This is a genomic window from Staphylococcus sp. GDY8P198P (assembly GCF_017891615.1).
Lineage (GTDB): Bacteria > Bacillota > Bacilli > Staphylococcales > Staphylococcaceae > Staphylococcus > Staphylococcus cohnii.
In genome coordinates this window covers 1-57,671 of the sequence record NZ_JAESJQ010000007.1, presented here as the reverse complement: position 1 = coordinate 57,671, position 57,671 = coordinate 1, and the positions used below count along the sequence as shown (strand labels likewise).

Here is a 57,671-nt window from a genome sequence, read left to right as displayed (position 1 = left end):
CGCCCTAGCTTCTGAAAAGATTAGTGAAGTTATGGATGAAGAAGATCCTATTCAAGAAATGTATTATTTAGATGTAGCTTCTCCAGGTGCTGAAAGACCTATAAAAAAAGAAAAAGATTTCCAAAATGCTGTTTCAAAACCGATATACGTTTCTTTATATGCTCCTATTGAAGGTGGAAAAGAATGGTTAGGTATCTTAAAAGAAGTAACAAGTGAAACGATTATTATGGAAGTAAAAGAAAAATCAAAGAAGAAACAAGTTGAAATTCCAAGAAATAAAATCGCTAAAGCACGTCATGCTGTAATGCTTTAATGTGATGAGGAGGATGATAAATCGTGTCAAGTAATGAATTATTATTAGCAACTGAATATTTAGAAAAAGAAAAAAAGATTCCAAGAGAAGTTTTAATTGATGCAATTGAAGCAGCGCTGATTACTGCATATAAAAAGAACTATGACAGTGCAAGAAGTGTACGCGTTGAGTTAAACATGGATGAAGGTACATTTCATGTGATTGCTCGTAAACAAGTCGTAGAAGAAGTAATGGATAATAGAGAAGAAATCGACTTAAGTACAGCACTAGTTAAAAATCCAGCATATGAAGTTGGTGATATCTACGAAGAAGATGTAACGCCAAGTGATTTTGGACGTGTAGGTGCACAAGCTGCGAAACAAGCTGTAATGCAACGTTTACGCGATGCTGAGCGTGAAATATTATATGATGAGTTTATCGATAAAGAAGATGATATTGTTAATGGTCTCATTGATAGAGTCGATCATCGTTATGTATACGTTAATTTAGGACGCACAGAAGCTGTTTTATCTGAAGCTGAAAGAAGCCCTAATGATAGCTACATTCCTAATGAGAGAATTAGAGTATATGTCAATAAAGTAGAGCAAACTACAAAAGGGCCTCAAATTTACGTTTCACGTAGCCATCCAGGATTATTAAAACGCTTGTTTGAACAAGAAGTACCAGAAATTTTTGACGGTACAGTAATTGTAAAATCAGTTGCTCGTGAAGCTGGAGATCGCTCTAAAATCAGCGTTCATTCAGATAATCCAGATATTGATGCAGTAGGTGCATGTGTAGGTGCTAAAGGTTCCCGTGTTGAAGCGGTTGTAGAAGAATTAGGTGGCGAAAAAATTGACATTGTTCAATGGAATGAAGATCCGAAGGTATTTGTTAAAAATGCTTTAAGCCCTTCTCAAGTACTACAAGTTATTGTTGATGAAGAAAACCAATCAACGGTTGTTGTTGTGCCTGACTATCAATTATCTTTAGCAATCGGTAAGCGTGGACAAAACGCACGTTTAGCTGCCAAATTAACTGGTTGGAAAATTGATATAAAATCAGAAAGTGATGCTAGAGCTGAAGGCGTTTATCCTACAGATGAAGCGATTGAAACTGAGGATGTTGAAAATATTGAACAAAACACAGACATTGATTTAGAAGACGTTAATACAGAAATTAATGACTTCAAAAAAGATGATGAAACAGATAGCTTGGATGAAGAAGACGCTGAAAAATAAATTGGAGTGAGCTTTATGAAAAAGAAAAAAATTCCAATGCGTAAATGTATACTTTCAAACGACATGCACCCTAAAAAAGATATGATTCGAGTTGTTATTAATAAAGAAGGCGAAATTTTTGCTGATGCAACTGGAAAACAACAAGGTCGTGGTGCATATGTATCAAAAGATGTTAAATTAGTAGAAGATGCACAAAAAAAAGGTGTATTAGAAAAATACTTTAAGGTTGATGCAGAAACTCTAAATCCTGTATATAAGGAAATTATACGTCTTATTTATCGTGAAGAGATACCTAAATGACTATAGAGAAAATCGTGAATTTTTTAGGGTTAGCAATGCGTGCTGGAAAAGTTAAAACAGGTGAATCAGTCATTTTAAATGACATTAAGAAAAATAGATTGAAGCTCGTAATTATTGCAACTGATGCTTCTGAAAATACAATGACAATGTTTCAGAACAAGTGTGAAAGTTACCATATATCATTTCGTATATTTGGAACGAGAGCTGAATTAGGACAAGCTTTAGGTAAAGCAGAACGAGTTAACATTGGAATCACTGATCAAGGCTTTGCTAAAAAGTTAGTGTCAATGATAGATGAATATCGTAAGGAGTGACTATATGAGTAAAATAAGAATTTACGAATACGCCAAAGATTTAAAATTAAAAAGTAAAGATATTATAGACGAATTAAAGAAGATGGACGTTGAGGTAACGAGCCATATGCAAACGTTAGAAGACGACCAAATAAAAGCATTAGATAAAGTTTATAAACCAGAGAAATCCAATCAATCAGAACAAAAACAACAAGGTCAAAATCAACAGAAATCATCAAATAGCAAGTCTAATGCTAATAAAAAAGATAATAGTAATCAAAATCACAAGCAAAATAATAAAAATAATAACAAAAATAAGAAGAACAACAAGAACAATAAAAATAACAATAACAATAAAAACAAACAAACTAAACAGGAAGAACCAAAAGAAATACCTTCAAACATCACTTATCAAGAAGGTATAACAGTGGGAGAACTTGCTGAGAAAATTAATGTTGATTCTTCAGAAATTATTAAAAAGTTATTCTTATTAGGAATAATGGCTAACATTAATCAAGCATTAGATGATGAAACATTAGAATTGATTGCTGATGATTATGGTGTGGAAGTGGAAAAAGAAGTTGTTATTGATGAAGAAGATTTATCAATTTATTTTGATGATGAATCTGAAGATGAAGATGCAGTAGAAAGACCAGCAGTCGTTACTATTATGGGACATGTTGACCATGGTAAAACAACATTATTGGATTCTATCCGTCACACACAAGTAACAGCAGGTGAAGCTGGTGGTATCACACAACATATTGGTGCTTATCAAATTGAAAATGATGGCAAAAAAATTACTTTCTTTGATACACCAGGACATGCTGCATTCACAACGATGCGTGCACGTGGTGCACAAGTAACTGATATTACAATTTTGGTAGTAGCAGCAGATGATGGTGTAATGCCTCAAACGATAGAAGCTATTAATCATGCCAAAGAGGCAAATGTACCAACAATTGTAGCTGTTAATAAAGTTGATAAACCAACTGCTAACCCAGACCGAGTAATGCAAGAATTGACTGAATATGGTTTGATTCCTGAAGCCTGGGGTGGCGATACAATTTTCGTACCACTTTCTGCTTTAAGCGGTGATGGTATTGAAGATTTAATAGAAATGATTGTACTTACATCTGAAATACAAGAACTAAAAGCTAATCCTGATAAAAAAGCAGTGGGTACAGTGATAGAAGCAGAATTAGATAAATCACGTGGTCCATCTGCATCACTTCTAGTACAAAATGGTACGCTACATGTCGGAGATGCATTGGTTGTTGGTAATACGTATGGTAGAATTCGTGCGATGGTTAACGATTTAGGTCAAAGAATTAAATCTGCAAAGCCATCTACTCCTGTTGAAATTACAGGTATTCATGATGTACCACAAGCTGGGGACCGTTTTGTTGTGTTTAAAGATGAGAAACAAGCAAGACGTATTGGAGAAGCACGTCATGAAGCCAATGTTTTACAACAACGTCAAGAAAGTAAGAGCGTTTCACTAGATAATTTATTTGAACAAATGAAACAAGGTGAAATGAAAGATTTAAATGTCATCATTAAAGGTGATGTCCAAGGCTCTGTAGAAGCACTTGCAGCTTCATTAATGAAAATTGAAGTAGAAGGTGTTAATGTTCGTATTATTCACACTGCAGTAGGTGCGATAAACGAATCCGATGTGACCTTAGCGAATGCATCAAATGGTATTATCATTGGTTTCAATGTAAGACCTGATACAGGTGCCAAACGTGCAGCTGAAACAGAAGGTGTAGACATGAGATTACACCGCGTCATTTATAGCGTTATTGAAGAAATAGAAGCTGCAATGAAAGGCTTGCTAGATCCAGAATACGAAGAACAAGTGATTGGCCAAGCAGAAGTACGTCAAACATTTAAAGTTTCAAAAGTAGGTACAATTGCTGGTAGTTATGTTACAGATGGTAAGATTACGAGAAATGCGGGTGTCCGTGTTATCAGAGATGGTATTGTTCAATTTGAAGGTGAACTGGACACGTTAAAACGTTATAAAGACGATGCTAAAGAAGTAGCCCAAGGCTATGAATGTGGTATCACAATTGAAAAATATAACGATTTAAAAGAAGGCGACATTATAGAAGCTTTCGAAATGGTTGAAATTAAAAGATAAAGATAGTTATTTTAAATAAATAAGAAAAATAAAACCGTAGGCTAACTTATAGTGTTAGCTTACGGTTTTTTTCTTTTAAATATGTTATCTTTTGGGTAAGAGCATGTGTAACTTTGGATCATTTAAAATAATTGTTTATTTTTATAATTTATTTTAATGTTTAGCTTTAAGTGCATAGTTATTTGAAAATTTAGCCTTTTATTAAGCGTTGTGAACGAGTTAAAAAAGTTTAAGTAAAATTGCTTGTTACCTTAATCTGGACACTAACTGTCTATGTACTTAATTAAACTTAGCATAAATAGGAGGTTATAAGTGATGAGTGAATACTTAAAAGAAATAAATGAATTTTGGCAAGAATACTTGGATCAATATAACTCTATTTATGACTTAGATACTTTAAATGAAATAATAAAAAGACATGACACAACCGCTTTTCTACACCCACAAGATTTAGCATACTTCAAAAGAAATTTTGGTGAAGATTTTAGTAATATCCCAAGATTTAAAAAGTTGATTGATTTTGCAAATGGGAAAGTGAAAATTAATAAGCACAGACAACGAATTGTACAAAATGATGCAGTATTAAGTCCAGCCATAGCAAGACCATATTTTGGAAATCCTGAAATAGCAGATATAGTGATTTTGAAAAAAAGGCTGAGAATGATTTTATAATTAATGACCCTTCATTACCAGAAGAAATGGTAGTACATTATCGTAATAGAATATTGCAAGATATCCAAGGTGAGTTGAATTTAAACGGACAAAAAGTATTTCTTCCTTATATAGATCATCATTGTTGGTTTAAGAAATATATCTATAGCAATGGGTCTATATTAAAGCAATTTAATATTAATCCAAATAGAATGATGGTTATGAATTTCTTTCCATATCAAACTGGCCATACAGCAGGTATACCAAAAGATTTTTTAACATTTAATCATTATCTACCATCCCAAGTTATGAATTTTGAACTATTATTAAAAATTATAAATGATGATAAGAGGCGGATTTATATTGTAAGTGAAGAAGAACTCTTTATTTCAATTTTTAAAAATTTTACTAATAGTGAATTACATCAATACCTTGTTGACAATTTGTTTGTGCTTTCATCTAAACAGAATAGACACATCACAGCATGTAATGTATTGAGTTATAAAGAGCATGTTAAGCGTTTAAAAAAGAAAGAGTCATTAAATAAAATAGATTATTATAAGTGGAATCAACAACAAAAAAAAGAGCGAGAGTTAGGCAATTCGGATTTTATAAGAAAACTTAAAGCTATCCAATATAAGGAAGCATTACCACGTTAGTAAAATTGAAATGACTGAAAAGGTTCGGGACATAAATGTCTCTGACTAAACAGAAAACGATAATTTCTATTGAAATAATGTAGAAATTGTCGTTTTCTTTTTTTACCAAATAGTGTAGCTCGTTGAGCTACTATTTTCCTTACATTCAATGCCATTAAGACAAACTCTAATTTTCTTTTGACTTTGTCTACCCCTCGAACTAACACTCGAGTGAAACCCAAAATAGCCTTCATGAATCCAAAAACTGGTTCTACATCAATTTTTCTTTGACTTTAGATTTTTTAGTTCCTAGTTCTGAAAGCTGCTGATTAATTTGAGATTTAAAATACTCCCAAATTAAAATGCTTCATTATCTTCTTATTCGTTTTTGAATTGTTTTTCATACATAAATTTTTAAGTGGACATTTTAAACAATCATCACATTCGTATAATATGAGTCATGTTATAATCTTTATACATAAGGCAACTCGTTAATTTGGTTTAGTAGTGTTTATTAAATTATACGAAATGCCCTTCTTTTTTTGAATAAAAAATGCAAATTGTACTGATTTTGTAACGTGCTGACGCCCGGGGAAATGATATGAGCGAGAGACTACAGGCTCGAGCCATATCCCCAGGCAAGCATGCACGATCAAAATCGGAAGATTTTAAATATAAAGAGGGCAAATCCATTGTTAAGGATTTGCCCTCTTATTTTGAGAATGGGATTTATGTCCCGGCCTTTTTAGTATGCAGTTAAATATGATAATGCTTAAATAACGATTTGATTTTATTTTTGAAATCTTCCACATAATGATCTGGCTTTAATAAAATGATTTCTTGTGGATATTCATATGCTAAGTGTAGGCATTCGCTTTTTGAAATAATGAGTTCAGCTTCAATGAATGCTTCGTTATTTTGAGCATTCAGGACTATAAATTGACGTTGAATTTGTTCCCATATAGATGAACGGAATTTCATAGTGACAGTCGGGACTTGTAGAAAAATATTTTCGTCAAAAGCTTCATCAAATTGATGAATATCAAGTATTGAATTTAAATCTTGCGTATAAATTTTGTTCTGATATATATAAGTAATCCAATATTTATTTTTGAAATGTCTTGTATATATTGGTACAACTTTATATGTTTGATGATCAACATCATTTAGCGAAATAATCTGTTTATTTTGTATGGCAAGTTGTATTTTATAAATAAGTGTTGATTCTGTTAATTCGTGATTGATTGTAAATTGATTGAGTAATGTATTAGATAAAAATTTTTCAGCTAGATTCGAATTACTGTTTAGGCCTCTAATTAAATTATATGTATCGATATGAATGTTGGGCGTGAAATTTTTCATTCTAAATAGCAGATTAAGTAACCGATTATTTTTAAATTTATAGCGATCTATTCTTATGCGATGTCGGCCTATATTGTTTTCATAAACAATTCTTGCATTTAGTCCTTCCCATTCATGGTCTTCATATAAAAAATTGTTTATATCACTAAAGTCTCGCTGTATTGATCTTACATTAACATTTAATTGTTGTGCGAGTTCTTCTTTGCTTAATTTTTTCCCATTAAATAGACGAGTGAAAATATAAAGTAGTCTTTCTGATTTATCCAAGTATACACGCTCCTAACAATTTCAATAGAACAATTCATATTTTATTAGTTTGAATTATAGCATGATATTTTCTATAATGTGTAAAACAATATAAAATAAATTAAAAACTTAGTTGTTTCCTAAATAGTAATCATTTATAAAATTCAATGTAAATTTTATAAACTACCGCAGCATTTAAAAATAAAAATGTAATAAAGTTTCAGGCTATAACACTTAAGAAATATAATTGTGCCTAACTGTAATGGAAATAATGTTTTATCGTTTCATAACAATTACCTTTTTGATTTATTATTGATTTAGCAATTAAATTTTTTTTATTAAAAAAAGAATGAAGTTTGTTTGACGTTGTGAAATGAACTGTCATATAATCTTTAAGTAAGATAAATATACATGTATGAATGATATTTGTGAGGTGAAATATATGAATATGAGAGCTGAACGTGTTGGCGAACAAATGAAACAAGAAATCATGGACATTGTTAACAATAAAGTAAAAGATCCTAGAATTGGTTTCCTAACAATAACAGAAGTTCAATTAACGAATGATTTATCTATTGCAACAATTTATTTAACTGTACTTGGTAATGACAAACAAATTGATGATACGTTTAAAGGTTTAGAGAAAGCAAAAGGTTTTATCAAATCTGAAATTGGTTCAAGAATGCGTTTAAGAATTGTACCAGATTTAAAATTTGAATACGATGAGTCTATTGACTACGGAAATAAAATTGAAAAAATGATACAAGATTTACACAAAAATGATTAATTTTCAAAGCTGAAACAAACATTCACTGAGATGTTTGTTTCAGCTTTTTTATAACCATTTCTTTATTGAGTCGTGTTAATATAAGTAAGGAATGATAATAAAAGAACGATTGAAGGTGACATTAAAATGTATAATGGTATTTTACCTGTGTACAAAGAACGTGGCTTAACAAGCCATGACGTTGTATTTAAATTAAGGAAAATTTTAAAAACCAAAAAGGTGGGGCATACTGGTACATTAGATCCTGAAGTTTCAGGTGTATTACCCATATGTATAGGTCCAGCGACTAAGGTGAGCGATTATATTATGGAAATGGGAAAGACCTATTTTGCAACTGTATATTTAGGTTTTAGTACCACTACAGAAGATCAGACAGGTGAAATTTTAGAAAAAAAGGCTATTGATGAAGACGCACTTAATGAGGAACAAATAGATAACACTTTAGCACGTTTTGAAGGTGTAATTACGCAAATCCCACCGATGTATTCATCAGTGAAGGTTAACGGTAAAAAGCTTTATGAATATGCAAGAAAAAATGAAACAGTTGAAAGGCCTTCAAGAGAAGTCGAGATTTTCGACATTAAGCGAGCGTCTGAACTACGATTTAAAAATCAAGGTTGCCAGTTTGATATCATAGTAAAATGTGGTAAAGGTACTTATATTAGAACGTTGGCAACAGATATAGGAAAAGCGCTTGAATTACCAGCACATATGTCAAAGTTAACAAGAATACAAAGTGGTGGTTTTGATATTGAAAATAGTCTTACAATCGAAGATATACAATCACTACATGAGCACGAAACATTACAGGAAAAACTTTTTCCGATAGAATATGGTCTGAGAGGTTTGAAAAAAATCAACATTTCAAATGAAAGTCAAAGATTTAAAATATTGAATGGTCAAAAATTTGATACGAATGATTTTGACCAATCCATAGATACGTTGGTTGTGATGTTTGATACACTAAATAATAAGGCATTAGCAATTTATACACCACATCCTGAGAAGCCTTATGAAATAAAACCGAAGAAGGTATTTAACTAAAGGAGAAATAGCCATGAAAGTAATTGAAGTAACTCATCCGATTCAAGAAGATCAGTATATATCAGAAGATGTAGCAATGGCTTTTGGTTTTTTTGATGGCATGCATAAAGGTCATGCAGAGGTATTTGATACTTTAGAAAAAAAGGCAGAGGCATCGAATTTAAAGAAAGCTGTGATGACATTTGATCCACATCCTTCTGTTGTTTTAAATCCTGAACTTAAACGTACGGATTACTTAACTCCGATTCAAGATAAAATAGAAATATTAGAATCTTACGGGATTGACTATTGCATTGTCATTAATTTTTCTTCTAAATTTGCGAATGTAAGTGCAGAAGAATTTATACAGGAATACATCATTAATAACCATGTAAAAGAAGTAATTGCAGGTTTTGATTTTACGTTTGGCAAATTTGGTAAAGGTAACATGATGATTTTAGACGAAATGTCGGATTTTAATACGACTATCGTAAGTAAACAAGAAATTGAATCGGAGAAAATATCTACAACAGATATTAGAAAATCACTGAAAACAGGTGACTTACAAAAGGCAAACGATGAGCTTGGATATCGATATCGTATAAAAGGCATGGTTGTACAAGGGGAAAAACGTGGAAGAACAATTGGTTTTCCTACAGCGAATGTAGAGCCGAGTGGAGATTACGTACTGCCTAAAAATGGTGTTTATGCCGTGAGTATGAAAATAGGTGCAAATGATAAGATTTATCGTGGAGCTGCCAACGTTGGTGTCAAACCAACATTTCATGATCCTTCTAAAGCACAAGTTGTCATAGAGGTGAATCTGTTTGACTTCCACGAAAACATATACGGTGAACGTGTTATCGTTTATTGGCATCATTATTTAAGACCAGAAGTTAAATTTGATGGTATAGATCCTTTAGTTGAACAAATGAATAAGGATAAAGAAAAAGCGAAATATTTACTTTCTGTTGATTTTGGTGACGAAATATCATATAATATTTAAGTCTGATGTGTTACACACACATACAAGGCACCTTTATCTTGGCAGTTCGAGACTCCGACGATTGCTCGGATAAAGGCGCATAAAAATAAAAGGAGGAAATTGACTATGGCAATTTCACAAGAACGTAAAAATGAATTAATTAAAGAATATCGTACACACGAAGCGGACACTGGTTCTCCAGAAGTACAAATCGCTGTGTTAACTGCAGAAATCACTGCATTAAACACTCACTTACGTGAACATACGAAAGATCACCATTCACGTCGTGGATTATTAAAAATGGTAGGTCGTCGTAGACACTTATTAAACTACTTACGTAGCAAAGATATTCAACGTTACCGTGAATTAATTAAATCATTAGGTATCCGTCGTTAATCTTTAGACGTATATTTATCGGGAAAGAACCTTTGGGGTCTTTCCCTTTTTTATAATTTTAGCATTTATAATTATTCATTAAACTATATACTAATATAAATCATTATTAATAAATGATATGATAGGATTAACAGATAAATGAGAGGAGATTCGTAATGTCTCAAGAAAAAAAAGTTTTCAAAACTGAATGGGCAAATAGATCTTTAACGATTGAAACCGGACAATTAGCTAAACAAGCTAACGGCGCAGTACTTGTTAGATATGGTGATACAGTCGTTTTATCTACTGCAGTAGCGTCAAAAGAACCACGTGATGGTGACTTTTTCCCATTAATGGTTAACTACGAAGAAAAAATGTATGCTGCAGGTAAAATACCTGGTGGCTTTAAAAAACGCGAAGGCCGTCCGAGTGATGAAGCTACGTTAACTGCACGATTAATTGATAGACCCATTCGACCTTTGTTCCCTAAAGGTTATAGATATGACGTACAAATAATGAATACAGTCTTAAGTGCTGATCCTGATTGCTCTCCTGAAATGGCAGCAATGATAGGTTCGTCAATGGCATTAAGTGTTTCTGATATACCTTTTCAAGGTCCAATAGCAGGCGTGAACGTTGGTTATATAGATGGAGAATATGTGATTAACCCTACCGTTGCACAAAAAGAAGTATCTAGACTTGATTTAGAAGTAGCTGGTCATAAAGATGCTGTAAATATGGTAGAAGCAGGCGCAAGTGAAATTACAGAAAATGAAATGCTTGAAGCTATTTTCTTTGGACACCAAGAAATTCAGCGTCTAGTTAGCTTCCAAGAAGAAATTATCGATCATATTCAACCAGAGAAAAAAGCATTTGTTCCTGTTGAAAAAGATGAAACACTCGTTGAAAAGGTAAAATCATTAACTGCATCATATGGTTTAAAAGATGCCGTGTTAACATTTGATAAGCAACAACGAGATATTAATTTAGATGAACTTAAAGAGAAGGTTGCATCAGAATTTGTTGATGAAAATGATGATGAGAATGAAGTTTTAATCAAAGAAGTTTACAGTATATTAGATGACTTGGTTAAAGAAGAAGTAAGACGTCTCATAGCAGAAGAAAAAATCAGACCAGATGGTCGTAAAACAGATGAAATTCGCCCATTAGAATCTGAAGTTGGTATTTTACCAAGAGCGCATGGTTCAGGTTTATTTACAAGAGGACAAACACAGGCACTTTCAGTGTTAACATTAGGTTCGATGAGTGAATATCAAATCCTAGATGGTCTTGGTGAAGAAGAACAAAAACGTTTTATGCATCACTATAACTTCCCAAATTATTCAGTTGGTGAAACTGGACCAGTTCGTTCACCTGGTCGACGCGAAATTGGACATGGTGCATTGGGAGAACGCGCACTTAGCCACATCATTCCAGATGTTAAAGATTTCCCATATACTGTGAGAATAGTGAGTGAAGTATTAGAATCAAACGGTTCATCATCACAAGCTTCTATTTGTGGCTCAACGTTAGCGTTGATGGATGCGGGTGTTCCAATCAAAGCCCCAGTTGCTGGTATCGCTATGGGATTAGTTACACGTGACGATAGTTATACCATATTAACTGACATACAGGGGATGGAAGATGCACTTGGTGATATGGACTTTAAAGTAGCTGGTACATCTGAAGGTATTACAGCTATACAAATGGATATCAAAATTGATGGTTTAACTAAAGAAATTATTAAAGAAGCATTAGACCAAGCTCGAGAAGGTCGTTTGGCCATATTAGATCATATGCTACAAACAATTGATACACCACGTGGTGAACTAAGTGCCTTTGCACCTAAGGTTGTTACGATGTCTATTAAACCTGAAAAAATTAGAGATGTAATTGGTCCGGGTGGTAAAAAAATCAATGAAATCATTGATGAAACGGGCGTTAAATTAGATATCGAACAAGATGGAACGATATTTATTGGTGCAGTAGATAAAGATGCGATTGAAAAAGCGCGTAGTATCATTGACGAAATTACAAGAGAAGCAGTAGTTGGAGAAATATACAACGGTACAGTTAAACGTATTGAAAAATATGGTGCGTTTGTTGAATTATTCCCAGGTAAAGACGCACTTGTACACATTTCTCAAATTGCTAATGAGCGCATTGATAAAGTAGAAGATGTGTTGAAAGTAGGAGACACATTTAAAATTAAAGTTACAGAAATTGATAAACAAGGTAGAGTAAATGCTTCACATAAGGCATTGTTATCAAATAATACTAAATAATGTTTATTATTAGAGACTGGTAAAATGATGAGAACTGCTTACAATAGAATTATTTTAATTCTATTGTAGAAAAGTTCAAGTCATATCACTGGTTTCTTTTTTTAATATTTCAGCATTGATAATTAAATAGGAGTAAGCAAAAAGCTAAAAATAAATGTGAATATATACATAAAAAGCGCTACAAAAACATCATTGCATACGTTAGAATCGCTTTTACATAAAAATAAATCATCCAATTATATATTTTAAAACAACTAAAGTAGCTACTTTAATAGTGTACATAAGGCCTATTTTAACTTATAATAAACTATGAGTTTATATATGGACGGGTAATTTAAATAGGAGGTAACATTTTGAGTTTAATTAAGAAAAAGAATAAAAATATTCGTATTATCCCTCTCGGAGGCGTTGGGGAAATTGCGAAAAATATGTATATCGTTGAAGTAGACGATGAAATGTTTATGTTAGATGCGGGACTGATGTTTCCAGAAGATGAAATGTTGGGTGTAGATATTGTTATTCCTGATATTCAATATGTGATAGAAAATAAAGACAGATTAAAAGGTATATTCCTAACGCACGGCCATGAACACGCGATAGGTGCTGTTACTTATGTGCTTGAGCAAGTTGATGCGCCTGTTTATGGTTCTAAATTAACAATTGCATTAATCAAAGAAAATATGAAGGCTCGCAATGTAAATAAGAAAGTTAGATATTATACTGTTAATAATGAATCAATTATGCGCTTTAAAGGTGTTAATGTCACATTCTTTAACACTACACATAGTATTCCAGATAGTTTAGGTGTTTGTATACACACTTCTTATGGCGCGATTGTATACACTGGGGAATTCAAGTTCGATCAAAGTTTACAAGGACATTATGCTCCAGATTTGAAAAAAATGACTGAAGTTGGACAAGATGGTGTATTTGCTTTGATCAGTGACTCGACTGAAGCAGAAAAGCCAGGTTATAACACGCCAGAAAACGTGATAGAATCTCATATGTATGATGCGTTTACAAAGGTGAAAGGTAGATTGATTGTTTCATGCTATGCATCTAATTTTATTCGTATTCAACAGGTTTTAAACATTGCGCAAAGATTAAATAGAAAAGTATCTTTCCTAGGGCGTTCGTTAGAAAGTTCATTTAATATCGCTAGAAAACTTGGTTATTTTGATATTTCTAAGGATTTACTAATACCAATTAATGAAGTTGAAAATTATCCGAAAAATGAAGTGATAATTATTGCAACTGGTATGCAAGGAGAACCAGTTGAAGCATTAAGCCAAATGGCACAAAAGAAACATAAGATAATGAATATTGAAGAAGGAGATTCGGTCTTCTTAGCAATTACTGCGTCTGCTAATATGGAAGTGATTGTTGGAAATACGCTTAATGAACTCGTTCGTGCAGGAGCAGAAATCATTCCCAACAGCAAAAAAATTCATACTTCAAGTCATGGTTGCATGGAAGAATTAAAAATGATGATTAATATCATGAAGCCTGAGTATTTCATTCCGGTAAATGGTGAATTTAAAATGCAAATTGCGCATGCTAAGTTAGCTAATGAAGCTGGCGTCCAACCTGAGAAAATATTCCTAGTGGAAAAAGGCGATGTAGTAAACTATGATGGTGAAGAAATGATTTTAAATGAGAAGGTCAATTCCGGCAATGTGCTCATTGATGGTATTGGTGTAGGTGATGTTGGTAACATCGTGTTACGTGATCGTCATTTACTTGCTGAAGATGGCATCTTTATCGCAGTCGTAACACTAGATCCCAAGAATCGTAGAATTGCCGCTGGTCCAGAAATTCAATCACGTGGTTTTGTTTATGTAAGGGAAAGTGAAGCTTTATTAAATGAAGCTGAAGAAAAAGTGCGTGAAATCGTTGAATTAGGTTTACAAGAAAAACGTATTGAATGGTCAGAAATCAAACAAAATATGCGTGATCAAGTAAGCAAATTGCTTTTTGAAAATACAAAACGCCGTCCAATGATTATTCCGGTAATATCTGAAATTTAATAATTTCTATTCTAAAATAAAGAGGTTAAGACAGACGCTTTGGTAAGGTTATTTAAAAGTAAATTGTATATATGTTATATCTAAACAAGATATATACAACCTTTAAATATACTGGAGCGAATAATGTCTTACCTCTTTTATGTTATTATAAGTATATAATAAAATGATTTTTATAGAATTTAAAATCATATTTATAATTTGTATTATCACTTGATATTAAAATACACAAATATGATTCATATACATATCGAAAAAACAGAGTTGAAAAGAAGGTGTGAATGTTGGCACAAACGAGAAAGAGCTCAACAACAAAGAAAAAAACATCGAATACAAGAAAGAAAACTGCAAATAATAAAAAAAGGAAAAGTGATAGTCCATTAAGATATATTATTGCGATAGTAATTTTTATTGCTATCATTCTTGGTGTTTTTCAATTGGGCATTATAGGCACAATGATAGATAGTTTTTTTAATTACTTATTTGGCACAAGTAGGTATTTAACTTATATCTTAATTTTGATAAGTACTGTATTTATTACTTACTATAAGGCATTGCCGAAGACGAGACGTACAACAGGTGCATTTGTTTTACAAATTGCATTATTACTTGTGACTCAAACAGTGTACTATTTTATGCATAGAGCTCAATCATTAAGAGAACCCGTGTTATCATATGTTTATAAATCTTATGAACATAATACATTTCCAAATTTTGGTGGAGGATTATTTGGACATTACTTATTGGCATTATTTATACCACTCATTTCAATTGTCGGTGTAATTATTGTAACGCTATTATTAATAGCTTCTAGTTTTATCTTATTGACAAAACAAAGACATAGAGATGTGTCTAAAGTTGCTTTTGAAAAGATGAAAGTAAAAAGTCAAGATGCTTCTGCAAATCTTAAAGAACGCCGTAAAGAAAATAAAATTAATAAAGATGCTAAAGCACGTATAAAAGCCGAAAAAAAAGCCGAAAAAGCAACTGAACAAGCACAAACTCAAAATAATGTTAAGGATGTAACTGATCTACCAGAGATAAGTAACAACACTCCTGAACAACAATCAATTCCAATTTATGGACATAACGATTATAAAGATGAAGATAATAAACAAACACAAACTCAAAACAAGAGAGCGAAACGCGTATTTGATCAAAATAATCAAAGTACAATCCAAAAATCAAATCCAGAAGATAACGTAATCATTGATCAACCAGTTAATGAATTAGAAGAAAGTGAAGCACAAGATGAAGATGCGGCTTCAAATTCCATATCTGAAGCTGGAGAAGTAGAAAATGAAGCATATAAAATACCACCATTAACATTATTGAAACAACCAACTAAACAGAAATCGACTTCTAAAGCAGAGGTGCAGAAAAAGGGGCAGTTGTTAGAAAACACATTGAAAAACTTTGGTGTAGATGCTAAAGTGACTCAGATTAAAATAGGCCCAGCAGTGACACAATATGAAATACAACCCGCTCAAGGGGTTAAAGTGAGTAAGATTGTTAATCTGCATAACGATATTGCCTTAGCCTTAGCAGCTAAGGACATACGTATCGAAGCACCAATACCTGGACGATCTGCTGTAGGTATAGAAGTACCGAATGATAAAATTTCGCTTGTTTCTTTAAAAGAAGTATTAGATGAAAAATTTCCTGCTTCTAATAAGTTAGAAGTAGGACTAGGTAGGGATATTTCAGGTGACCCTATTACAGTAGAACTTAACAAAATGCCTCATTTACTTGTAGCAGGTTCTACAGGAAGCGGGAAATCTGTTTGTATCAATGGTATTATTACAAGTATCCTATTAAATGCAAAGCCACACGAAGTTAAACTTATGTTAATTGATCCGAAAATGGTAGAATTAAATATATACAATGGTATCCCTCATTTACTCATACCTGTTGTAACCAATCCGCATAAGGCATCACAAGCTTTAGAAAAAGTAGTAGCAGAAATGGAAAGACGGTATGACTTGTTTCAACATTCTTCTACTAGAAATATTGAGGGATATAATGAAGCAATTAGAAAACAAAATGAAGAGTTAGATGAGAAACAATCTGAGTTACCATATATTGTTGTTATAGTAGATGAGTTAGCAGATTTAATGATGGTTGCTGGTAAAGAAGTAGAAAACGCAATACAAAGAATCACACAAATGGCACGTGCAGCAGGTATTCACCTAATAATCGCAACACAACGTCCTTCCGTAGATGTAATTACTGGTTTAATAAAAAATAATATACCTTCTAGAATTGCTTTTGCTGTGAGTTCACAAACAGATTCTAGAACGATTATTGATAGCGGTGGTGCAGATAAATTACTTGGTAAAGGTGACATGCTTTATGTTGCTAATGGTGGATCTACTAGAACTAGAGTTCAAGGTGCGTTTTTAAGTGACCAAGAGGTTCAAGACATTGTAAATTATGTCGTAGAGCAACAAAAAGCGAATTATGTAAAAGAAATGGAACCAGATGCGCCTGTTGAAAAATCAGAAATGAAGAGTGAAGATGCCTTGTATGATGAAGCGTATTTATTTGTAATTGAACAACAAAAAGCAAGTACATCGTTATTACAAAGACAATTTAGAATTGGTTACAACCGTGCTTCTAGATTGATGGATGATTTAGAACGTAATCAAGTGATTGGACCACAAAAAGGCAGTAAACCTAGACAAATACTTGTGGATTTAGATAGTGATGAGGTGTAAATATGGAATTGACTTCTGTTTATAAAGTAAAAGAATGGCTGTTACAAGAGATAAATACGAGAGCATTGAAACCAGGAGATGCTTTACCTAGTAACCTTGCAGTTGCTAGAAAATTAAATGTTAAAACAGATGACGTATACGATGCAGTTGATGAACTAATTACTGAACAAGTGTTATCTAATAATTTAGAAGAAGGTGCAAGTGTTAAAACGCTGCACCCGTTCTTCTATCCATTAGATGAATTGGTTAGTATCAGTAAAATGATTGAAAATCAAGGTTATCATGCGAGTACGGAGTATATAAGCTTAGACGAAAAACCTGCGACATCTTTAGATGCCCAGAGATTAAATCTTCCTGAAAAAGCGTTAGTAACAATTATTGAACGCGTGAGAATGGCTGACCGTATGCCAGTTGTTTATTGCTTAGATAAGCTACCAGCAGAAGATTTAACATGTGCGCAGTATCAAAATAGTGATGAATCGTTGTTAAACGCAATTGAATATTATGCTTCGAAAAAAGTTGCATATGCAGAAACTGGGATAGAGGCTATTGGTTATGAACCACATATATCAGACATATTGGATGCCTCACCACATGAAGGGCTTATGTTGTTGAAATTAATTCATTATGATAAAAATGATCAACCAATACTTTATTCTTTTAATTATTTCAAAAGTAGTTTAGTAAAATTTAAAACGGTTAGAAATAGTATATAATAACAAAATTATGAAAGTGAGGTTTGACAATTTGAAAATAAATGAACAGCAAAATGATTTGCATATTAATGTGTTACCAACAACAAAGTTCAAAACAACCACAATTACTTTAAAATTTATGGCCCCGTTAGATAGTGAAACCATGACAGCGCGATCAATACTCAGTAAATTACTCGTGCGTGCCACTAAAAAATGGCCGACAGACAAGGCGTTTAACCGTCATCTTTCAGAATTGTATGGCGCGTATGTTAATAGTTTTGTCTCAAAATTTAAAGACAAGCATGTCATAACGATATCATTGGAGTTAGTCAACGAACGCTATCTTACTGATCAAACACCATTATTTGAAAAGGGTTTAGATTTGTTAACAGAAATGATTTGGCACCCTTTAGTTTCTAATGATAGTTTTGATGAAAACTTTGTTTCACAAGAAAAAGCTTTACTAACTAAAAAATTAGAAGCAATGGTTGATAATAAATCTCAAATATCTTTTTTAAATTTATTGAAGTATATGTTTGGTGAACAGCCGTATCGTCACCTAGCATCAGGGCAAGTAGATTACATAGCAAATATAACACCCGAAACTTTATATCATACATATCAATCTATGCTACAGAACGACTATTGTGCTGTTTATGTCGTAGGTAATGTAGATGAACAAGAAGTAAAATCTCAAATCAAAACTTATTTTGATATAAAACCATTCCAATTCAAACAATCTCATGCGACGCCAGTACCACAAGCAGATAAAGTTCCACAAGAGATCGTTGAGACAGATGAAGTGGACCAAGCTAAATTAAATATTGGATTTAAACTGCCAGTACAATTTGGAGATAAACAATATTTTGCTAGTGTTGTTTTTAATACCATGTTTGGCGGAGATCCCTCTTCCGTTTTGTTTAACGAAGTTCGAGAAAAACAAAGTTTAGCGTATTCAATTCATTCGCAAATAGATGCAAAAAATGGTTTTATGTTTGTGCTTAGCGGTGTTTCATCTGATAAATATAGCGTAGCAAAAGATACAATTATTGCGGAATTTGAAAAGTTCCAGCAAGGTCAATTTAGCGAAGAAAAACTGGAACTTGCTAAGAAAATTATTATTTCTCAACGTCAAGAGTCGTACGATCGTCCTAAACGTATCATAGAGATATTGAATAATAATATTTTATTAGAGCATGATATATCAGAGGATGATTACATTAAACATATTCAAGATGTTAATAAATCTGAAATCATAGAATTAGTGAAAAACATAGAACTCAATACAATTTATATACTAACGAAAGGAGGTCAACAATAATGCAAAGCACATATTACGAGCAAATAGATGAAACTGTTTATGAAACTGAGTTGAATAATGGGTTAAAACTATTTGTGATACCTAAAACAGGCTTCCAGAAAACATTTGTTACATATACAACGCAATTTGGTTCTTTAGACCGTAAATTCAAACCACATGGTAGTGAAGATTATGTTACTGTACCAGATGGTGTTGCACACTTTTTAGAACATAAACTATTTGAAAATGAAGAAGAAGACTTATTCACAGCATTTGCAGAAGATAATGCACAAGTAAATGCATTTACTAGTTTTGACCGAACAAGTTATTTGTTTAGTGCAACAGATAATGTTGAAAGCAATATAAAACGCTTGTTAACGATGGTTGAAACACCGTACTTTACTGAGGCATCTGTAAATAAAGAAAAAGGTATTATTGCTGAAGAAATTAAAATGTATCAAGAACAGCCTGGCTATAAAATGATGTTTAATACGTTGAGAGCTATGTATGAATCACATCCAATTCGAGTTGATATAGCTGGTAGTGTAGAAAGTATTTATGAAATAACTAAAGAAGATTTATATCTTTGCTATGAAACATTTTATCATCCTTCTAACATGGTTTTATTTGTTGTTGGAGATGTAGATGTAGACCATATTTACAATGTTGTTGCAGACCATGAAAATCAAAGAGATAAAACGAATCAATCTCAAATAGTAAGAGATCCGTTAACAGAACAAGACAGCGTAAGAGAAAACATAGTAACTGAAAAGATGAAGTTACAATCACCTAGAATTATGCTTGGCTTTAAAAATACACCATTAGTTGATGTGCCAGATAAATTATTAGTAAAAAAAGATTTAGAAATGACTTTGTTTTTTGAATTATTATTTGGTGAAGAAACTGATTTTTATCAAATGTTGCTTAATAAAGAGTTGATAGATGAAACATTTGGTTATCAATTTGTATTAGAACCTACATATAGCTTTTCCATGATTACCAGTGCAACACAACATCCAGATAAGTTAAAAAAATTACTATTAGATGAACTAGAAGCAAAACAGGGTAATTTAACTGATGTAGAAGCGTTTAATTTATTGAAAAAACAATTTATTGGAGAGTTTATATCCGGTTTGAATTCCCCTGAATATATAGCAAACCAATACACAAAACTTTATTTTGAAGGTGTAAGTTTATTTGATTTATTAGATATTGTAGAAAGTATTACGTTAGAAAGCGTAAATGAAACGGCGCAAACGTGTTTGAATTTATCCCAAATTGTTGATAGTCGTTTGGAGATGAAATAAACAATGAAAGCTTTGGTTATAGGTGGTTCAGGATCTATAGGTTCTGCAATCGTTAATCGTTTGTTGTCTGATGGATATGAAGTCATCATCCATTACAATAATGCTGATATCAATCAACTAAACGTTCAGTTCAACCATAGTTCAGTACAATTTATACAATGCGATTTGCGCAATGTAAATGATTTTAATCAATATTTTCATTTTATAAAAAATTTAGATTGTCTTATTTATGCCAGTGGAACCGCGTTGTATGGTCAGTTGCAAGATATGACAGATGCAATGATTGATGAGCATTATCAAATTCATGTGCGCCAATTAATTAGAATATGTAGATATTTTGTAGACCAGTTACGACAAAGTCATAATGGTCGAATTGTAGTTATTTCATCAATTTGGGGAGAAACAGGTGCAAGTATGGAAACAATCTATTCGGCGATGAAATCAGCTCAAATTGGTTTCGTAAAAGCATTGAGCCAAGAACTATCAATGACTTCAGTCACTGTGAACGCCATCGCACCCGGTTTTGTGAGCGGTAATATGTTAAAAGCTTGGGGAGAAAGTGAGCTTGAAACTTTGACTCAAGAATTACCACAACAAAGGTTTATTGAGCCTGAAGAAGTTGCACATACCTGTAGTTACCTTTGCAATCCATTAGCTAAAAGTGTGACTGGTACAATACAAAAAGTGAATGGCGCTTGGTATTTATAATTTTTGATATAATTAAAAAAATAAACCACTTGTGAAACATTCAATGATATAATATCAATATCATTCATTCATTACATTTTAAAATTATTTATGCTGTACTATGCTTTTTTCATTTAATAGATAACTAGAAATGTGATAGATTTTAGTCAAAGCTAATTGCTGTGATTTATAAACTAAGGGGTGTATATGCCATGACAGTTGCTGCAAAAAAAGAATGGTATTTAGAATATGAAATAACAATGAACAGAGCCGGACTGCTAGGTGATGTTTCCAGTTTGTTAGGTATGATGGGTATAAGTATTGTTACTATAAATGGTATTGATGAAGGTAGAAGAGGTCTATTAATTAAATCTGATAACCTTGAAAAAGTTAGTAGATTTGAAAATATCGTTAGTGAAATTGATGATATCTCTATTACTAAATTGCGTAAACCAGAATTGCGAGACCGATTGGCAGTACGACATGGCAGATACATAGAACAAGATGCTGCTGATAAAAAAACATTTCGTTTTGAAAGAGAAGATTTGGGTTTATTAGTAGATTTTATGGCCGAATTATTTAAAGAAAAAGGTCATAAATTAATCGGTATTAGAGGTATGCCAAGAGTGGGTAAAACTGAATCAATTGTAGCCGGTAGTGTCTGTGCACACAAACGTTGGTTATTTATTAGTTCTACTTTAATTAAGCAAACTGTTCGTAGTTCACTCATAAAAGGTGAGTATGATTCTGATCACGTCTATATTATTGATGGTGCGGTTACGGCAAGAGAATCCAACCAAAAACATCAAGAATTAGTAAAAGAGGTTATGAGCTTACCAGCAATTAAAGTTGTAGAGCATCCTGATTTATTTGTGGAAACCAGTGATTATGAGATGAGTGATTTTGATTACATCATTGAACTAAGAGAAAATAAAAATCAAGAAATCCATTATGAAGAAATGAAAAAACACACTGTAAAAAGTAAAAATAATCTTGATTTCGGTGACGATGTTTTCGGTGGAGGTTTTGGATTTTTTGAATAGCAAAAGATAATGGATGAGGAGGACTAACATCGTGAGTTTAGTTGGTCAAACTTTAAAAGGACGTCGCGAAAGATTAGGTATGACATTAACAGAATTAGAAAATCGAACAGAAATTAAACGTCAAACTTTGACACTCATTGAAAAAAATGATTTTGAGTCACTTAAAAATGCAGATTATGTAGAAGGTTTTATCCGTAAATATGCAAAGGCTGTAAATATTGATGCTGAACAGCTTATTCATGCACATAGAGATGAAATTCCTAATCATGATAATAACTTGAAAGATACAATTGACGCTTTTTCTTCTGATCATCAACCTAGTTATCGCAGTAAAAACAAAGAACCTTTGCAGTTAGCAGTAGTAATAAGTCTGGTGATTATTATCACTGCCATACTGTGGATATTAGCAGTATTATTTTTATAAAAATATTTTCGTGCATTTGTAGTAAGTTATATATATAGAAATGAGGATTTGAAATGAATATTCCGAATTGGATAACTGTTTTTAGAGTTATATTAATTCCAGTATTTCTATTATTCGCTTTAGTAGATTTTGGTTTTGGTAATGTAACTTTTATTGGTGGATATGAAATAAGAATCGAATTATTGATTAGTGGTGTTATCTTTATTATTGCCTCGTTAAGTGATTTTGTAGATGGTTATTTAGCAAGAAAATGGCAACTCGTTACAAATATGGGGAAATTTTTAGACCCATTAGCAGATAAACTACTTGTTTCAAGTGCTTTGATAGCATTAGTTGAAATTGGATTAACAAACTCCTGGGTAGCGATTATCATAATTGCACGTGAATTTGCGGTCACAGGGTTGCGATTATTACAAATCGAACAAGGTTTTGTAAGTGCGGCTGGGCAATTAGGTAAAATTAAAACGGCCGTTACGATGATAGCGCTAGTATGGATTTTACTTGGTGACCCATTAGCAACGTGGATTGGTTTTCCAATAGGTCAGGTGCTTTTATACATTGGGGTATTCTTTACTGTTCTTTCTGGTATTGAATATTTCTATAAGGGTAGAGATGTATTCAAAGCCAAATAATATGAGTTTAATTCTGACAATCATGAATTCAACTGGAAAGTGTTTTTTAAAGCACATTTCCAGTTTTTTGTTGAAATAGTATGTTTTGTAACAGAATGCTGATTCATCAAAACAGAACAATTTACAAACGAAATTTTAGTTTTTAAATAGAGTTAGATTTATAATAAAAATAAGTAATTTAACATGTTAAATAGCGAAATGGTTATTTGCGAACGAGGAGGAAAAAGCGTGAATATATCAATTATAGCGGTTGGATCTGAATTATTACTGGGTCAAATTGCAAATACCAATGGTCAATATCTGTCAAAATTATTTAATGATATAGGACACAGTGTTGTAGAACATATTGTAGTAGGAGATAATCCTAAAAGACTTGAACGAGCTATACATTCATCATTAGAGCAGTATGATGCTGTTATTCTTACTGGTGGACTAGGACCTACTAAAGATGATTTAACGAAGCATACGATAGCTCAGATATTAGATCGCAATTTGGTGACGGATGAAAAATCATTGAAGTATATTGAGCAATATTTTAAAGATCAAAATGTTGAGATGACACCGAACAATAAACAACAAGCATTAGTCATTGAAGGTGCAATAGTTTTAGATAATAAAGTAGGTATGGCACCAGGCATGTTGATTGAACATAACGATAAACATATTGCTTTATTACCTGGTCCACCTAAAGAAATGCAACCGATGGCAAAACATGGCTTATTACCATATTTTTTAAATGGAGAAAGCATTATTTTTTCAGAATTATTGCGTTTTGCAGGTATAGGTGAATCCAAAATTGAAACTATTTTAATGGACTTAATAGATAATCAAACGAACCCTACAATTGCCCCTTTAGCAGGTACGCATGAAGTGAATATAAGATTGACGGCGAATGGTGATTCAAAACAAGAATGTGAAGCATTAATAGCACCAGTAAAAAAAGAAATACTATCACGTATTGGTGATTATTATTATGGATCGGATGACGTTTCCATTGAAGCAGCGTTTTTAAAACATATGAAGCAATCATTTGCAATCTATGATGGTGTTACAGATGGTGAATTATACTCGAGAATGAAAAATAATGATGATTCAAATAAACTCTTGGGTATGTTACCGCATCATCAACAATTTATAAATCTAAAAGAGGGTATTGAGCGTCAACTGTCAATATCATGTCGTATCGTTAAAGATTTATATAATGCGGAGATAGGTATTTCATTATTACATGAAAATGGTACAGTATACTTAGGTATTTTAGAAAATGAATATCTAACAATTAAATCATTTAAAATGACGAAAAATAGAAATTTAATTAAAAAAAGAGCACAAAACTATACATTGATCCGATTATTAAATTATTTTAAAGCATAAATGATTAAATCAAAACAAGTAATAATTAGTACGTACGTTCCCTTTTTGTAAAAATCGTTCTGTTATTAGCGAACAAATATTCGCAAAATGCTTGCAGAATACTTTAAATCAATGTATAGTATGGTTAAGATATTTTTCAGAGATAAATCTCATTTAGGAGGTCCAGCGTTTTGGATAATGATCGTCAAAAAGCTTTAGATACAGTAATTAAAAATATGGAAAAATCATTTGGTAAAGGTGCAGTAATGAAACTTGGTGATAATGAAGCACGTAAAGTTTCTAGTGTATCAAGTGGTTCAGTAACTCTAGATAACGCATTAGGAGTTGGTGGTTACCCTAAAGGTAGAATTATAGAAATATACGGACCAGAAAGTTCCGGTAAAACAACAGTTGCATTACATGCCATAGCTGAAGTACAAAAAAATGGTGGCATTGCCGCATTTATTGATGCTGAACATGCTTTAGACCCAGTTTATGCTGAAGCATTAGGTGTTGATATTCAAAATTTATACTTGTCTCAACCAGATCACGGTGAACAAGGCTTAGAAATTGCTGAAGCATTTGTTAGAAGTGGTGCGGTAGATATCGTTGTTATCGACTCTGTAGCTGCGTTAACGCCGAAAGCTGAAATTGAAGGTGAAATGGGCGATACACACGTCGGTTTACAAGCGCGTTTAATGTCACAAGCGCTACGTAAATTGTCTGGCGCTATTTCTAAATCAAATACAACTGCTGTATTTATAAATCAAATTCGTGAAAAAGTTGGCGTTATGTTTGGTAATCCTGAAACGACACCAGGTGGACGTGCATTGAAATTCTATAGCTCAGTGCGTTTAGAAGTTCGTCGTGCTGAACAGTTGAAACAAGGTCAAGAAATTGTTGGTAACAGAACAAAAATTAAAGTGGTAAAAAATAAAGTAGCGCCTCCATTTAGAGTGGCAGAAGTTGATATGATGTACGGCAAAGGTATCTCGAAAGAAGGCGAACTCATTGATCTCGGTGTAGAAAATGAAATCGTCAATAAATCGGGTGCTTGGTATTCTTACAATGGTGAACGTATGGGTCAAGGTAAAGAAAACGTTAAACTATATTTAAAAGAAAATCCAAAAGTTAAACAAGAAATCGACCAAAAATTGCGAGAAAAACTTGGTATTTTCGATGGTGACGTAGATGAAAAAGAGGAAGAAGAAGCAACAGCTACACTTTTTGATGAAAAAGATGAATAAATTATATTTTGACGTAAAATAAAAATTTTTCCTTATAAAATAAGCTTATATTTTAAAATATAGGCTTATTTTTTTGTTATAACATACAGGTTTAAAATTATTAAATAAGAATATTTTATGATGAAAATACAACAAGAAATAGACAATAGCAGTAACTATAACTAATTTAATGTAAAATGAGCTATTCAAATAATGAATTAATGTAGTTGCACACCTTGACACTTCTTAGTTTGAAACCGTACAATTACATTGTATGATTCTTATATAACTTCATATAATCATATTGAATTTGATATACAGAGCAAAATCCTAGAAAAAGGGGGTGTTTGTGTGAATTTATTAAACCTCCTACTCATTTTGCTAGGTATTATTCTCGGAGTTGTTGTAGGGTATATTATTGCCCGAAATATATTGCATCAAAAGCAATTACAAGCAAGACAGACTGCTGAAGATATTATCGAACATGGTAATAAAGAAGCAGAGAATATCAAGAAGGAAAAGCTCCTTGAAGCTAAAGAAGAGAATCAAATCTTAAAAGAGCAAAGTGAAAATGAACTTCGTGAAAGACGTGGTGATCTTCAAAGGCAAGAAGCACGACTTCTTCAAAAAGAAGAAAACTTAGAGCGAAAATCTGATCTTTTAGATAAAAAGGATGAGATTTTAGAGCAAAAAGAGTCTAAACTTGAAGAACGACAACAACAAGTAGATGCAAAAGAGAGTAGTGTTCAGTCATTAATAAATAAGCATGAACAAGAATTAGAACGCATCTCTGGTCTCACTCAAGAAGAAGCTGCCAATGAACAACTTCAAAGAGTCGAGGAAGAATTGTCACATGATATTGCAATACTTGTTAAGGAAAAAGAGAAAGAAGCAAAAGAAGCAGTCGATAAAAATGCAAAAGAACTATTAGCAACTACTGTACAACGGTTAGCTGCAGAGCATACTTCAGAATCTACAGTATCAGTTGTTAATTTACCAAATGACGAAATGAAAGGTCGAATTATTGGTAGAGAAGGTAGAAATATAAGAACGTTAGAAACGTTAACTGGTATTGATTTAATTATAGATGATACACCAGAAGCAGTTATTCTATCAGGTTTTGACCCAATTAGACGCGAAATTGCAAGAACTGCATTAGTAAATCTTGTTTCAGATGGACGCATCCATCCTGGAAGAATTGAAGATATGGTTGAAAAAGCTCGAAAAGAAGTGGACGATATTATAAGGGATGCTGGTGAACAAGCAACATTTGAAATTAATGTGCATAACATGCATCCAGATTTAGTTAAAATTCTAGGTCGTTTACAATATCGTACTAGCTATGGTCAAAATGTGTTAAAACATTCTATAGAGGTTGCTCACTTAAGTGGCATGTTAGCAGCTGAATTAGGAGAAGATGTTACATTAGCCAAACGTGCTGGACTACTTCATGATGTTGGTAAAGCTATTGACCATGAAGTTGAAGGAAGTCACGTTGAAATTGGTGTGGAATTAGCTAAAAAATACGCTGAAAGTGAAACAGTATTAAATGCTATACACTCACATCACGGTGATGTAGAACCAACTTCTATTATTTCTATATTGGTTGCAGCAGCAGATGCTCTATCAGCTGCTAGACCAGGTGCTCGTAAAGAGACGTTAGAAAATTATATTAGAAGATTGGAAAGACTAGAAACACTTTCAGAAAGCTATGATGGTGTTGAAAAAGCATTTGCAATCCAAGCTGGTAGAGAAATTCGGGTTATTGTATCACCAGAAACTATCGACGACTTAAAGTCACATCGCTTAGCAAGAGATATTAAGAGCCAGATTGAAGACGAACTTCAATATCCTGGTCATATAAAAGTGACAGTTGTTCGTGAGACTAGAGCAATTGAATACGCAAAATAATAAATAAAAACATAATTAACTTATGAAATAACTGCTAGCAGAGAAGTAAAACTTTGTTGGCAGTTATTTTTAGTTTGTGAAAAATAATGTGATTTTTAACACATTGAGAAAGTATCAATATATGATGGGAAATCGCTCTTTTTTGAATTAACATACCTTATTAGTAATGATTTTGTAATAGCTGAAAAAAATGAAAAATGATGTGCGTGACAGGCTACAAACTCAGATTATGTAAATCGTATCGTCAGGCAAGTATAGCACAATCAAAATTGTAAATGTTTAAATTAAAAAAGAGATTGGGAAGTCATTTTTTGACTATATAAATGAGTCTGAAACATCATTGATGTCCCAGACTCATTGTTTTGAAACTAAGCATTATATCTTAGTCTTTGTTATTCCTATGCGTTACGATTAGTTATTTTAACTCTAAGTCTACTTTCTGCAATTCTTTGATTACTTCAGCAGTGTCATAACAACTAGTGGAGATATTGGCATATCTTTCAGCAAGCCTATAAGCATTGATATATAACTCTAAGCTATCTTTAGCAATATCTTCCGGATTGTCACTATTTGCAGGGTTTGCAGAAACAACTAAGTCAGCAAAATGTTGTGGATCAATATTAATTGACATTTCTTACATACAACTCCTATTTTTTGAAATGATACTTAACTATAATATAAATATTACCACCAATCTGAAATTTAAAACAAAGTAATGTTTATGAATATTTATTAAAGAGCCTTTTCATCATAGATAATTTCAATTAAACTAACAGTAAGAGAGGATGACACGTAAATGAGAATTTTATTTATTGGGGATATTGTTGGCAAAATAGGTAGAGAAGCTATTTCAAACTATTTACCCAAGTTGAAACAAACTTATAAACCTACCGTTACAATAGTAAACGCAGAAAATGCAGCTCATGGTAAAGGTTTGACTGAAAAAATATATAAATCTTTACTAAGAGAAGGCGTTGATTTTATGACAATGGGAAATCATACATATGGTCAACGTCAAATATATGATTTTATAGAGAATGCCAATCGGATGGTTCGTCCAGCCAATTTTCCAGATGAAGCGCCTGGTGTTGGTATGCGCTTCATTCAAATTAATGAAATCAAATTGGCTATCATTAATTTACAAGGAAGAGCATTTATGCAAGACATTGACGATCCTTTTAAAAAAGCAGATGCATTAATAGCTGAAGCACAAAAAGAAACAGATTATATCTTTGTTGACTTTCATGCTGAGACTACTTCAGAAAAAAATGCAATGGGATGGTATTTAGATAATAGAGTTAGTGCTGTTGTTGGTACTCACACACATATCCAAACTTCAGATGAAAGAATATTACCTGGAGGCACTGGATATATTACAGATGTAGGGATGACTGGTTACTACGATGGTATACTTGGCATTAATCGTGAAGAAGTGATTACTCGCTTTATCACGAGCTTACCACAAAGACATGTCGTTCCTGATGAAGGTCGAAGTGTATTATCAGGTGTAATTATAGATTTAAATAAAGATGGTAAAACAAAACGTATAGAACGTATTCTTATTAATGATGACCATCCTTTTAAATAATCGTCCATTAGTATGAATTTTTAATTAAACCGCTCTTTTCATAGTAAAAGCGTGGTTTGTTTTGGTATGATGAAATATGAATTATTATAACCACTAGGAGGCTAGATGATATGAAATCTCAAGTATCATGGAAAGTGGGCGGACAACAAGGTGAAGGTATTGAATCAACAGGTGAAATCTTTGCCACTGCTATGAACCGTAAAGGATACTATTTATACGGATATCGTCATTTTTCAAGTAGAATCAAAGGCGGTCATACAAATAACAAAATTAGAGTATCAACATCACCAGTGCATGCAATTAGTGATGATTTAGATATATTAATCGCATTCGATCAAGAAACAATCGAATTGAATCACCAAGAAATGCGTAAAGATAGTGTGATTATTGCTGATAGTAAAGTTAAACCAGAAAAGCCCGAACATTGTGAAGCACAATTGGTTGCGCTTCCTTTTACTGCTACTGCGAAAGAATTAGGCACGACTTTAATGAAAAATATGGTCGCTGTTGGTGCAACATGTGCCGTAATGAACTTAGATATCTCAGATTTCGAGACACTTATCACCAATATGTTTACTAAAAAAGGTGATAAAGTTGTAGAAATGAATATTGAAGCATTGAATGAAGGTTATCGATTAATGAACGAGCAATTAAGTACTGTTGATGGTGATTTTGTTTTAGAAACAACAGAAGGCACACCACACCTATATATGATAGGCAATGATGCGATAGGTTTAGGTGCGCTGTCAGCCGGTTCAAGATTTATGGCAGCATATCCTATTACACCAGCATCTGAAATTATGGAATATATGATTGAAAACTTACCTAAAGTTGGAGGTACTGTTGTACAAACTGAAGATGAAATCGCTGCAGCAAATATGGCAATTGGCTCCAACTATGCTGGCGTACGCGCATTTACAGCAAGCGCTGGACCTGGTCTTTCACTCATGATGGAAGCCATTGGCCTATCTGGTATGACTGAAACACCATTTGTTGTTATTAATACACAACGCGGAGGTCCATCCACTGGATTACCTACCAAGCAAGAACAATCAGACCTTATGCAAATGATTTACGGTACTCATGGTGATATACCTAAAATAGTAGTAGCACCTACTGATGCTGAAGATGCATTTTATCTTACAATAGAAGCTTTCAATCTTGCTGAAATGTATCAATGCCCTGTAATCATTTTAAGTGATTTACAATTGTCATTAGGTAAACAAACTGTAGAATCATTAGATTATAATAAAATCGAAATAAATCGTGGAGAAACGATTCAATCAGATATAGAAAGAGATGAAGATGATAAAACATACTTCAAGCGTTATGCGTTGACTGAAAGCGGTGTCTCTCCTAGACCAATCCCTGGCGTTAAAGGGGGCATACATCATGTTACGGGTGTGGAACATAATGAAGAAGGTAAGACAAGTGAAGCAGCTGATAACAGACAACAACAAATGGATAAACGTATGCGAAAAACAGAGCATCTATTGATTAATGATCCTGTTGAAAATGATGCGTTTCATGAAGCAGCAGATATACTTTATTTAGGTTTCATTTCTACTAAAGGCGCGATTCAAGAAGGTAAAGAAAGATTAGAGCACCAAGGTTTGAAGATTAACCATTTACAAATTCGACAATTACATCCATTCCCAAGCAAAACGATACAAGATGCGGTTGATAAAGCTTCAAAAGTTGTAGTTGTTGAACATAATTATCAAGGTCAACTTTCAAATATATTAAAAATGAATGTGAACGTTGGAGATAAGTTGATTAATCAAACGAAATATGATGGTACGCCATTCTTACCAAATGAAATAGAATCCAAAGGATTAGAAATTGCCAAAAATTTAAAGGAGTTGGTATAAGTGGCAACATTTAAAGATTTTAGAAATAATGTGAAGCCCAATTGGTGCCCTGGTTGTGGAGATTTTTCTGTTCAAGCAGCGATTCAAAAAGCAGCTGCAAATGTTGGACTAGAACCTGAAGAAGTTGCAATTATAACAGGTATCGGGTGCTCAGGTCGCTTATCTGGTTACGTTAATTCATATGGTGTTCATGGCATTCACGGCCGTTCATTACCATTAGCACAAGGCGTGAAAATGGCTAATAAAGACTTAACAGTTATTGCTTCCGGTGGTGATGGTGACGGTTATGCGATTGGTATGGGACATACGATTCATGCACTACGTAGAAATATGAATATGACATATATAGTGATGGATAACCAAATCTATGGTTTAACAAAAGGACAAACATCACCATCTTCAGCACAGGGTTTTGTGACTAAATCTACGCCTAAAGGCAATATTGAGAAAAATGTTGCGCCATTAGAGCTTGCATTGTCTTCAGGTGCAACATTTGTTGCTCAAGGTTTTTCTAGTGATATCAAAGGATTAACTAAAATGTTGGAAGATGCAATTAATCATGATGGTTTTTCATTCGTTAACGTATTCTCTCCATGTGTGACATACAATAAAGTAAACACTTATGATTGGTTTAAAGAAAATCTTACCAATATTGATGAAATTGAAGATTTTGATACGACCGATAAACAAAAAGCGACTCAAAAAGTTTTAGAATATAATTCATTACTTAAAGGTATCGTATATCAAGACACAGAAACACCTTCCTATGAATCCCAAATTGAAGAAATAGAAGGCACAGCACTAGCGAAAAAAGATATTCACCTTGATGAACAACAATTCAAAGACTTAACAAAACAATTTGTATAGTAGTTTATCTACTTAAATAGTAACCAAAAGCGTAAAATAACTAGCTGATCACAAAAAGATGATTTTCATAGAAAAATCATTGTTTTATATTTGTGGATCAGCTATTTTTATATATAAACATTAAAAGTGGAGGCATAGAGAAAGATGGTTGATCATTTTGTGACAATGAAGGAATTACTAACATACACACACGAAGGTGAAGATTGGGAAATTCAAACGTGCGAAAGAGATTCACCTGTACTTATTACTGCTGTCCATGGAGGGGCTATAGAAAGAGGTACAACTGAAATTGCACAATATTTAAGTGAAATAGGAAATTTCAGTTTTTATAGTTTTAAAGGTGTAAGAAAAAATAAAAATAATGAACTTCATGTTACATCAACTCATTTTGATGAACCCAAATTAAAAAAGATTGTGAGCGAACATGCCCAAGTTATTTCTATTCATGGTTGTATGGGTGAGAAAAATGAAGTGTATATCGGTGGTAGAGATGAAGCGTTAATTACGCGCATAAAACAAGTATTAAATGAAGCAGGATTCATTATAAAGGATGCACCATCTCATATTTCTGGTAAACAACAAGATAACTTTGTCAATTGTGGCAAGAATGGTATGGGAGTACAGTTAGAATTGACCGTTAACTTTAGGAAGCAATGTTTTGTTAATAAAAAATTTAATCTAAAAGATCGAGAAGATCGTTCAAATTGGTCAACTTATTTAAAAGAATTTTCGGAAGCAATGATTAAGGCAATCACATACTATAAATAATTAACTGCAAATTGCTCAGAAGCAAATGTAAAAATTCTGTTAATAAACTAGCAAAAACTTAACAGTGATTTAAGATAGTGGACGCTAAAGTGTGGTAAATAAAAAAGTACATTTATATAGGAGGTGGAATATGTCTGATCGATTTAAGTCTATGACGGAATTAATGGATCTTACAGAGGAAAATACGGATTGGATCATTAATACTATTGAGCGAAATAGCAATGTTATAATAACTGCAATTCATGGAGGAGCTATTGAACCTGCTACTACCGAATTGGCGGAATTAACAGCTGAGAAAGGTGGTTTTGACTACTTTACTTTTAAAGCAATTAGAACAAAAGCTAATGCAGAATTACATGTGACCTCCAGAAACTATGATGAACCTAAATTAATGAAAATGATTGCTAATAATCCATATGCCATCGCTATACATGGTTGTAAAGGTGAAGATGAAATTATTTATATGGGTGGTAAAGACGAGCAATTAATGGATGCAATGACAGAAGAATTTGAAAAACTAGGGATAGATGTCAGACAAGCGCCATCACATATGTCTGGTGCACATGATGACAATATTATTAATTGTTGTAAAACTGAAAAAGGTGTACAACTCGAATTAACCTCAGGAATAAGAAAAAAATTGTTTGAAAATGGACGCTATAATAAAAAAAGTAGAGAAAACAGCAGTAATTGGACTCAGTTTATGTATGATTTTGCACAAGCAATCATTAATGCGACTAAAAACATTGCATAATATTGAAAAGGAAAACATAATAAGTTATTATAGATTTATTATATCTATAATAGGAAGATGATGAATTTATGAAATTTTCAAAAGCGACTGATTATGCTTTACACGCATTGTTATTTATGATTAATAACCAAGGGGACCAAAAAAAGATTCCTGTACAAGATTTAGCATCAGTTTTAAGTGTTTCTACAACTTACTTATCAAAAGTACTGACACGTTTAGTAAAAAGCAATATCATTTCTGCTAGTAGTGGTGCTAAAGGTGGGTATCAATTAAAAAATGGTTGGGATTCAGTATCTATTTATGATGTCATAATTACGATTGATGGGAAGCAAAGTTTATTAGAAGACTCCTTTAATCACGATGAAGGTTGCCCGATTAAAGCTATAATGGAAGATGCTGAAACAACATTGATAACAACATTGAAACAAAAAAAATTAACAAGTTTAGATAAAAATAGAACAAGTAAATGAATTTATAGTATAGAAATAGGAAATGATAAACTATTTCTATACATTATTTTAAATTTATTATAGATATTAAAAATCTTTAATATATGTATAAATAAAAGGAATGGAATTTGAAGATAGTAGTGTTATATAAATAGAAGGTGCATTTACACAAATGATGTTTGACACCGAATTCGATTTCTTTAAATAATATAGAGCTACACCTGGATAAACAAGGAAAAATCTAATCGACATTTTATGGAATAACCAATATTAATAGGTTGTATGTAGCTAGAGTGGTTAAAGATAACTTTGTTAGTCAATTAATTGATGCTGCTGCGAATGGAAAGAACATTGCTAAAAATATGATGATGGATCTTATAGATGAAACCTATCGATAAACAAAGCTTTAGAATTCTATACCTTAGGTTAATGTTTTGGTAAACTGAAGATAAGTAAAATTTAAGGGGTTGAATAAGTATGAATGATACTTTAATGAGCGTACAAATTATTCCAAAAACTACTAATGGTGAAGACGTTATACCTTACGTAGATGAAGCAATTAAAGTGATAGATGATTCTGGTTTAGAATATCGCGTTGGACCACTAGAAACAACTGTGCAAGGTGAAATGAATGAATGCTTAATATTGATTCAAAAGCTTAATGAGCGAATGGTAGAACTAGAAATACCAAGTACCATCAGTCAAGTAAAATTTTATCATGTTCCTGAAGGTATCACGATTGAAACATTAACTGGAAAATACGATGAAATCTAAGTGATTGTCATGTTAGTTAGATATTGGCTATTGATGTTATAAAGATAAAATTAAATTGTTAACTATTTAAGGTACATCGTTAATTTAGTTAAATTTACTAAATAATACGGAAGTACCTTATTTTTTGTGGGTAAAACCAAGGATAGTTTTATATGAAAATATTATAATAGTAAGAGGTACACTTAAAGATAATTCGATTTTTCACGATGATTTAACTACATATTTCTGTTATCGACCAATATATATATAAGTAAAAGGAGTTTTTGTTATATAAATTTTTAAATCAAAGTTGATTATTTTATATGACTTTTGCACTTTAGTGCTAAATTTAATATAATGAAATAATGATTATAGATAAAGTTATAGAACTTTGAACGACTCGATTGTTAAACAGCGAGATAGAATCTATTTTAAAGCGTTTGTTCTTAGTTTTTATGATATAGAAAGGGTTTTGTTAGCGTGAATGAAGAACAAAGAAAGCAAACTTCTATAGATGTGTTGGCCGAACGCGATAAGAAGACAAAAGATTATAGTAAGTATTTTGAGCATGTATACCAACCACCAAGTTTAAAAGAAGCACGTAAACGTGGTAAAGAAGAAATACATTATAATCGCGATTTTCAAATTGATGAAAAATATCGTGATATGGGTAAAGGGAAGACATTTTTAATAAAAACATATGGTTGTCAAATGAATGCGCATGATACAGAAGTCATGGCAGGTATTTTAAGTGCTTTAGGTTATCAAGCAACGGAAGAGATAAATGAAGCGGATGTTATATTAATTAATACTTGTGCAATTCGTGAAAATGCAGAAAATAAAGTGTTTAGTGAGATTGGCAATTTAAAACACTTAAAAAAAGAAAAACCTGAAACGGTCATTGGTGTTTGTGGTTGTATGTCGCAAGAAGAATCAGTCGTCAATAAAATATTAAAATCATATCAAAACGTGGATATGATTTTCGGTACTCATAATATACACAGACTGCCTGAAATACTTGAAGAAGCTTATCTATCGAAAGCAATGGTAGTGGAAGTTTGGTCTAAAGAAGGCGATGTAATTGAAAATTTACCTAAGGTCAGAAAAGGCAATATAAAAGCATGGGTAAATATCATGTATGGTTGTGACAAATTCTGTACATACTGTATTGTGCCATTTACACGAGGAAAAGAGCGGAGTAGAAGGCCACAAGATATTATTGATGAAGTTAGAGATCTAGCACGTCAAGGATATCAAGAAGTTACATTATTAGGTCAAAACGTTAATTCATATGGCAAAGATATTGATGGATTGGAATATGGACTTGGTGATTTACTTGAAGATATTTCGAAAATAGATATTCCGAGAGTACGTTTCACTACGAGTCACCCATGGGATTTTACTGATCGTATGATAGAAGTGATTGCTAACGGTGGGAACATAGTGCCGCATGTTCATTTGCCTGTACAATCAGGAAATAATGCTGTACTTAAAATTATGGGACGTAAATATACAAGAGAAAGTTATTTAGATTTAGTAGATCGTATTAAGTCTAAAATACCTGACGTTGCTTTAACAACAGATATTATTGTTGGTTATCCAAACGAAACAGCAGAACAATTTGAAGAAACATTAACTCTTTACGATGAAGTAGCATTTGAACATGCATATACGTATATCTATTCACAAAGAGATGGCACGCCAGCGGCTAAAATGAAAGACAACGTACCTTTAGAGGAAAAAAAGGCTAGACTACAACAGTTAAATAAAAAAGTAGCTTATTATTCTGAACAAGCTATGACACAATATGAAGGACAAACGGTTCAAGTTCTATGTGAAGGTGCTAGTAAGAAAGACGATACTGTACTCGCGGGTTATACAAATAAAAATAAACTTGTTAACTTTAAGGCGCCTAAAGAAATGATCGGAAAAATTGTTGATGTAAAAGTTGATGAAGCAAAACAATTTTCGTTAAATGGTACATTTTTAGGAGTTAGTGAAAAAGCAGTGGTGACACAATAATGTATGAAAAAGATGAAATATTAGCTGAAGCAGATAAACTCAGCCAACGTATTCAATCATTAGACACTGTCAAAGAATATCAAGCGATTGAACAGCAAATTCATCATAATAAAAATATTGAGACACGCATGAAAGACTTGAAAAAAACACAGAAACAGTCTGTTAATTTACAAAATTATGGTAAACATCAGGCATTACGTCAATCTGAAGATAAAATTCAAGATATTGAGCAAAATATCAATGTTATACCTATTGTTGAAGAATTTAGAGAATCACAAGCAGAAGCGAATGACTTATTGCAAATGATGATCAGTACGATGTCAAACCGTTTAAATGAAATTCAACAAGATAAAGATTAATACGTAATCCACTTGTAGAAAGGAAATGAACAATATGAAAACAAGAAAATTAACACTAACTGCGATATTGATTGCTATTAATGTAGTGTTAAGTAGCATTGTTGTTATACCTTTAGGGCCTATTAAAGCGGCACCTATTCAACATTTAATCAATGTTATATGCGCGGTATTTGTGGGACCTTGGTTTGGTTTGGCACAAGCGTTTATATCTTCGTTGTTAAGAATGCTATTTGGCACCGGTAGTTTCTTTGCATTTCCTGGAAGTATGGTTGGCGTATTATTAGCAAGTGGTTTTTACTATTATCGAAAACATATTTTTATGGCAGCAGTAGGTGAAGTTATAGGTACAGGTATCATTGGTAGTATCATGTGCATACCTTTAGCTTGGTTATTAGGCTTTAATAATTTTGCTGTAAAGCCTTTAATGATAGCTTTTATTGTATCAAGTGTGATTGGTGCAATGATTAGTTACATCGTTTTAATGATTATGAAAAGAAAAGGTATTTTAAAACGCTTCTTATAAATATGTAAATATGAAAAGGTTAAGTTTCATTACTTTTAACATATAAAAGAATTAATTATAATGTAGATTTGTAATTAACTATTTGTATGTGCAAATGAGACTTAATCTTTTTTTTATAAATTTTATATATCAATCAGCGAATTAATGAAGTTTTTATATCAATCTGACCCTGTAAGCATAAGCGTAAAAGCTAAAGTTATGTTAAAATTTAAGAGTTAAATGGACAATAAAATCTCAGGAAAATGGTTTGAGAGTACAAAACGATAAAGTAGTAAAATTCCTGATATAAAGCATAAATATCAATCAGATGAACAATTGAAAAGTCATCTGATTTAATGATTTACCATACATAAGTAATGATTTATTTAATGTATTTTAAATTATAGTGAGAAACTAATAGAAGGATTGTGAAAGATTAAATGACTAACCAAACGCCAATGATGCAGCAGTATTTAAAAATAAAATCACAATATCAAGATTGTTTACTATTTTTTAGATTAGGCGATTTTTATGAAATGTTTTTTGAAGATGCGAAAGAAGCATCTAGAGTTCTAGAAATAACATTAACGAAACGGGATGCTAAAAAAGAAAATCCCATTCCTATGTGCGGTGTACCTTACCATTCAGCAGATGGCTATATCGAAACATTAATTAATAATGGATATAAAGTTGCTATTTGCGAGCAAATGGAAGACCCTAGACAAACAAAGGGAATGGTAAAACGTGAGGTAGTTAGAATCGTTACGCCTGGTACGGTTATGGATCAAGGCGGCGTAGATGAAAAACAAAACAATTATATTTTGAGCTTTGTACAAATAAATGATTGTTATGCACTAAGTTATTGTGATGTGTCTACAGGAGAACTTAAAGTAACATCTTTTAACGATCAAGCTACATTAATTAATGAAATAACAACAATTAATCCAAATGAAATCGTGGTAAATGCGCAAATAGATGAGGGATTAAAACGTCAAATTAGTTTGACAACTGAAACAATTACAGTATTGAATGAAATATCAAATGCAGAATATGCAGTTAATACAAGTAATGATCAATCTTTATATAATGCGACTCAGTTATTACTTGATTATATTTTCCATACGCAAAAACGAGATCTATCTCATATAGAAACTGTTGTAAAATATGAAGCAGTAGATTTTATGAAAATGGACTTTTATGCAAAACGTAATTTAGAATTGACAGAAAGCATACGCCTAAAAAGTAAAAAAGGAACATTGCTATGGTTGATGGATGAAACTAAAACGCCTATGGGGGCAAGAAGATTAAAACAATGGATTGATAGACCGTTAATCCATAAAAACCAAATTGAATCTCGGCTAGATACAGTTGAGCAATTTATTGACTTTTTTATAGAGAGAGACACTTTGAGAGAACATCTTAATCAAGTATATGATATCGAGCGTTTAGTCGGCCGTGTAAGTTATGGAAATGTAAATGCTAGAGATTTAATTCAGTTAAAACATTCAATTTCTGAGATACCCAATATTAAACAATTATTAGATGGTTTAGATACAGAAACCACTGAACAATTTAAAGCACTTGAACCTTTAGATGAATTGTTAACATTGTTAGAAAATAGTTTGAAAGAAGAGCCACCTATCTCTGTTAAAGAAGGTGGATTATTCAAAAAAGGATTTAATCAGGAGCTTGATGAGTATTTAGAAGCATCGAAGAATGGTAAATCTTGGTTGGCTGAACTGCAGACAAAGGAACGTCAACGCACTGGTATTAAATCACTGAAGATTAGTTTTAACAAAGTCTTTGGATATTTTATTGAAATTACAAGAGCCAACTTGCAAGGTTTTGATCCTTCTGCATATGGTTATCATCGTAAACAAACTTTATCAAATGCAGAACGATTTATTACGGATGAATTAAAAGAAAAAGAAGATATTATTTTAGGTGCTGAAGATAAAGCGATTGAATTAGAATATCAATTATTTGTGCAATTGAGAGAGCAAATAAAAACGTATACAGAGCGTTTGCAAAAACAAGCGAAAATTATTTCAGAATTGGATTGTTTACAAAGTTTTGCAGAAATAGCGCAAAAATACAATTATGCAAGACCTGCATTTAGTGAAGACAAAACACTTAAATTAACAAATTCAAGGCATCCAGTTGTAGAACGTGTTATGGATCACAACGACTATGTGCCAAATGATTGTAAACTAGATCAAGATACGTTTATTTATTTAATCACAGGACCTAATATGTCAGGGAAATCTACTTATATGAGACAAGTTGCAATCATAAGTATTATGGCACAAATGGGCGCATACGTACCTTGTGAAGCAGCTGTATTACCAGTTTTTGATCAAATATTTACAAGAATTGGAGCTGCAGATGATTTAGTTTCTGGTAAAAGTACATTTATGGTTGAGATGTTGGAAGCACAAAAAGCACTTGCTAATGCTACAGAAGATAGTTTAATTATTTTTGATGAAATAGGTAGAGGTACCTCTACTTATGATGGATTGGCTTTGGCACAAGCTATGATTGAATTCGTTGCACATACTTCTCATGCCAAGACATTATTCTCTACACATTACCACGAATTAACAACTTTAGATCAGTCGTTATCTTCGTTGAAAAATGTTCATGTTGCAGCAAATGAATACAATGGTGAGCTTATCTTCTTACATAAAGTTAAAGATGGAGCTGTCGATGATAGCTATGGTATCCAAGTAGCGAAGTTAGCACATTTACCAGAAGCAGTTATCTCACGCGCACAAGTAATTCTAGATGCATTTGAACAAAATAATAATCAAGAACAAACGACAAATGAAAAAGTCAATGTTATTAAAACAGGTGTGGAAGCACAATCTTTAGAAAAACCAATAGTAGCAGAAAATGATTACAACTATAGCGATGACAAACAAGAACATAACAGCTACCAATTTGAACAAGCAGCTTTTGATTTGTTTGATTATCCAGCAGCACAAAGTGAAATAGAGAATGAAATTAAGCAATTAAATTTATCGAATATGACACCGATAGAAGCCCTAGTAAAACTTAGTGAATTACAGAATCAGTTAAAGTAGAGGTGAGGTCATTCAATGGGTAAAATAAAAGAATTACAGACATCTTTAGCAAATAAAATAGCAGCTGGTGAAGTAGTGGAAAGACCTGGATCAGTTGTGAAAGAACTATTAGAAAATGCAATTGATGCACAAGCAACAGAAATAAATATAGAGGTTGAACAATCAGGCGTCGCTTCTATACGTGTTGTTGACAACGGTACTGGTATTGAAATCGATGATTTAGATTTAGTATTCCATCGTCACGCAACAAGCAAATTGGATGCAGATGATGATCTGTTCCATATTCGTACATTAGGCTTTCGTGGAGAGGCATTAGCTAGTATTTCATCAGTTTCTAAGGTAACATTGAAAACATGCACAGATAATCAAGAAGGCCAAGAAATTTATGTGGAAAATGGTGAGGTTTTAAATCGAAAACCAGCTAAAGCAAAAAGAGGCACAGATATTTTAGTGGAGTCACTATTTTATAATACGCCAGCACGATTAAAATATATTAAGAGTCTATATACCGAACTAGGTAAGATAACAGATATAGTAAATCGTATGGCCATGAGTCATCCTGATATACGTATTTCGCTTGTGTCTGATGGTAAAACAATTATAAAAACAAATGGATCTGGTAGAACAAATGAAGTGATGGCTGAAATTTATGGTATGAAAGTTGCTAAAGACTTAGTACATGTTACAGGGGATACAAGTGATTATCATTTAGATGCTTATTTTGCGAAACCTGAACATTCTAGAAGTAATAAGCATTATATTTCTATCTTTATTAACGGGAGATATATTAAGAATTTCTTGTTAAATAAAGCGATTTTAGAAGGTTATCATACTTTATTAATGGTTGGTCGTTACCCAATATGTTATATCAATATTGAAATGGATCCGATATTGGTAGATGTCAATGTCCATCCAACTAAATTAGAGGTAAGATTATCAAAAGAAGACCAGCTTTTTGAATTAATCGTTAACAAAATTCGTGAAGCTTTTAAAGATCGCATTTTAATTCCTCAAAATGATATGGATAAAATGACGAAGAAAAACAAGGTATTAAACCAATTTGAGCAACAGAAAATGGATTTTGAAAAACGTCAACAACAAAATAACTTTGAGCAAAATATTGAACAAACAGCTGATTCAAACATGCATAATGAAAATGACAAAAGTGTAGAAAATGAAGCATCTTATATAAATCAACACGATGGTGAACAAAATCGTATTCAAGAATCACAAAATGATTATAAGAAAATACAAAATGAACTACTTTATGATTTTGAAACAACAAATAGTGATTCTACTGATAATGAAGTCTCAGTTGAAGATAATAGTGATGAGGATATTAAAGGTCGCGTGAGTGCTTCACCAACTCGTCGAATACCCTACATGGAAATTGTTGGACAAGTCCACGGTACCTATATTATCGCTCAAAATGAAAATGGTATGTTTATGATTGACCAACACGCAGCTCAAGAAAGAATAAAGTATGAATATTTCAGAGAAAAAATTGGTGATGTTGTAAATGAAAGTCAAAATTTATTAATCCCGTTAACTTTCCATTTCTCAAAAGATGAATTAATGATTATTAATCAGTATAAAGATGAATTAGATAAGGTAGGCGTGCATTTAGAACCATTTGGTGGACATGATTATATTGTAGATAGCTATCCTGTTTGGTTTCCGAAAGAAGAAGCAGAAGAAATCATCAAAGATATGATTGAATATGTATTAGAACATAAAAAAGTCGACGTTAGAAAAATTCGTGAAGAAGCTGCGATTATGATGAGTTGTAAAAAATCAATTAAGGCTAACCACTATCTAAAAAATAATGAAATGGCAGATTTAGTCAATCAGTTGAGAGAGACTGAAGATCCATTCACCTGTCCGCATGGAAGACCCATTATTATTAATTTCTCAAATTATGAATTAGAACGTCTATTTAAACGTATTGTCTAAGGAGGAATTCATGTTGAAACCGCATATTTTACCTGCAGTTCGCTCAATGAAAGATTTAGAAAAATTAACGATGACAGATTATAAGGAATGTGTCATGTTAGATGCGCATATTGGGCATGTTAAAAGCATCATGGGTCTATTAAACAAGAATAATATTGAAACATACATGCATATCGATTTAATCAAAGGTATGAGCCATGATGAATTCGCGTGTGAATACATTATTCAAAATTATCATCCTAAAGGCATCGTTTCAACCAAGACAAAAGTAATTAACAAAGCAAAATCACTAAATACAACAACTGTGTTCAGAGTATTTGTATTAGATAGCCATGCATTATCTAGAAGTATTGAATTGATTAAGCGTGTAGAACCAGATTTTGTGGAAGTTTTACCGGGTATTGCTACAAAAGCCATACGTATCATTAACGAAGAAACGAATACTGCTGTAATTGCTGGCGGACTCATTAACAGTAAAGAAGAAGTAGACATTGCAGTTTCAAATGGTGCAAAATATATTACAACTAGTGATCGATCGTTATGGTAATCTAATCAGATGATATAACTAAAACAATAAAAGTTAAGTATTTTGATATCATCAATATATTTGCGAACGATCGCCATGAACGAGTATAGGGAGTTGTTGATAATGATAAAACCAATGCAATTAAAAGAAGGAGACACTGTGGCGATTGTGTCTCTTTCTTCTGGTTTAGCAGGTGAAAGTGATATATTATGGCGAACGCGACAAGGCATTCATCGTTTGGAAAGTGAATTTGGTTTAAAAGTCAAAGTAATGCCCCATGCACTCAAAGGTGTAACGTTTATTCACGATCACCCAGAATGTAGAGCGAAAGATTTAAATGAAGCAGTAAAAGATCCAGAAGTTAAAGCTATTATTAGTTGTATTGGTGGAGAAGATGCGATACGCATTTTGCCTTATGTGGATTTGCAGGCAATTGCCACAAATCCTAAAATATTCAGTGGTTATTCAGATACAACTACAGTACATTTGATGTTTTATAAAATGGGGATAGTTAGTTTTTATGGGTAGGCATTACTTACTGATTTTGCAGAAAATATTGCAATGGATACATATACTGTAGAGAATATTAACAAGTGTTGGTTTAATACAAATAAAATTGGAACAATAGAACCAGCATTTTATATACGACCATACGGATTAAAGTGGGATATAAAAAATAAAAACAGGTGTAGACCTGAAATAGTCCAAAATGGATACGAAATATTAAATGGTAATAACAAAGTAAGCGGCCATCTTTTAGGCGGGAATCTAGAAACTTTTGTTGACTTACGTCATACTTCAATATTTCCTGAAATTGAGGCTTTTAATGGGGCAATATTATTTTTAGAAACATCGGAAGACACACCGACACCGGAAATGTTTGCTGAATATTTAGAGCAATTGCTAGAGCATGGTATTTTAAACCGTCTGAATGGCATGATTTTTGGCAAGCCTTTTAACAATGTATATTATGAAAATTATAAAAGAGAAATATTTAAAATAATAAAAAAATGCAATAATCCTAAAATGGTTGTTTTTTATAATTTATCATTTGGTCACAATGAACCAAAACATGCGATTCCTTATGGGTTGATGGCACAAATTGATCCATTAACCGGTCAGTTTAGTATCGCTGAAAACAGTGTAGTATCCACTTAAGTTGTGACAACTTTTCTACAAAAACATTTGACAACGCTTACAACAACGGTGTAAGATAAACTCAAGTTAATATTTAGAAAAGAGATGGGAGATTTCTACAGTAATTAAACCGGTGGTTCACAACTGGATATAATTGTAGGGATCTCCCTGTCTTATTTTAGGAGGAGTCTTTATGAGTGTATATTTTGCTGAATTTTTGGGAACAGCAATACTTGTACTATTTGGGGGAGGCGTTGTTGCAAACGTCAACTTAAAAAGAAGTAATGGGAATGGCGCAGATTGGATCGTTATTGCTACAGGTTGGGGATTAGCAGTTACTATGGGAGTGTACGCGGTAGGTAATATATCGGGTGCGCATTTAAATCCAGCAGTGACTTTAGCATTTGCAATGGATGGCGCAGTTAATTGGTCTATGGTACCTGGTTATATCATCTGTCAAATCCTTGGTGGTATTGTGGGTGGTGCATTAGTTTGGTTAATGTATTTAGCTCAATGGAAAGCAACAGAAGATCAAGGTACAAAATTAGCTGTATTTTCTACAGCTCCTGCCATTAAGAACTATTTTGCAAACTTTATGAGTGAAATTATTGGCACAGCTATTTTAACAATGGGGCTTTTATTCATCGGTATGAATAAAATTGCTGATGGACTAAATCCATTAATTGTCGGTAGTTTAATCGTTGCAATTGGTTTAAGCCTAGGTGGTCCTACAGGTTATGCAATTAACCCAGCGCGTGATTTAGGTCCACGTATTGCACATGCAATTCTACCAATCTCTGGCAAAGGCGATTCTAATTGGTCCTATGCAATTGTACCAGTGTTAGGCCCTGTGACTGGTGGTATGATTGGTGCGGTGATTTATAGACTGTTTTATAAAGGTGCATTTGATACAATGTCAGTGGTTGCAATCGTATTATTAATCATCACACTTATTTTAGGTGTCGTATTAAATAAAGCGAAAAATGCTAAAGGTATTGAATCGATATATTAATTACGTTTAATTTATTTGTATTTACGTTAAAATATAACTAGATATTATTATCATTGGATTAATATAAAATTATTAGTTGAGTGAACTAATAAAAAAAGGGTACAAAAAAGTATGTATATCAATGTGAATTACATATGTAATTCGTGTTATGAACATTAGAAGAGGGAGCTAATAATTATGGAAAAATATATTTTGTCAATCGACCAAGGCACTACGAGTTCTAGAGCAATTCTGTTTGATCAAGACGGAAAAATCAAAGGCGTTGCACAACGTGAATTCAAACAATATTTTCCAAAATCAGGCTGGGTAGAACATGATGCTAATGAAATTTGGACGTCTGTTTTAGCTGTTATGGCTGAAGTTTTAAATGAAGAAAACGTTGGTGCAGATCAAATTGCTGGTATTGGTATTACAAACCAACGTGAAACTACGGTAGTGTGGGATAAGAAAACATCAAGACCGGTATATCATGCAATTGTTTGGCAATCACGTCAAACACAAGGCATCTGTCAAGAATTAAAAGAACAAGGTTTAGAAGATAAATTCAGAGAAAAAACAGGTCTCTTATTAGATCCGTATTTCGCTGGGACAAAAGTTAAATGGATTCTTGATAATGTAGAAGGTGCAAGAGAAAAAGCTGATAATGGAGATTTATTATTCGGTACAATTGATTCATGGCTAGTGTGGAAATTATCTGGTGGCAAAGCACATATTACAGATTATACAAATGCAAGCCGTACATTGATTTATAATATCCATGATTTAGAATGGGATCAAGAATTATTGGATATATTAGAAATTCCAAACACTATGTTACCTGAAGTTAAAGAGTCTAGTGAAGTTTATGCAAATACCATTGATTATCATTTCTTTGGACAAGAAATACCAATTGCTGGTATTGCAGGTGACCAACAAGCAGCATTATTTGGTCAAGCTTGTTTTGAACGTGGAGATGTAAAAAACACCTACGGTACAGGTGGCTTTATGTTGATGAATACAGGTGAAGAAGCTGTAGCATCTAAAAGCGGTTTGTTAACAACAATCGCTTACGGACTAGATGGAAAAGTTAATTATGCACTTGAAGGTTCTATCTTTGTTTCGGGTTCAGCCATTCAATGGTTACGAGATGGATTAAGAATGATTAATTCTGCACCACAATCAGAAAATTACGCAGAACGTGTAGAATCTACAGAAGGTGTTTACGTTGTGCCTGCATTCGTAGGCTTAGGAACACCATATTGGGATGCAGATGCACGTGGAGCAATCTTTGGTTTAACGCGTGGTACTGAAAAAGAACACTTTATCCGTGCTACATTAGAATCACTGTGTTATCAAACGCGTGATGTACTTGAAGCAATGGAAAAAGATTCTGATATTACAGTGAATAACCTGCGTGTTGACGGTGGTGCTGTTAAAAATAACTTTATTATGCAATTCCAATCTGATTTATTAAACGTGAGTGTTGAACGTCCAGAAATTAATGAAACAACAGCTTTAGGTGCTGCTTATTTAGCTGGTTTAGCTGTAGGTTTCTGGGATAATAAAGATGAAATTGCTAACCGTTGGAAACTAGAAAAAGAATTTAATCCAGATATGGAAGAAAAAGAAAGAAATAAATTATATAAAGGCTGGAAAAAAGCTGTAGAAGCAACGCAAGTCTTTAAGTTAGACGATGAATAAAGAATTAGACTTATCTAAGTTTCTTATGCTATAATAAGGGTAAGTTAATATTATCGAGATGAGAATTGAGAGACACTGTTCGTACAATTATATATGTATGGGATAGGTCTCTCTTTTTTTATTACTATTAGGAGGCGCTAGATTTTATGAGTTTATCAACTTTGAAAAGAGAGCAGATTAAGAAAGATTTAAAAAATGATACTTTTGACGTTGTCATTATCGGTGGAGGTATTACTGGTGCAGGTATTGCATTAGATGCAACACAAAGAGGTATGAAGGTTGCGTTAGTAGAAATGCAAGACTTTGCACAAGGTACAAGTTCACGTTCAACAAAATTAGTTCATGGTGGTTTACGTTACTTGAAGCAATTGCAAGTGGGCGTTGTAGCAGAAACTGGTCGTGAGCGTGCGATTGTATATGAAAATGGCCCTCATGTAACGACACCAGAGCGTATGTTATTGCCAATGCATAAAGGTGGTTCAATGGGTAAATTTACCACAGCTATTGGTTTAACAATGTATGACAGACTAGCAGGCGTAAAAAAATCAGAACGTAAAACAATGTTAAATGCTAAAGAAACGTTAGCGAAAGAGCCACTTGTTAAAAAATCAGGCTTAAAAGGCGGCGGATCTTACGTTGAATATCGTACTGACGATGCGCGTTTAACAATTGAAGTTATGAAACGTGCAGCTGAAAAAGGCGCAACAATAATTAACCATACGAAATCAGTACATTTCACATATGATTCAAATGAAAAGGTAAATGGTATTCATGCTGAAGACCAAATTACTGGTGAAACTTACCCAATTAAGGCTAAAAAAGTAATCAATGCGAGTGGCCCATGGGTAGATGAAGTACGTAGCGGTGATTATGCACGTAATAACAAACAACTGCGCTTAACAAAAGGTGTTCATATTGTTATAGATCAATCGAAATTCCCATTAGGACAAGCAGTATACTTTGATACTGAAAAAGATGGACGTATGATTTTTGCGATTCCTCGTGAAGGAAAAGCATATGTAGGTACAACAGATACGTTTTACGATAACGATAAAACGTCACCATTAGCAACACAGGAAGATAGAGATTATTTAATCGACGCAATCAACTATATGTTCCCAGATGTAAATGTAGCTGATGAAGACATTGAATCATCATGGGCTGGTGTTAGACCATTGATTTTAGAAGAAGGTAAAGATCCTTCAGAAATTTCTCGTAAAGATGAAGTATGGGAAGGTAAGTCTGGTTTACTCACGATTGCTGGTGGTAAATTAACTGGTTATCGCCATATGGCATTAGAAATTGTGGACTTATTATCTAAACGCTTAAAATCAGAGTACGGTTTGAAATTTGATAAATGTGCTACAAAACACTTACCAATTTCTGGTGGAGATGTTGGTGGTAGTGCAAACTTTGATAACTTTATTGATAAAAAAGTTGAAGATGCCAAAGCTTATCAAATAGATGATGCAACAGCACGTCATTTTGCAACGAAATATGGTTCGAATGTAGAAGAATTATTCAAAATTGCTCAAACAGCACAATATCAAGAGTCTGGTTTACCATTAGATATTTATACAGAATTGATTTATTCTATTCAAAACGAAATGGTTCATCGTCCAACAGATTTCTTTATTCGTCGTACTGGTAAACTTTATTTCAAAATAGATGATGTTCTAAATTATAAAGATCAAGTGATTGATGTAATGGCTGAATTACTTGGCTACACAGATATTCAAAAAGACTTGTTTACAAAAGAACTTCAAACTGCAATTGATGAAGCACAAACGGGTAATAATCAACCTGCAGTTAAAGAATAAATTTAAATATTGTATGAATCTATCATTGAATGCTCATGTATATGAGTGAGTGGATTCAAACTATGAATAATAATTTCCCCCCTTCAAAGTAGACATTAAAAAATGTAAGCTTTGAAGGGGGTTTTTATATCTAAGAAATATAGAGCGACACAGGTTTTTTTACTTAGTTAGTTTTTAAAGATATAATGCATTTAATTTCACTAATAATTGCGTTGTAAAATGTAATAAAGCTTAATAGCATTGTATTTGAAAACAGTGTACTTTGAAGGTATATTGTATAATGTATGATGAATGAAACGAAACGTGATTTGGGGGTAAAACATGAGTGGAAATGAGTTTAAAATCACTGTTGCAGATGGGACAACTTTAGAAGTGAAATTGAATAAGGCGAAAAAAGATACGATTGGTGTTATTCACTTACTTCATGGCATGGCGGAACATATGGATAGATATGATGCGCTTGTTGAATCATTAAATCAACAAGGATATGATGTACTGCGACACAACCATAGAGGGCATGGTATAGATATAGAATCATACGAACGTGGTCACATTGATAGTATGGAGCAAACAGCTGACGATACTTTTGAAATTGCACAGACGTTGTATTCTGATTCTGTGCATACGCCATATATTATATTAGGGCATTCTATGGGTTCTATTATCGCTAGAATTTTCACACAAAAATATCCTGATGTTGCGCAAGGTATGATTTTATCAGGAACTATGCAGTACCCTAAATATCTAGGTAAACTCGTACAAATAGTTTTAAAACTTATCACTTTAATAACTGGAAAAAGACGGCGTTTAAAATGGTTAAACCAAATAATGTATAAAACCTTTAATAAAAATATAAAAAATAATAAATCGGAAAGTGATTGGTTATCCAGCGATGAACAAGAAGTAGAAAAATTTGAAAAAGACCCTTATACTGGATTTTTAGTCTCAAATCAATTGATTTTTGAAACAGTGAAATATATGTTACAAACAAGTAAATTAAAAAATATAAAAAAAATGAAACCAGATCTACCCATTTTACTTATTTCTGGAAAAGATGATGCGATAGGTAATTATGGCAAAGGGATTAGACATTTAGGGAAATTATATAAAAAAGGTAATATTCAACATATCACAGTACATTTATACAAAAATAAAAGACATGAAGTCTTATTTGAAAAAGATGCGACGACTACATGGCAACATATGTACGATTGGATAGAAAGACAAATTTTAAAAAAATATAACAGAGCAGATAAAGCATAGAGAGAGTTGATATAAGTGCAGAGCGATAAACCATTCATAATTGCATTAGTTGGTCCAACAGCTGTTGGTAAAACAGAATTAAGCATTGAATTGGCTAAAAAATTTAATGGTGAAATAATTAGCGGAGATTCCATGCAAGTATATAAATACATGGATATTGGAACAGCAAAAATAAAACAAGAAGAGATGGCTGATATACCTCATCATATGATAGATATTTTGGAACCTGATGAAACTTTTTCTGCATATGATTTTAAAAATAGAGCTCAAAATTTAATTAATGAAATCACGGATAGAAATCATGTGCCTATCATAGTTGGTGGCACAGGCTTGTATATCCAATCATTAATCTATAATTATGCCTTCGAGGATGAAACGATATCTGAAGCACAACAAATTAAAGTCGATCATGCGCTAAAAGAAATAGATTCATTAACAAATGAAGCAATGCATGACTATTTAGCATCTATAGATAAAATTTCAGCTGATAATATACATCCAAATAACCGAAAAAGAGTTCGAAGAGCTATTGAATATTATTTAAAAACAAAAAAACTTTTAAGTTCACGCAAGAAAAACCAACAATATACAGAAAATTATGATACATTATTAATAGGGATAGAAATGTCACGCGAAACTTTATATCAAAGAATTAATAAACGTGTAGATATAATGTTGGAACGCGGATTACTAAATGAAGTGAAACAACTCGTTGAAGATGGTTTTGAAACTTGTCAAAGTATGCAAGCTATCGGATATAAAGAGATGTTACCTGTAATTAAAAATGAGGCTAGTCTAGCCGAAGCAACAAATAAATTGAAAAAGCATTCTAGAAATTATGCTAAAAGACAAATGACTTGGTTCAAAAACAAACTCGACGTAGTATGGTTAGATAGAGAGAAAATGTCACTTTCATTGATGTTAGATGAAGTTTCAGTCCAAATAAAGAAAAGGAGAACATAACATGAATACAACAGAAAACATCCAAGATAAATTCCTAGGACAATTTAAGGCTGATCAAACGAAAGTTATCGTATTTTTAGTAAACGGTTTTCAAATGAAGGGCATTATTGAAGATTATGATGACAATTTAGTTTGTTTATTAACACAAGGAAAGCAACATCTTATTTATAAACATGCTATCAGTACATTCACGCTTGATGATGCAGTAGAAGAAGTATAATATTAAAAAACAATTTATTTTGCATACTTTAAATGAAAAAGCTACACTTTGATATAAATTATCAAGTGTAGCTTTCTTATTATTTATAATAGTGCTTCAATATCTGCTTCAATTTGACCTGGTTTTTTTTGTGGTGCGTAACGATTGGTTACTTTACCTTCTCTATCAATCAAAAATTTTGTGAAATTCCATTTGATTTTTTCATTGAAAAATCCATTTTGTTGTTCTGTTAGGAATTGATATAATGGGTGTTGATTTTCTCCTTTGACATCAATCTTTTCATGCATTGGAAAAGATACGCCATAATTGATTTTACAGTTTTGAGTCGCTTCTTCACCAGTACCTGGCTCTTGACCTCCAAATTGATTACATGGAAAACCTAGTACAACAAATCCTTGGTCTTTATAGTTGTCGTATAAATGTTGTAATCCTTCAAATTGTGGTGTGAAACCACATTCACTAGCAGTATTAACAATTAGCAATACTTTGTTTTTATATTCTTCTAATTTGTATGTTTCACCATTTGATTTTTGAACTTCTATATCGTATATAGTCATATAGCGTCACCTCTTATTAATAATTTAACATAATTTGAGAAGATAGTCTTTATATAAACACTATGATAAAATAGCAAAGAAAACTTTGAAAGAGGTGCATGTTATGAGCCAACAAACACATACGACTAAAAAGGAATTAGAATCAGCAATTTTAGTTGGAGTACAAGCTCAAACCGATGAAGTGTTTGATTTTGAATCAACAATGGAAGAATTAGCTTCATTGTCTGAAACATGCCAATTAAATGTACAAGCTGAATTTACTCAGAACAGACAACATTTTGATAATAAATATTACGTTGGAAAAGGTAAGTTAGAAGAAATTAAAGCATACGTAGAAATGAACGAAATAGATGTAGTAGTTGCTAATGATGAATTGACAACGGCACAGTCAAAAACATTAAATGGTAATTTGAATGTTAAAATTATCGACAGAACGCAACTGATTTTAGAAATTTTTGCACTTCGAGCACGAAGTAAAGAAGGTAAGTTACAAGTAGAATTAGCGCAATTAGATTATTTATTACCAAGACTCCAAGGTCATGGGCGTAGTTTATCAAGATTAGGTGGAGGCATTGGAACGAGAGGTCCTGGTGAAACTAAATTAGAAATGGACCGTCGTCATATTAGAACACGCATGAATGAAATAAAACATCAATTAGAAACAGTGGTTGAACATCGTGAGCGTTATCGTAATAAACGTGAACAAAATAATGTGTTTCAAGTAGCACTAATTGGTTATACAAACGCTGGTAAATCATCTTGGTTTAATGCATTAGCTAATGAAGCTACCTATGAGAAGAATTTACTTTTTGCTACTTTAGATCCTAAGACAAGACAAATTCAAATTAATGATGGATTTAATTTAATCATATCTGATACGGTTGGTTTTATTCAAAAACTACCAACTACACTTATCGCTGCGTTTAAATCTACATTAGAAGAAGCGAAAGGTGCAGATTTGTTGTTACATGTCGTAGATGCGAGTCATCCTGAATATCGTGTTCAGTATGATACAGTTAATCAAATTATAGGTGATTTAGAAATGGGGCATATTCCACAAGCTATTATTTTTAATAAAAAAGATTTACATGAAGGTACTGCCCCTACTACTAATTTACCATCAATATTTGTTTCAAGTAAAAATGAAGCAGATGAAGAAAAAGTGAAACAATTACTTATTGAGCAAGTAAAATCTGCTTTGACTACTTATGAAGAAAATGTACCAAGTGCTGATGCCGATAGATTATATTTTTTAAAACAGCATACACTTGTCACTGAAATCAAATTTAATGAAACAGATGCAACATATACCGTAAAAGGTTTTAAAAAAGAATAGGAAGAAGAATTACGATGAAAAATACGAAGCAATTAATAGCAGAAACAGAAGCAAAACTAGAACCATATTTTAAAAAAATAGAAGAAATCGCTTATATCAATCAAGAAAAAGTGTTAGATGCATTCCATGCTGTTAAAGTAGCTGAAAGTGACTTACTGGGGACAACGGGTTATGGTTATGATGATATAGGTCGGGATCATTTAGAAGCGGTTTATGCACATGCATTTAAGGCAGAAGATGCATTAGTACGTCCCCAAATTATTTCTGGCACGCATGCGATCACGATTGCATTACAAAGTACTTTGAAATATGGGGATGAGTTATTGTATATCACTGGAGATCCTTACGATACGTTATTAGAAGTGATAGGTATTAATGGTAATGGTATAGAAAGTTTAAAAGAACACGGAATACTATATAATAAGGTTGACTTAAAGCATGGTGAAATTGATATTGATAAGGTATTGTCTAAAATATCATCGCAAACTAAGGTTATTGCTATTCAGCGTTCGAAAGGTTATGATCAACGACCATCCATAGATTTAACAAACATAGAAAGCGCGATTCAAAAAATAAAAGCCAAATACCCTGAAATCATAATTTTTGTAGATAATTGTTATGGTGAATTTGTTGAAGAACGGGAACCTATAGAATGTGGTGCTGATTTAATGGCAGGTTCATTAATTAAAAACCCAGGTGGAGGTTTAGCTAAAATTGGTGGTTATATCGTAGGTAATGAAACATTGGTAGAAAGATGTGGATACCGTTTAACCGCGCCAGGAATTGGTAAAGAAGCCGGTGCCTCTCTATATTCATTGCAAGAAATGTATCAAGGCTTCTTCTTAGCGCCTCATGTGGTTAGTCAAAGTTTGAAAGGTGCATTATTTACGAGTTTATTATTAGAAAAAATGAATATGCACACTTCACCAAGATTTGATGTGCCTAGAACAGATTTGATTCAAACGGTCACTTTTGATACGAAGGAACAGATGATTCAATTTTGTCAAAGTATTCAAGCAGCTTCCCCGATTAACGCACATTTTAGTCCTGAACCATCTTATATGCCAGGTTATGAAGATGATGTTATTATGGCTGCGGGTACTTTTATTCAAGGTTCTTCAATTGAATTATCAGCGGATGGTCCAATTAGACCCCCATATGAAGCATATATACAAGGCGGCTTAACGTATGAACACATTAAGTTAGCAGTAACAAGAGCTGTTGAAAAGTTATTTTAATAACCTGAAAGAGATGCCACATTGAATTGCATTTATTGCTATGTTAAATAGCAAATTGTAATGTATATGTGGCTTTTTTAATTAAATTAAAAAAATTTCGGAAAATTCAGCGATTAAATTGAATAAAACTGTTATAAAGTCAGTAAGATCAATGGTTTGAAGTATATGTTAGAAAACCTGACATATTTTTGAATTACTTTAGTAATTATGCTAAATTAAATACAAGTTCAAAAATAGAGGTGATTGGATTGGAGTCAAAAGATACGATACGACGAAGCATGCCGGTCTTCTCTATGAGTGTTGTTACGAAATTAAGTGAATTAACTGCTAGACAAGTTCGCTATTATGAGACACATGAACTGATTAAACCACATAGATCAGAAGGAAATAAACGACTTTTTTCGTTAAACGATTTGGAACGCCTTTTAGAGATAAAAAGATTAATAGAAAAAGGTTTTAATTTAAAAGGTATTAAACAGATTTTAAATGACGAACAAGAACACCTTTCTGATGTTGAACAAGAAACGAGAAAACAAATGATTGTTGATGCTACACAGAAACCACAACGAGAAGCGATTCCGATAAATCGTGGAGATTTATCTCGATTTATCAAATAAAATTAATGGGGGACATTTATAATGGCAAAACGTACATTTACAAAGGAAGACATACACAAGTTCGCTAAGGAAGAAAATGTCAGATACCTACGTTTACAATTTACTGATATTTTAGGTGTAATTAAAAACGTGGAAGTACCAGTAAGCCAATTAGAAAAAGTTTTAGATAACGAAATGATGTTTGACGGATCTTCAATTGAAGGTTTCGTACGTATTGAAGAATCAGACATGTATTTATATCCAGATTTAGATACATGGGTTATTTTCCCATGGACAGCCGGTCAAGGTAAAGTAGCTCGTCTTATCTGTGATGTTTATAAAACAGATGGCACACCATTTGAAGGTGACCCACGCGCAAACTTAAAACGTGTGTTAAAAAACATGCAAGATTTAGGATTTAGTGAACTTAATTTAGGGCCAGAACCTGAATTCTTCTTGTTTAAATTAGATGAAAAAGGTGAACCAACATTAGAATTAAATGATAATGGTGGTTACTTTGACCTTGCACCAACAGATTTAGGTGAAAATTGTCGTCGCGATATTGTTTTAGAATTAGAGGATATGGGCTTTGATATTGAAGCAAGTCACCACGAAGTGGCACCGGGCCAACATGAAATTGATTTTAAATATGCAGATGCTATCACTGCTTGTGATAATATCCAGACATTTAAATTAGTTGTTAAAACAATCGCACGTCAACACAATCTTCATGCAACATTTATGCCTAAACCATTATTTGGTGTGAACGGAAGCGGCATGCACTTCAATATGTCACTTTTCAAAGGTAAAGAAAATGCCTTTTACGATCCAGAGGGCGATATGGAAATGACTAAAGATGCTTATCATTTTATCGCGGGGATTCTGAAAAATGCACGTGGTTTAACTGGTGTATGTAACCCATTAGTTAATTCTTATAAACGTTTAGTTCCAGGTTATGAAGCGCCATGCTATATTGCTTGGAGTGGTAAAAACCGTTCACCATTAATCCGTGTACCAACTTCACGTGGTTTATCAACGCGTGTAGAAGTTCGTTCAGTAGATCCAGCAGCCAATCCTTACTTAGCATTAGCAGCTATCTTACAAGCGGGCTTAGACGGTATTGAAAATAAATTAGAAGTACCAGAACCAGTAAATCAAAATATATATGAAATGAATCGTGAAGAACGTGAAGCCGTTGGTATTCAAGATTTACCATCAACATTATATACAGCTATTAAAGCAATGAAAGATAATGATTCTATTAAAGAAGCTTTAGGTAATCACATTTATAATCAATTTATAAACTCTAAATCTATTGAATGGGATTACTATAGAACTCAAGTTTCTGAATGGGAAAGAGAACAATACTTAAAACAATACTAGGTGCTAAGCAAAAGGGGCAAACACTAGGTATATAAGCAATTCGGGTCACTTATTCGTAAGTGATTCGGGTTGCTTTTTTTGCACCCACTCGTATTTATAAGTGCCTTTTGGGTGAAAATCAGGGATGATTCAGCCTATTTTTAACTATTAGAAAGTGAAAAAGTTATGTAAAATTTGTATGAAGTGATATAATTTTTGAAAATAAGATTAGATTTTTTAATATAGTGTATTATATTTATAGGTTTTTAAGTTAAAGTAAAAATAACGTTTAGTCTTATTGAAATGATTTAAACTAATTAAAAAGGGGTTGGAGTTAAATGCAAGAAGTAAAATTAAGTACGTTAAAAGCGGGTTCCTTAAAAGAATTAGAAAGTAGCATAAATGCATATTTAAAAGATGAAGAAGTAGCGAATTATCAATTACTCAATTCAACTGTTCGTGAAATAGAAGAGCGTGCTTTTTCAGCAAATGAAGAAGAATTTCATGCTATATTAACATTTATAAAAGAAGTAGAATAAGAACAAACGTTATTGATTGTAATGATTACTAAGTTTTAGGGAATTACAAAATACACAATATGAGGTTGAGACTATTATCACGTCTCAACCTTTTTCTAATGAAAATTGATTTGTGAATGAAAGGTAGAATGTAATGAAGTATTTAAAAGTACAGATGACAAGAGAAAATTTAGAAAGTATTCCACAGTATGAATTACCTGTTGGATATAAAATTCGTAACTTTAAAATAGGAGAAGAAGTAAAATGGGCAAATTTGGAAATGAAAGTTAATGAATTTGATACTACTGATCAAGCATTGACACATTTCAACACTGAATTTGGACCGTATATTAATGAAATGGAACAAAGATGTTTGTTTCTTGAGAATCCCGAAGGAGAAGTTATTGGTACCGCAACTGCTTGGTATGGACATTTAACAAAAGATAGCAAAACATCTGGACGAATCCATTGGGTTGCGATTATTCCGGAGTATCAAGGTAAGCAATTATCTGATAAAGTCCGTATAATTGT

Annotated in this window: 53 protein-coding genes and 3 pseudogenes (1 of these 56 running past the window's edge); 52 read left to right on the top strand and 4 right to left on the bottom strand. The window is 32.6% G+C overall.

Features of this window, described 5'->3' with window-relative positions:
- The 7 genes from rimP to KA824_RS12885 form a co-directional block, all read left to right on the top strand.
- Window positions 1–313, top strand: the 3' portion of a protein-coding gene (gene rimP / locus KA824_RS07475) for a ribosome maturation factor RimP (protein ID WP_019468442.1). The gene continues 155 nt to the left of window position 1, outside the view; the window shows 313 of its 468 coding nt (coding positions 156–468); its start codon lies beyond the left edge, outside the window; it ends in the stop codon at window positions 311–313.
- A gap of 23 nt (window positions 314–336) precedes the next feature.
- Entirely contained in the window at window positions 337–1,533 is a 1,197-nt protein-coding gene (nusA, locus tag KA824_RS07470) for a transcription termination factor NusA (protein ID WP_107384967.1), read from the top strand.
- Between the two features lie 15 nt (window positions 1,534–1,548).
- Window positions 1,549–1,833 carry an RNase P modulator RnpM gene (gene rnpM / locus KA824_RS07465; protein ID WP_019468440.1) on the top strand — a complete coding sequence of 95 codons (285 nt, stop codon included), beginning with the start codon at window positions 1,549–1,551 and terminating at the stop codon, window positions 1,831–1,833.
- Window positions 1,830–2,147, top strand: a complete 318-nt coding sequence (locus tag KA824_RS07460) for a L7Ae/L30e/S12e/Gadd45 family ribosomal protein (RefSeq protein ID WP_019468439.1) — start codon at window positions 1,830–1,832, stop codon at window positions 2,145–2,147. Before rnpM ends, KA824_RS07460 begins: the two co-directional genes overlap by 4 nt.
- Before the next feature lie 4 nt (window positions 2,148–2,151).
- Window positions 2,152–4,272 (top strand): translation initiation factor IF-2, encoded by a 2,121-nt coding sequence (infB, locus tag KA824_RS07455; RefSeq protein WP_210133252.1) that lies wholly within the window; start codon window positions 2,152–2,154, stop codon window positions 4,270–4,272.
- A 315-nt stretch (window positions 4,273–4,587) separates the two neighbouring features.
- Window positions 4,588–4,944 (top strand): hypothetical protein, encoded by a 357-nt coding sequence (locus KA824_RS12890; RefSeq protein ID WP_198645812.1) that lies wholly within the window; start codon window positions 4,588–4,590, stop codon window positions 4,942–4,944.
- Between the two features lie 26 nt (window positions 4,945–4,970).
- Window positions 4,971–5,582: a hypothetical protein gene (locus tag KA824_RS12885; RefSeq protein WP_245335986.1), complete on the top strand. Its 612-nt coding sequence runs from the start codon at window positions 4,971–4,973 to the stop codon at window positions 5,580–5,582.
- On the opposite strand, the pseudogene KA824_RS07445 reads toward KA824_RS12885, so the two are convergent.
- Window positions 5,571–6,013, bottom strand: a pseudogene (locus KA824_RS07445) (transposase); the annotation flags it as partial. The gene KA824_RS12885 and the pseudogene KA824_RS07445 overlap by 12 nt on opposite strands.
- A 304-nt stretch (window positions 6,014–6,317) precedes the next feature.
- The gene (locus KA824_RS07440) at window positions 6,318–7,190 is read right to left on the bottom strand and encodes an HTH domain-containing protein (RefSeq protein WP_107385371.1); all 873 of its coding nucleotides are present in this window, start codon (window positions 7,188–7,190) and stop codon (window positions 6,318–6,320) included.
- A gap of 421 nt (window positions 7,191–7,611) precedes the next feature.
- On the opposite strand from KA824_RS07440, the gene rbfA reads away from it, so the two are divergent.
- The 18 genes and pseudogenes from rbfA (at window position 7,612) to rny (ending at window position 27,943) form a co-directional block, all read left to right on the top strand.
- Complete coding sequence (rbfA, locus tag KA824_RS07435; protein WP_019468695.1) at window positions 7,612–7,956, top strand: 30S ribosome-binding factor RbfA; 345 nt, start codon at window positions 7,612–7,614, stop codon at window positions 7,954–7,956.
- Between the two features lie 126 nt (window positions 7,957–8,082).
- Complete coding sequence (gene truB / locus KA824_RS07430) at window positions 8,083–9,000, top strand: tRNA pseudouridine(55) synthase TruB (RefSeq protein ID WP_107384821.1); 918 nt, start codon at window positions 8,083–8,085, stop codon at window positions 8,998–9,000.
- A gap of 13 nt (window positions 9,001–9,013) precedes the next feature.
- Entirely contained in the window at window positions 9,014–9,985 is a 972-nt protein-coding gene (locus KA824_RS07425) for a bifunctional riboflavin kinase/FAD synthetase (RefSeq protein ID WP_107384820.1), read from the top strand.
- A 105-nt stretch (window positions 9,986–10,090) separates the two neighbouring features.
- The gene (rpsO, locus tag KA824_RS07420; protein WP_019468698.1) at window positions 10,091–10,360 is read left to right on the top strand and encodes a 30S ribosomal protein S15; all 270 of its coding nucleotides are present in this window, start codon (window positions 10,091–10,093) and stop codon (window positions 10,358–10,360) included.
- A 155-nt stretch (window positions 10,361–10,515) separates the two neighbouring features.
- Complete coding sequence (gene pnp / locus KA824_RS07415) at window positions 10,516–12,624, top strand: polyribonucleotide nucleotidyltransferase (RefSeq protein WP_107384819.1); 2,109 nt, start codon at window positions 10,516–10,518, stop codon at window positions 12,622–12,624.
- A 353-nt stretch (window positions 12,625–12,977) separates the two neighbouring features.
- The gene (gene rnjB / locus KA824_RS07410; protein ID WP_019468700.1) at window positions 12,978–14,651 is read left to right on the top strand and encodes a ribonuclease J2; all 1,674 of its coding nucleotides are present in this window, start codon (window positions 12,978–12,980) and stop codon (window positions 14,649–14,651) included.
- 278 nt (window positions 14,652–14,929) lie between these two features.
- Window positions 14,930–15,806: pseudogene (locus tag KA824_RS13010) on the top strand (cell division protein FtsK); the annotation flags it as partial.
- A gap of 104 nt (window positions 15,807–15,910) precedes the next feature.
- A pseudogene (locus KA824_RS13005) lies at window positions 15,911–17,365 on the top strand (DNA translocase FtsK); the annotation flags it as partial.
- A 2-nt stretch (window positions 17,366–17,367) separates the two neighbouring features.
- Window positions 17,368–18,081: a GntR family transcriptional regulator gene (locus tag KA824_RS07400; protein WP_181187464.1), complete on the top strand. Its 714-nt coding sequence runs from the start codon at window positions 17,368–17,370 to the stop codon at window positions 18,079–18,081.
- A gap of 10 nt (window positions 18,082–18,091) precedes the next feature.
- Window positions 18,092–19,381 (top strand): EF-P 5-aminopentanol modification-associated protein YfmF, encoded by a 1,290-nt coding sequence (gene yfmF / locus KA824_RS07395; RefSeq protein ID WP_107386240.1) that lies wholly within the window; start codon window positions 18,092–18,094, stop codon window positions 19,379–19,381.
- Entirely contained in the window at window positions 19,381–20,667 is a 1,287-nt protein-coding gene (gene yfmH, locus KA824_RS07390; protein ID WP_107386239.1) for an EF-P 5-aminopentanol modification-associated protein YfmH, read from the top strand. The genes yfmF and yfmH overlap by 1 nt, the downstream gene beginning before the upstream one ends.
- A gap of 3 nt (window positions 20,668–20,670) precedes the next feature.
- Window positions 20,671–21,375 carry an elongation factor P 5-aminopentanone reductase gene (gene ymfI / locus KA824_RS07385; protein ID WP_107384815.1) on the top strand — a complete coding sequence of 235 codons (705 nt, stop codon included), beginning with the start codon at window positions 20,671–20,673 and terminating at the stop codon, window positions 21,373–21,375.
- A 191-nt stretch (window positions 21,376–21,566) separates the two neighbouring features.
- Window positions 21,567–22,397, top strand: coding sequence for a DUF3388 domain-containing protein (locus KA824_RS07380; RefSeq protein WP_019468706.1), 831 nt, complete (start codon window positions 21,567–21,569; stop codon window positions 22,395–22,397).
- 31 nt (window positions 22,398–22,428) lie between these two features.
- The gene (locus KA824_RS07375) at window positions 22,429–22,821 is read left to right on the top strand and encodes a helix-turn-helix domain-containing protein (protein WP_107384814.1); all 393 of its coding nucleotides are present in this window, start codon (window positions 22,429–22,431) and stop codon (window positions 22,819–22,821) included.
- Window positions 22,822–22,874: 53 nt separating this feature from the next.
- Window positions 22,875–23,453, top strand: coding sequence for a CDP-diacylglycerol--glycerol-3-phosphate 3-phosphatidyltransferase (gene pgsA / locus KA824_RS07370; protein WP_107384813.1), 579 nt, complete (start codon window positions 22,875–22,877; stop codon window positions 23,451–23,453).
- A gap of 228 nt (window positions 23,454–23,681) precedes the next feature.
- A complete protein-coding gene (locus KA824_RS07365; RefSeq protein WP_107386238.1) occupies window positions 23,682–24,827 on the top strand; it encodes a CinA family nicotinamide mononucleotide deamidase-related protein in 1,146 nt (381 codons plus the stop codon).
- A 170-nt stretch (window positions 24,828–24,997) separates the two neighbouring features.
- Window positions 24,998–26,053 carry a recombinase RecA gene (gene recA, locus KA824_RS07360; protein ID WP_107383979.1) on the top strand — a complete coding sequence of 352 codons (1,056 nt, stop codon included), beginning with the start codon at window positions 24,998–25,000 and terminating at the stop codon, window positions 26,051–26,053.
- Window positions 26,054–26,383: 330 nt separating this feature from the next.
- Window positions 26,384–27,943 carry a ribonuclease Y gene (gene rny / locus KA824_RS07355; protein WP_019468711.1) on the top strand — a complete coding sequence of 520 codons (1,560 nt, stop codon included), beginning with the start codon at window positions 26,384–26,386 and terminating at the stop codon, window positions 27,941–27,943.
- A 415-nt stretch (window positions 27,944–28,358) separates the two neighbouring features.
- On the opposite strand, the gene KA824_RS07350 is transcribed toward rny, so the two are convergent.
- Window positions 28,359–28,574, bottom strand: coding sequence for a hypothetical protein (locus tag KA824_RS07350; RefSeq protein ID WP_019468712.1), 216 nt, complete (start codon window positions 28,572–28,574; stop codon window positions 28,359–28,361).
- Window positions 28,575–28,739: 165 nt separating this feature from the next.
- Here KA824_RS07350 and KA824_RS07345 point away from each other — a divergent pair, with 165 nt between their 5' ends.
- From KA824_RS07345 to hfq, 21 genes are all read left to right on the top strand, one after another.
- Window positions 28,740–29,531, top strand: coding sequence for a TIGR00282 family metallophosphoesterase (locus KA824_RS07345; protein WP_107505257.1), 792 nt, complete (start codon window positions 28,740–28,742; stop codon window positions 29,529–29,531).
- Between the two features lie 110 nt (window positions 29,532–29,641).
- Window positions 29,642–31,402, top strand: coding sequence for a 2-oxoacid:acceptor oxidoreductase subunit alpha (locus tag KA824_RS07340; RefSeq protein ID WP_107383976.1), 1,761 nt, complete (start codon window positions 29,642–29,644; stop codon window positions 31,400–31,402).
- Window positions 31,403–32,269, top strand: a complete 867-nt coding sequence (locus tag KA824_RS07335; RefSeq protein ID WP_019468715.1) for a 2-oxoacid:ferredoxin oxidoreductase subunit beta — start codon at window positions 31,403–31,405, stop codon at window positions 32,267–32,269.
- Between the two features lie 144 nt (window positions 32,270–32,413).
- Complete coding sequence (locus tag KA824_RS07330; protein ID WP_107383975.1) at window positions 32,414–33,037, top strand: poly-gamma-glutamate hydrolase family protein; 624 nt, start codon at window positions 32,414–32,416, stop codon at window positions 33,035–33,037.
- A 130-nt stretch (window positions 33,038–33,167) separates the two neighbouring features.
- Window positions 33,168–33,791 carry a poly-gamma-glutamate hydrolase family protein gene (locus KA824_RS07325; RefSeq protein WP_107383974.1) on the top strand — a complete coding sequence of 208 codons (624 nt, stop codon included), beginning with the start codon at window positions 33,168–33,170 and terminating at the stop codon, window positions 33,789–33,791.
- Between the two features lie 68 nt (window positions 33,792–33,859).
- Window positions 33,860–34,261: an RrF2 family transcriptional regulator gene (locus KA824_RS07320; RefSeq protein WP_107383973.1), complete on the top strand. Its 402-nt coding sequence runs from the start codon at window positions 33,860–33,862 to the stop codon at window positions 34,259–34,261.
- 456 nt (window positions 34,262–34,717) lie between these two features.
- The gene (locus KA824_RS07315) at window positions 34,718–35,014 is read left to right on the top strand and encodes a thiamine-binding protein (protein ID WP_019468719.1); all 297 of its coding nucleotides are present in this window, start codon (window positions 34,718–34,720) and stop codon (window positions 35,012–35,014) included.
- A gap of 459 nt (window positions 35,015–35,473) precedes the next feature.
- A complete protein-coding gene (gene miaB / locus KA824_RS07310; protein ID WP_107383972.1) occupies window positions 35,474–37,015 on the top strand; it encodes a tRNA (N6-isopentenyl adenosine(37)-C2)-methylthiotransferase MiaB in 1,542 nt (513 codons plus the stop codon).
- Window positions 37,015–37,374 (top strand): YlbF/YmcA family competence regulator, encoded by a 360-nt coding sequence (locus KA824_RS07305; protein WP_107383971.1) that lies wholly within the window; start codon window positions 37,015–37,017, stop codon window positions 37,372–37,374. Before miaB ends, KA824_RS07305 begins: the two co-directional genes overlap by 1 nt.
- Window positions 37,375–37,408: 34 nt before the next feature.
- The gene (gene thiW / locus KA824_RS07300; protein ID WP_107386229.1) at window positions 37,409–37,897 is read left to right on the top strand and encodes an energy coupling factor transporter S component ThiW; all 489 of its coding nucleotides are present in this window, start codon (window positions 37,409–37,411) and stop codon (window positions 37,895–37,897) included.
- Window positions 37,898–38,316: 419 nt separating this feature from the next.
- Window positions 38,317–40,959 carry a DNA mismatch repair protein MutS gene (gene mutS / locus KA824_RS07295; RefSeq protein ID WP_107383969.1) on the top strand — a complete coding sequence of 881 codons (2,643 nt, stop codon included), beginning with the start codon at window positions 38,317–38,319 and terminating at the stop codon, window positions 40,957–40,959.
- A gap of 15 nt (window positions 40,960–40,974) precedes the next feature.
- Complete coding sequence (gene mutL / locus KA824_RS07290) at window positions 40,975–42,912, top strand: DNA mismatch repair endonuclease MutL (protein WP_210133251.1); 1,938 nt, start codon at window positions 40,975–40,977, stop codon at window positions 42,910–42,912.
- Window positions 42,913–42,925: 13 nt separating this feature from the next.
- Complete coding sequence (locus KA824_RS07285) at window positions 42,926–43,459, top strand: glycerol-3-phosphate responsive antiterminator (RefSeq protein WP_107383981.1); 534 nt, start codon at window positions 42,926–42,928, stop codon at window positions 43,457–43,459.
- 102 nt (window positions 43,460–43,561) lie between these two features.
- Window positions 43,562–43,966: an LD-carboxypeptidase gene (locus KA824_RS12975; RefSeq protein ID WP_308811659.1), complete on the top strand. Its 405-nt coding sequence runs from the start codon at window positions 43,562–43,564 to the stop codon at window positions 43,964–43,966.
- A 33-nt stretch (window positions 43,967–43,999) separates the two neighbouring features.
- Entirely contained in the window at window positions 44,000–44,596 is a 597-nt protein-coding gene (locus KA824_RS12970; RefSeq protein WP_308811661.1) for a S66 peptidase family protein, read from the top strand.
- A 172-nt stretch (window positions 44,597–44,768) separates the two neighbouring features.
- The gene (locus tag KA824_RS07275) at window positions 44,769–45,587 is read left to right on the top strand and encodes an MIP/aquaporin family protein (RefSeq protein WP_107386589.1); all 819 of its coding nucleotides are present in this window, start codon (window positions 44,769–44,771) and stop codon (window positions 45,585–45,587) included.
- Window positions 45,588–45,764: 177 nt separating this feature from the next.
- On the top strand, window positions 45,765–47,267 hold the full coding sequence (gene glpK, locus KA824_RS07270) for a glycerol kinase GlpK (protein ID WP_107383965.1): 1,503 nt from the start codon (window positions 45,765–45,767) through the stop codon (window positions 47,265–47,267).
- Between the two features lie 146 nt (window positions 47,268–47,413).
- A complete protein-coding gene (locus KA824_RS07265) occupies window positions 47,414–49,087 on the top strand; it encodes a glycerol-3-phosphate dehydrogenase/oxidase (RefSeq protein WP_107386182.1) in 1,674 nt (557 codons plus the stop codon).
- Window positions 49,088–49,408: 321 nt separating this feature from the next.
- Window positions 49,409–50,350 carry an alpha/beta hydrolase gene (locus KA824_RS07260; RefSeq protein WP_107383963.1) on the top strand — a complete coding sequence of 314 codons (942 nt, stop codon included), beginning with the start codon at window positions 49,409–49,411 and terminating at the stop codon, window positions 50,348–50,350.
- A gap of 15 nt (window positions 50,351–50,365) precedes the next feature.
- Window positions 50,366–51,313, top strand: coding sequence for a tRNA (adenosine(37)-N6)-dimethylallyltransferase MiaA (gene miaA / locus KA824_RS07255; protein ID WP_107383962.1), 948 nt, complete (start codon window positions 50,366–50,368; stop codon window positions 51,311–51,313).
- Between the two features lies 1 nt (window position 51,314).
- Window positions 51,315–51,533 carry an RNA chaperone Hfq gene (hfq, locus tag KA824_RS07250; protein WP_046208590.1) on the top strand — a complete coding sequence of 73 codons (219 nt, stop codon included), beginning with the start codon at window positions 51,315–51,317 and terminating at the stop codon, window positions 51,531–51,533.
- An 83-nt stretch (window positions 51,534–51,616) separates the two neighbouring features.
- Here hfq and KA824_RS07245 read toward each other — a convergent pair whose 3' ends face one another.
- Complete coding sequence (locus KA824_RS07245; RefSeq protein WP_107383961.1) at window positions 51,617–52,090, bottom strand: glutathione peroxidase; 474 nt, start codon at window positions 52,088–52,090, stop codon at window positions 51,617–51,619.
- A gap of 103 nt (window positions 52,091–52,193) precedes the next feature.
- Here KA824_RS07245 and hflX point away from each other — a divergent pair, with 103 nt between their 5' ends.
- The 6 genes from hflX to KA824_RS07215 all read left to right on the top strand — a co-directional run.
- A complete protein-coding gene (hflX, locus tag KA824_RS07240) occupies window positions 52,194–53,426 on the top strand; it encodes a GTPase HflX (RefSeq protein ID WP_107383960.1) in 1,233 nt (410 codons plus the stop codon).
- Between the two features lie 14 nt (window positions 53,427–53,440).
- The gene (locus KA824_RS07235) at window positions 53,441–54,664 is read left to right on the top strand and encodes a methionine gamma-lyase family protein (RefSeq protein WP_107383959.1); all 1,224 of its coding nucleotides are present in this window, start codon (window positions 53,441–53,443) and stop codon (window positions 54,662–54,664) included.
- Window positions 54,665–54,912: 248 nt separating this feature from the next.
- Window positions 54,913–55,281 carry a MerR family transcriptional regulator gene (locus tag KA824_RS07230; RefSeq protein ID WP_181187463.1) on the top strand — a complete coding sequence of 123 codons (369 nt, stop codon included), beginning with the start codon at window positions 54,913–54,915 and terminating at the stop codon, window positions 55,279–55,281.
- 21 nt (window positions 55,282–55,302) lie between these two features.
- Complete coding sequence (gene glnA, locus KA824_RS07225; protein WP_019468737.1) at window positions 55,303–56,643, top strand: type I glutamate--ammonia ligase; 1,341 nt, start codon at window positions 55,303–55,305, stop codon at window positions 56,641–56,643.
- Window positions 56,644–56,960: 317 nt separating this feature from the next.
- Window positions 56,961–57,161: a hypothetical protein gene (locus KA824_RS07220; protein ID WP_107383958.1), complete on the top strand. Its 201-nt coding sequence runs from the start codon at window positions 56,961–56,963 to the stop codon at window positions 57,159–57,161.
- 133 nt (window positions 57,162–57,294) lie between these two features.
- Window positions 57,295–57,671, top strand: a 377-nt coding sequence (locus KA824_RS07215; protein WP_181187462.1) for a GNAT family N-acetyltransferase, incomplete at its 3' end; no start/stop codon positions are given.

Excerpts from the sequence above, each read along its gene's own strand:
- rnpM (WP_019468440.1), top strand. The coding sequence starts at position 1,549 with ATGAAAAAGAAAAAAATTCCAATGCGTAAATGTATACTTTCAAACGAC.
- KA824_RS07460 (WP_019468439.1), top strand. The coding sequence starts at position 1,830 with ATGACTATAGAGAAAATCGTGAATTTTTTAGGGTTAGCAATGCGTGCT.
- infB (WP_210133252.1), top strand. The coding sequence starts at position 2,152 with ATGAGTAAAATAAGAATTTACGAATACGCCAAAGATTTAAAATTAAAA.
- KA824_RS12890 (WP_198645812.1), top strand. The coding sequence starts at position 4,588 with ATGAGTGAATACTTAAAAGAAATAAATGAATTTTGGCAAGAATACTTG.
- KA824_RS12885 (WP_245335986.1), top strand. The coding sequence starts at position 4,971 with ATGGTAGTACATTATCGTAATAGAATATTGCAAGATATCCAAGGTGAG.
- rbfA (WP_019468695.1), top strand. The coding sequence starts at position 7,612 with ATGAATATGAGAGCTGAACGTGTTGGCGAACAAATGAAACAAGAAATC.
- truB (WP_107384821.1), top strand. The coding sequence starts at position 8,083 with ATGTATAATGGTATTTTACCTGTGTACAAAGAACGTGGCTTAACAAGC.
- KA824_RS07425 (WP_107384820.1), top strand. The coding sequence starts at position 9,014 with ATGAAAGTAATTGAAGTAACTCATCCGATTCAAGAAGATCAGTATATA.
- rpsO (WP_019468698.1), top strand. The coding sequence starts at position 10,091 with ATGGCAATTTCACAAGAACGTAAAAATGAATTAATTAAAGAATATCGT.
- pnp (WP_107384819.1), top strand. The coding sequence starts at position 10,516 with ATGTCTCAAGAAAAAAAAGTTTTCAAAACTGAATGGGCAAATAGATCT.
- KA824_RS07400 (WP_181187464.1), top strand. The coding sequence starts at position 17,368 with ATGGAATTGACTTCTGTTTATAAAGTAAAAGAATGGCTGTTACAAGAG.
- yfmF (WP_107386240.1), top strand. The coding sequence starts at position 18,092 with ATGAAAGTGAGGTTTGACAATTTGAAAATAAATGAACAGCAAAATGAT.
- yfmH (WP_107386239.1), top strand. The coding sequence starts at position 19,381 with ATGCAAAGCACATATTACGAGCAAATAGATGAAACTGTTTATGAAACT.
- ymfI (WP_107384815.1), top strand. The coding sequence starts at position 20,671 with ATGAAAGCTTTGGTTATAGGTGGTTCAGGATCTATAGGTTCTGCAATC.
- KA824_RS07380 (WP_019468706.1), top strand. The coding sequence starts at position 21,567 with ATGACAGTTGCTGCAAAAAAAGAATGGTATTTAGAATATGAAATAACA.
- pgsA (WP_107384813.1), top strand. The coding sequence starts at position 22,875 with ATGAATATTCCGAATTGGATAACTGTTTTTAGAGTTATATTAATTCCA.
- KA824_RS07350 (WP_019468712.1), bottom strand. The coding sequence starts at position 28,574 with ATGTCAATTAATATTGATCCACAACATTTTGCTGACTTAGTTGTTTCT.
- KA824_RS07345 (WP_107505257.1), top strand. The coding sequence starts at position 28,740 with ATGAGAATTTTATTTATTGGGGATATTGTTGGCAAAATAGGTAGAGAA.
- KA824_RS07340 (WP_107383976.1), top strand. The coding sequence starts at position 29,642 with ATGAAATCTCAAGTATCATGGAAAGTGGGCGGACAACAAGGTGAAGGT.
- KA824_RS07330 (WP_107383975.1), top strand. The coding sequence starts at position 32,414 with ATGGTTGATCATTTTGTGACAATGAAGGAATTACTAACATACACACAC.
- KA824_RS07325 (WP_107383974.1), top strand. The coding sequence starts at position 33,168 with ATGTCTGATCGATTTAAGTCTATGACGGAATTAATGGATCTTACAGAG.
- KA824_RS07320 (WP_107383973.1), top strand. The coding sequence starts at position 33,860 with ATGAAATTTTCAAAAGCGACTGATTATGCTTTACACGCATTGTTATTT.
- KA824_RS07315 (WP_019468719.1), top strand. The coding sequence starts at position 34,718 with ATGAATGATACTTTAATGAGCGTACAAATTATTCCAAAAACTACTAAT.
- KA824_RS07305 (WP_107383971.1), top strand. The coding sequence starts at position 37,015 with ATGTATGAAAAAGATGAAATATTAGCTGAAGCAGATAAACTCAGCCAA.
- thiW (WP_107386229.1), top strand. The coding sequence starts at position 37,409 with ATGAAAACAAGAAAATTAACACTAACTGCGATATTGATTGCTATTAAT.
- mutS (WP_107383969.1), top strand. The coding sequence starts at position 38,317 with ATGACTAACCAAACGCCAATGATGCAGCAGTATTTAAAAATAAAATCA.
- mutL (WP_210133251.1), top strand. The coding sequence starts at position 40,975 with ATGGGTAAAATAAAAGAATTACAGACATCTTTAGCAAATAAAATAGCA.
- KA824_RS12975 (WP_308811659.1), top strand. The coding sequence starts at position 43,562 with ATGATAAAACCAATGCAATTAAAAGAAGGAGACACTGTGGCGATTGTG.
- KA824_RS12970 (WP_308811661.1), top strand. The coding sequence starts at position 44,000 with ATGGATACATATACTGTAGAGAATATTAACAAGTGTTGGTTTAATACA.
- KA824_RS07275 (WP_107386589.1), top strand. The coding sequence starts at position 44,769 with ATGAGTGTATATTTTGCTGAATTTTTGGGAACAGCAATACTTGTACTA.
- glpK (WP_107383965.1), top strand. The coding sequence starts at position 45,765 with ATGGAAAAATATATTTTGTCAATCGACCAAGGCACTACGAGTTCTAGA.
- KA824_RS07265 (WP_107386182.1), top strand. The coding sequence starts at position 47,414 with ATGAGTTTATCAACTTTGAAAAGAGAGCAGATTAAGAAAGATTTAAAA.
- KA824_RS07260 (WP_107383963.1), top strand. The coding sequence starts at position 49,409 with ATGAGTGGAAATGAGTTTAAAATCACTGTTGCAGATGGGACAACTTTA.
- hfq (WP_046208590.1), top strand. The coding sequence starts at position 51,315 with ATGAATACAACAGAAAACATCCAAGATAAATTCCTAGGACAATTTAAG.
- KA824_RS07245 (WP_107383961.1), bottom strand. The coding sequence starts at position 52,090 with ATGACTATATACGATATAGAAGTTCAAAAATCAAATGGTGAAACATAC.
- hflX (WP_107383960.1), top strand. The coding sequence starts at position 52,194 with ATGAGCCAACAAACACATACGACTAAAAAGGAATTAGAATCAGCAATT.
- KA824_RS07235 (WP_107383959.1), top strand. The coding sequence starts at position 53,441 with ATGAAAAATACGAAGCAATTAATAGCAGAAACAGAAGCAAAACTAGAA.
- glnA (WP_019468737.1), top strand. The coding sequence starts at position 55,303 with ATGGCAAAACGTACATTTACAAAGGAAGACATACACAAGTTCGCTAAG.
- KA824_RS07220 (WP_107383958.1), top strand. The coding sequence starts at position 56,961 with ATGCAAGAAGTAAAATTAAGTACGTTAAAAGCGGGTTCCTTAAAAGAA.